This is a genomic window from Blastocatellia bacterium (assembly GCA_025055075.1).
Lineage (GTDB): Bacteria > Acidobacteriota > Blastocatellia > HR10 > HR10 > HR10.
In genome coordinates, this window is sequence record JANWYV010000039.1 from 1 (window position 1) to 56,353 (window position 56,353).

57 protein-coding genes (1 of these 57 cut by a window edge) are annotated in these 56,353 nt (G+C 61.9%); 21 read left to right on the forward strand and 36 right to left on the reverse strand.

What is annotated here, in order from left to right; genetic code table 11:
• Positions 1-136: 136 nt before the first annotated feature.
• From NZ746_09865 to NZ746_09875, 3 genes are all read left to right on the forward strand, one after another.
• Positions 137-991, forward strand: a complete 855-nt coding sequence (locus tag NZ746_09865) for an ABC transporter substrate-binding protein (protein ID MCS6817669.1) — start codon at positions 137-139, stop codon at positions 989-991.
• 3 nt (positions 992-994) lie between these two features.
• Entirely contained in the window at positions 995-1,543 is a 549-nt protein-coding gene (locus NZ746_09870; GenBank protein MCS6817670.1) for a carbon monoxide dehydrogenase subunit G, read from the forward strand.
• Positions 1,544-1,695: 152 nt separating this feature from the next.
• Entirely contained in the window at positions 1,696-4,287 is a 2,592-nt protein-coding gene (locus NZ746_09875; protein ID MCS6817671.1) for a hypothetical protein, read from the forward strand.
• Between the two features lie 20 nt (positions 4,288-4,307).
• Here the strand turns inward: NZ746_09875 and NZ746_09880 are convergent, their stop codons facing one another.
• A complete protein-coding gene (locus NZ746_09880; GenBank protein ID MCS6817672.1) occupies positions 4,308-4,829 on the reverse strand; it encodes a metal-binding protein in 522 nt (173 codons plus the stop codon).
• A 209-nt stretch (positions 4,830-5,038) separates the two neighbouring features.
• On the opposite strand from NZ746_09880, the gene NZ746_09885 reads away from it, so the two are divergent.
• The 4 genes from NZ746_09885 (at position 5,039) to NZ746_09900 (ending at position 8,042) form a co-directional block, all read left to right on the forward strand.
• Positions 5,039-6,919, forward strand: a complete 1,881-nt coding sequence (locus NZ746_09885; protein ID MCS6817673.1) for a Na+:solute symporter — start codon at positions 5,039-5,041, stop codon at positions 6,917-6,919.
• Positions 6,916-7,056 (forward strand): hypothetical protein, encoded by a 141-nt coding sequence (locus NZ746_09890; GenBank protein MCS6817674.1) that lies wholly within the window; start codon positions 6,916-6,918, stop codon positions 7,054-7,056. Before NZ746_09885 ends, NZ746_09890 begins: the two co-directional genes overlap by 4 nt.
• On the forward strand, positions 7,049-7,183 hold the full coding sequence (locus tag NZ746_09895; GenBank protein ID MCS6817675.1) for a hypothetical protein: 135 nt from the start codon (positions 7,049-7,051) through the stop codon (positions 7,181-7,183). The genes NZ746_09890 and NZ746_09895 overlap by 8 nt, the downstream gene beginning before the upstream one ends.
• Positions 7,184-7,286: 103 nt before the next feature.
• Entirely contained in the window at positions 7,287-8,042 is a 756-nt protein-coding gene (locus NZ746_09900; GenBank protein MCS6817676.1) for a YebC/PmpR family DNA-binding transcriptional regulator, read from the forward strand.
• Positions 8,043-8,411: 369 nt separating this feature from the next.
• Here NZ746_09900 and NZ746_09905 read toward each other — a convergent pair whose 3' ends face one another.
• Together NZ746_09905 and NZ746_09910 are read right to left on the reverse strand one after the other, a co-directional pair.
• Entirely contained in the window at positions 8,412-8,717 is a 306-nt protein-coding gene (locus tag NZ746_09905; protein ID MCS6817677.1) for an MTH1187 family thiamine-binding protein, read from the reverse strand.
• Positions 8,718-8,727: 10 nt separating this feature from the next.
• Positions 8,728-9,231: an Hsp20 family protein gene (locus NZ746_09910; GenBank protein MCS6817678.1), complete on the reverse strand. Its 504-nt coding sequence runs from the start codon at positions 9,229-9,231 to the stop codon at positions 8,728-8,730.
• Between the two features lie 300 nt (positions 9,232-9,531).
• Between NZ746_09910 and NZ746_09915 the strand changes: the two genes are divergently transcribed.
• The 8 genes from NZ746_09915 to NZ746_09950 all read left to right on the forward strand — a co-directional run bounded on the left by NZ746_09915 (position 9,532) and on the right by NZ746_09950 (position 15,976).
• Complete coding sequence (locus tag NZ746_09915; protein MCS6817679.1) at positions 9,532-9,987, forward strand: Hsp20/alpha crystallin family protein; 456 nt, start codon at positions 9,532-9,534, stop codon at positions 9,985-9,987.
• A gap of 105 nt (positions 9,988-10,092) precedes the next feature.
• On the forward strand, positions 10,093-10,719 hold the full coding sequence (locus NZ746_09920) for a DUF3365 domain-containing protein (GenBank protein ID MCS6817680.1): 627 nt from the start codon (positions 10,093-10,095) through the stop codon (positions 10,717-10,719).
• A 6-nt stretch (positions 10,720-10,725) separates the two neighbouring features.
• Positions 10,726-10,935 (forward strand): DUF1858 domain-containing protein, encoded by a 210-nt coding sequence (locus NZ746_09925; protein MCS6817681.1) that lies wholly within the window; start codon positions 10,726-10,728, stop codon positions 10,933-10,935.
• A gap of 45 nt (positions 10,936-10,980) precedes the next feature.
• Complete coding sequence (locus NZ746_09930) at positions 10,981-12,762, forward strand: adenosylcobalamin-dependent ribonucleoside-diphosphate reductase (GenBank protein MCS6817682.1); 1,782 nt, start codon at positions 10,981-10,983, stop codon at positions 12,760-12,762.
• Positions 12,719-13,615, forward strand: coding sequence for a tRNA (N6-threonylcarbamoyladenosine(37)-N6)-methyltransferase TrmO (gene tsaA / locus NZ746_09935; GenBank protein ID MCS6817683.1), 897 nt, complete (start codon positions 12,719-12,721; stop codon positions 13,613-13,615). The genes NZ746_09930 and tsaA overlap by 44 nt, the downstream gene beginning before the upstream one ends.
• A gap of 112 nt (positions 13,616-13,727) precedes the next feature.
• A complete protein-coding gene (locus NZ746_09940; protein MCS6817684.1) occupies positions 13,728-14,318 on the forward strand; it encodes a sigma-70 family RNA polymerase sigma factor in 591 nt (196 codons plus the stop codon).
• The gene (locus NZ746_09945) at positions 14,318-14,569 is read left to right on the forward strand and encodes a zf-HC2 domain-containing protein (protein MCS6817685.1); all 252 of its coding nucleotides are present in this window, start codon (positions 14,318-14,320) and stop codon (positions 14,567-14,569) included. Before NZ746_09940 ends, NZ746_09945 begins: the two co-directional genes overlap by 1 nt.
• Before the next feature lie 78 nt (positions 14,570-14,647).
• Entirely contained in the window at positions 14,648-15,976 is a 1,329-nt protein-coding gene (locus NZ746_09950; GenBank protein MCS6817686.1) for a cytochrome C, read from the forward strand.
• Between the two features lie 59 nt (positions 15,977-16,035).
• Here the strand turns inward: NZ746_09950 and NZ746_09955 are convergent, their stop codons facing one another.
• From NZ746_09955 to NZ746_09975, 5 genes are all read right to left on the reverse strand, one after another.
• Positions 16,036-18,177 carry a hypothetical protein gene (locus tag NZ746_09955; GenBank protein ID MCS6817687.1) on the reverse strand — a complete coding sequence of 714 codons (2,142 nt, stop codon included), beginning with the start codon at positions 18,175-18,177 and terminating at the stop codon, positions 16,036-16,038.
• Between the two features lie 41 nt (positions 18,178-18,218).
• Positions 18,219-19,874, reverse strand: coding sequence for a VCBS repeat-containing protein (locus tag NZ746_09960; protein MCS6817688.1), 1,656 nt, complete (start codon positions 19,872-19,874; stop codon positions 18,219-18,221).
• Positions 19,875-19,926: 52 nt separating this feature from the next.
• Complete coding sequence (gene moaC, locus NZ746_09965) at positions 19,927-20,406, reverse strand: cyclic pyranopterin monophosphate synthase MoaC (protein MCS6817689.1); 480 nt, start codon at positions 20,404-20,406, stop codon at positions 19,927-19,929.
• Positions 20,403-21,650, reverse strand: a complete 1,248-nt coding sequence (locus NZ746_09970) for a molybdopterin molybdotransferase MoeA (protein MCS6817690.1) — start codon at positions 21,648-21,650, stop codon at positions 20,403-20,405. The genes moaC and NZ746_09970 overlap by 4 nt, the downstream gene beginning before the upstream one ends.
• A 124-nt stretch (positions 21,651-21,774) precedes the next feature.
• Positions 21,775-23,421 (reverse strand): FG-GAP-like repeat-containing protein, encoded by a 1,647-nt coding sequence (locus NZ746_09975; protein ID MCS6817691.1) that lies wholly within the window; start codon positions 23,419-23,421, stop codon positions 21,775-21,777.
• A gap of 195 nt (positions 23,422-23,616) precedes the next feature.
• Between NZ746_09975 and NZ746_09980 the strand changes: the two genes are divergently transcribed.
• Positions 23,617-24,804 (forward strand): methionine adenosyltransferase, encoded by a 1,188-nt coding sequence (locus NZ746_09980; protein ID MCS6817692.1) that lies wholly within the window; start codon positions 23,617-23,619, stop codon positions 24,802-24,804.
• Positions 24,805-24,830: 26 nt separating this feature from the next.
• Here NZ746_09980 and ychF read toward each other — a convergent pair whose 3' ends face one another.
• From ychF to NZ746_10030, 10 genes are all read right to left on the reverse strand, one after another.
• Complete coding sequence (gene ychF / locus NZ746_09985) at positions 24,831-25,928, reverse strand: redox-regulated ATPase YchF (protein MCS6817693.1); 1,098 nt, start codon at positions 25,926-25,928, stop codon at positions 24,831-24,833.
• A gap of 95 nt (positions 25,929-26,023) precedes the next feature.
• Positions 26,024-26,950, reverse strand: a complete 927-nt coding sequence (locus tag NZ746_09990) for a glycosyltransferase family 4 protein (protein MCS6817694.1) — start codon at positions 26,948-26,950, stop codon at positions 26,024-26,026.
• 95 nt (positions 26,951-27,045) lie between these two features.
• Positions 27,046-27,897 carry a sulfotransferase gene (locus NZ746_09995; protein ID MCS6817695.1) on the reverse strand — a complete coding sequence of 284 codons (852 nt, stop codon included), beginning with the start codon at positions 27,895-27,897 and terminating at the stop codon, positions 27,046-27,048.
• Positions 27,890-28,819, reverse strand: coding sequence for a glycosyltransferase family 2 protein (locus tag NZ746_10000; protein ID MCS6817696.1), 930 nt, complete (start codon positions 28,817-28,819; stop codon positions 27,890-27,892). The genes NZ746_09995 and NZ746_10000 overlap by 8 nt, the downstream gene beginning before the upstream one ends.
• Positions 28,816-29,646 carry a sulfotransferase gene (locus NZ746_10005; protein ID MCS6817697.1) on the reverse strand — a complete coding sequence of 277 codons (831 nt, stop codon included), beginning with the start codon at positions 29,644-29,646 and terminating at the stop codon, positions 28,816-28,818. The genes NZ746_10000 and NZ746_10005 overlap by 4 nt, the downstream gene beginning before the upstream one ends.
• Before the next feature lie 113 nt (positions 29,647-29,759).
• A complete protein-coding gene (locus tag NZ746_10010) occupies positions 29,760-30,665 on the reverse strand; it encodes a class I SAM-dependent methyltransferase (protein ID MCS6817698.1) in 906 nt (301 codons plus the stop codon).
• A complete protein-coding gene (locus NZ746_10015; protein ID MCS6817699.1) occupies positions 30,662-31,330 on the reverse strand; it encodes a methyltransferase domain-containing protein in 669 nt (222 codons plus the stop codon). Before NZ746_10015 ends, NZ746_10010 begins: the two co-directional genes overlap by 4 nt.
• Positions 31,288-32,544 carry a glycosyltransferase family 2 protein gene (locus tag NZ746_10020; GenBank protein MCS6817700.1) on the reverse strand — a complete coding sequence of 419 codons (1,257 nt, stop codon included), beginning with the start codon at positions 32,542-32,544 and terminating at the stop codon, positions 31,288-31,290. Before NZ746_10020 ends, NZ746_10015 begins: the two co-directional genes overlap by 43 nt.
• The gene (locus NZ746_10025) at positions 32,541-33,836 is read right to left on the reverse strand and encodes a glycosyltransferase (GenBank protein MCS6817701.1); all 1,296 of its coding nucleotides are present in this window, start codon (positions 33,834-33,836) and stop codon (positions 32,541-32,543) included. Before NZ746_10025 ends, NZ746_10020 begins: the two co-directional genes overlap by 4 nt.
• Before the next feature lie 142 nt (positions 33,837-33,978).
• Positions 33,979-34,962: a ketoacyl-ACP synthase III gene (locus tag NZ746_10030; protein MCS6817702.1), complete on the reverse strand. Its 984-nt coding sequence runs from the start codon at positions 34,960-34,962 to the stop codon at positions 33,979-33,981.
• Positions 34,963-35,383: 421 nt separating this feature from the next.
• On the opposite strand from NZ746_10030, the gene NZ746_10035 reads away from it, so the two are divergent.
• Positions 35,384-36,532 carry an AAA family ATPase gene (locus tag NZ746_10035; GenBank protein MCS6817703.1) on the forward strand — a complete coding sequence of 383 codons (1,149 nt, stop codon included), beginning with the start codon at positions 35,384-35,386 and terminating at the stop codon, positions 36,530-36,532.
• A gap of 4 nt (positions 36,533-36,536) precedes the next feature.
• On the opposite strand, the gene frr is transcribed toward NZ746_10035, so the two are convergent.
• From frr to rplM, 6 genes are all read right to left on the reverse strand, one after another.
• Positions 36,537-37,094: a ribosome recycling factor gene (frr, locus tag NZ746_10040; GenBank protein ID MCS6817704.1), complete on the reverse strand. Its 558-nt coding sequence runs from the start codon at positions 37,092-37,094 to the stop codon at positions 36,537-36,539.
• Positions 37,095-37,107: 13 nt separating this feature from the next.
• Positions 37,108-37,878 (reverse strand): UMP kinase, encoded by a 771-nt coding sequence (gene pyrH / locus NZ746_10045; GenBank protein MCS6817705.1) that lies wholly within the window; start codon positions 37,876-37,878, stop codon positions 37,108-37,110.
• A 51-nt stretch (positions 37,879-37,929) separates the two neighbouring features.
• A complete protein-coding gene (tsf, locus tag NZ746_10050; GenBank protein MCS6817706.1) occupies positions 37,930-38,565 on the reverse strand; it encodes a translation elongation factor Ts in 636 nt (211 codons plus the stop codon).
• Positions 38,566-38,570: 5 nt separating this feature from the next.
• Positions 38,571-39,377 (reverse strand): 30S ribosomal protein S2, encoded by an 807-nt coding sequence (rpsB, locus tag NZ746_10055; protein MCS6817707.1) that lies wholly within the window; start codon positions 39,375-39,377, stop codon positions 38,571-38,573.
• Positions 39,378-39,560: 183 nt separating this feature from the next.
• On the reverse strand, positions 39,561-39,956 hold the full coding sequence (rpsI, locus tag NZ746_10060) for a 30S ribosomal protein S9 (GenBank protein MCS6817708.1): 396 nt from the start codon (positions 39,954-39,956) through the stop codon (positions 39,561-39,563).
• A gap of 9 nt (positions 39,957-39,965) precedes the next feature.
• Entirely contained in the window at positions 39,966-40,400 is a 435-nt protein-coding gene (rplM, locus tag NZ746_10065; protein MCS6817709.1) for a 50S ribosomal protein L13, read from the reverse strand.
• Positions 40,401-40,535: 135 nt separating this feature from the next.
• On the opposite strand from rplM, the gene NZ746_10070 reads away from it, so the two are divergent.
• Complete coding sequence (locus NZ746_10070; protein MCS6817710.1) at positions 40,536-42,242, forward strand: carbamoyltransferase; 1,707 nt, start codon at positions 40,536-40,538, stop codon at positions 42,240-42,242.
• Between the two features lie 4 nt (positions 42,243-42,246).
• On the opposite strand, the gene dacB is transcribed toward NZ746_10070, so the two are convergent.
• Complete coding sequence (gene dacB, locus NZ746_10075) at positions 42,247-43,806, reverse strand: D-alanyl-D-alanine carboxypeptidase/D-alanyl-D-alanine-endopeptidase (protein ID MCS6817711.1); 1,560 nt, start codon at positions 43,804-43,806, stop codon at positions 42,247-42,249.
• Between the two features lie 97 nt (positions 43,807-43,903).
• On the opposite strand from dacB, the gene larE reads away from it, so the two are divergent.
• Both larE and rseP read left to right on the forward strand, forming a co-directional pair.
• Positions 43,904-44,758 carry an ATP-dependent sacrificial sulfur transferase LarE gene (larE, locus tag NZ746_10080; protein ID MCS6817712.1) on the forward strand — a complete coding sequence of 285 codons (855 nt, stop codon included), beginning with the start codon at positions 43,904-43,906 and terminating at the stop codon, positions 44,756-44,758.
• Between the two features lie 64 nt (positions 44,759-44,822).
• The gene (rseP, locus tag NZ746_10085; GenBank protein ID MCS6817713.1) at positions 44,823-46,214 is read left to right on the forward strand and encodes an RIP metalloprotease RseP; all 1,392 of its coding nucleotides are present in this window, start codon (positions 44,823-44,825) and stop codon (positions 46,212-46,214) included.
• Between the two features lie 22 nt (positions 46,215-46,236).
• Here the strand turns inward: rseP and NZ746_10090 are convergent, their stop codons facing one another.
• The 11 genes from NZ746_10090 to NZ746_10140 form a co-directional block, all read right to left on the reverse strand.
• Positions 46,237-46,509, reverse strand: coding sequence for a hypothetical protein (locus NZ746_10090; GenBank protein MCS6817714.1), 273 nt, complete (start codon positions 46,507-46,509; stop codon positions 46,237-46,239).
• An 8-nt stretch (positions 46,510-46,517) separates the two neighbouring features.
• Entirely contained in the window at positions 46,518-47,015 is a 498-nt protein-coding gene (locus NZ746_10095) for a biotin/lipoyl-binding protein (GenBank protein ID MCS6817715.1), read from the reverse strand.
• Positions 47,012-48,523 (reverse strand): acetyl-CoA carboxylase biotin carboxylase subunit, encoded by a 1,512-nt coding sequence (gene accC, locus NZ746_10100; protein ID MCS6817716.1) that lies wholly within the window; start codon positions 48,521-48,523, stop codon positions 47,012-47,014. Before accC ends, NZ746_10095 begins: the two co-directional genes overlap by 4 nt.
• The gene (locus NZ746_10105) at positions 48,523-49,299 is read right to left on the reverse strand and encodes a type II secretion system protein GspG (protein ID MCS6817717.1); all 777 of its coding nucleotides are present in this window, start codon (positions 49,297-49,299) and stop codon (positions 48,523-48,525) included. The genes accC and NZ746_10105 overlap by 1 nt, the downstream gene beginning before the upstream one ends.
• Entirely contained in the window at positions 49,296-50,015 is a 720-nt protein-coding gene (locus tag NZ746_10110; GenBank protein ID MCS6817718.1) for a CDP-alcohol phosphatidyltransferase family protein, read from the reverse strand. Before NZ746_10110 ends, NZ746_10105 begins: the two co-directional genes overlap by 4 nt.
• A 72-nt stretch (positions 50,016-50,087) precedes the next feature.
• Positions 50,088-50,792 carry a deoxyribose-phosphate aldolase gene (deoC, locus tag NZ746_10115; GenBank protein MCS6817719.1) on the reverse strand — a complete coding sequence of 235 codons (705 nt, stop codon included), beginning with the start codon at positions 50,790-50,792 and terminating at the stop codon, positions 50,088-50,090.
• A 346-nt stretch (positions 50,793-51,138) separates the two neighbouring features.
• Positions 51,139-51,687 (reverse strand): HAD hydrolase family protein, encoded by a 549-nt coding sequence (locus tag NZ746_10120; protein MCS6817720.1) that lies wholly within the window; start codon positions 51,685-51,687, stop codon positions 51,139-51,141.
• 18 nt (positions 51,688-51,705) lie between these two features.
• Positions 51,706-54,045 carry a tetratricopeptide repeat protein gene (locus NZ746_10125; GenBank protein MCS6817721.1) on the reverse strand — a complete coding sequence of 780 codons (2,340 nt, stop codon included), beginning with the start codon at positions 54,043-54,045 and terminating at the stop codon, positions 51,706-51,708.
• Entirely contained in the window at positions 54,026-54,883 is an 858-nt protein-coding gene (gene kdsA, locus NZ746_10130) for a 3-deoxy-8-phosphooctulonate synthase (GenBank protein ID MCS6817722.1), read from the reverse strand. The genes NZ746_10125 and kdsA overlap by 20 nt, the downstream gene beginning before the upstream one ends.
• Before the next feature lie 6 nt (positions 54,884-54,889).
• On the reverse strand, positions 54,890-55,309 hold the full coding sequence (locus tag NZ746_10135) for a DsrE family protein (protein MCS6817723.1): 420 nt from the start codon (positions 55,307-55,309) through the stop codon (positions 54,890-54,892).
• 48 nt (positions 55,310-55,357) lie between these two features.
• Positions 55,358-55,609, reverse strand: a complete 252-nt coding sequence (locus NZ746_10140) for a hypothetical protein (GenBank protein MCS6817724.1) — start codon at positions 55,607-55,609, stop codon at positions 55,358-55,360.
• Between the two features lie 137 nt (positions 55,610-55,746).
• Between NZ746_10140 and NZ746_10145 the strand changes: the two genes are divergently transcribed.
• Positions 55,747-56,353: the 5' end (the start) of a hypothetical protein gene (locus NZ746_10145; GenBank protein MCS6817725.1), read on the forward strand. 1,106 nt of this gene lie beyond the right edge of the window; only the first 607 of its 1,713 coding nucleotides appear in the window; it begins with the start codon at positions 55,747-55,749; its stop codon lies beyond the right edge, outside the window.

A 56,353-nucleotide genomic window follows, 5' to 3' on the forward strand; every position in this document is an offset into this window, starting at 1 on the left:
GGCAATGTCAAGCAAAAATTCCTTCCTCGAGCCGAGCTGGAGAGGGAAGCGCACGCTGGACCTCATCGGCAGGCGAGTGAGCGCTTGTCTTGCGCTTCTCGGTTCGATAAACTTGCGCCCTTGGGAGGTCGAAGGCATGGACGCATGGCTGTGCATTCGTATCGCGCACAGTCCGGACCCCGATGACGCCTTCATGTTCTACGCCCTCGCGAAGGGGAAGATTCCGACCGAAGGCTTTCGCTTCGAGCATGTGCTGCGGGACATCGAGTCGCTCAACCGCAGCGCGCTGGCGGGCGAGTACGAACTGACGGCGCTCTCGTTTCACGCCTATGCGTACGTCGCCGACACTTACGTGCTGTTGCGGAGCGGGGCGAGCATGGGGGAGGGCTACGGTCCGCTGCTTGTGGGGCGAAGCGCGATGACGATCGCCGATCTGGCTGGCGCGCGGATCGCCGTGCCGGGGACGTTGACGACGGCTTTCCTCGTGCTCCGGCTCGCCGTTCCGGACGCGCAGTATGAGGTCGTTCCATTCGATCGGATTCCGGAGTATGTCGCCGAGGGGAAGGCCGATGCGGGCGTGCTCATTCACGAGGGGCAACTGACGTATGCGGCGCTCGGATTGCAAAAGGTCCTGGACTTGGGCGAGTGGTGGTTCGCGCACACAGGACTTCCGCTGCCGCTTGGGGGGAACGCGGTGCGGCGCGATCTGGGGATCGAGGTGCAGCGCGCCCTGGCGAGATGGCTTCGGGAGAGCATCGCCTACGGACTCGCCCATCGGGAGGAGGCGCTCGACTACGCGCTCGGGTTCGGACGCGGCTTGGACCGAGCTTCGGCGGATCGCTTCATCCGGATGTACGTCAACGAGTGGACGCTCGATTGCGGGGAGCGGGGGGAGGCGGCGATTCGCCAGCTCTTGCAAATGGGGTATGAACGCGGCCTATTGCCACGTCCGGTCGCCGTCGAATTCGTCGGGGAATCACACGCCGGATAGGGGATGAAGATCGAGGGGACGCATACGTTCAAAGCGCCGCGCGAGATCGTGTGGCGCGTGTTGTTGGATCCGCAGGTGATCGCTCGTTGCGTGCCCGGGTGCCGACAGCTCGAGCCGGAAGCCGAGAATCAATACCGGGCCGTGCTCGAATTGGGCGTCGCCTCCATTCGAGGGACATACACGGGGACGTTCCGGTTGCGAGACCTCAATCCGCCCACTCGTTACGGGATCGTCTTTGAAGGGCGAGGTCCCCAAGGGTTCGCCAAGGGGACCGGAACGCTCATTCTCGAAGAGCGCGATGCGGAGACGTCCGTGCAGTATTCTGGAGACGTACAGGTGGGCGGCCCAATCGCCGGCGTCGGACAGCGCTTGCTGCAAGGAACGGCCCGCATGCTCGCCGGGCAGTTCTTCACGGCGCTCGAAGCTGAGATCGCCGCTCTCCAAAAGGCGGGGGTGAGTGGAGCGCCCGCGAGTGTTCCTCGGCATGGGATCCTTCGAACGTTCCTCCGATACGTGTGGAATCGGGTGCGCGCTTTCTTCCGGCGGCGATGAGCTTCGACTCTGCTTGCCCTGTTGGCCCGGGGTGAGCCCTCCGCAAGAATCCTCGTTGACATAGCGTGGAGCCTTCACTATATTGCGCGTCTGCTGTCGGAAGGCATGCCTTTCCGGCGGTTGAACGTCGCGCAAAGGAGGATATGGGGTGTATGCGAGCTTTTGAGCGAACGTCATCTCCCGTGATCGATCGTCGGCGGCGAATCCTCATCATCGGCCTCATGCTCGGGCTCTTGGCTTCCTCCTCCCCTGAGCATTTCGCCCAAGGCTCGTGGCAACGAGTGATTGGAACGGGCGAACTCCCTCCACCGGGGCCGTATGAGTATCGCTTGAGCGTGATGAACAACAATGGCATGGACGTTCGGCAGGGCTTCTTTGGCACCCGGGTGTTCTATCGAGCGAAATGGCTTGGGCCGGTCCTGCGCGATCATCAGATCAACGCGGCGCGGGATGTCGCCTTCGCTCTCGCTGAGGAGACGGGCATGTTGCGCGGAGCGATCTTCCTTCGCGAAGCGGCCACTCGTCAATGGCGGCGGATCGTTCAGATCGGGGATCGCACGCCGGAGGGGGAGGTCTTCACGCGGCTTGTGGAATTCTCCCTCAACGATGGGCGACAGATCCTCTTCGCGGCGGAGACTTCGGGACCGCCGCCCGAGGAAGGGATTCCGAGCGCCGGGCTTTTCCTGGCCGATGGGAGGACGATCGTCACCCTCCTCAAGACGGGGATGACGACCCCAGCGGGAACGCTCCTCAGCTTCTCGAACCCGCGATTGACGAACGACGGCCGGGCTTACTTTGTGGCGTCCGTGCGCACGGCGCAAGGGGCTGCAGAGACGGTGATCTTCCGCTACGCGGGGGGAACGCTGGATGTGCTCGCCCGTAAGAGCGATCCTGCGAGCACGGGCAGAATCCTCCTGGCCCTTCAGGCCGTGAGCCCACAAGGAGATGCCATCGCTTTCTTGGATCAAGTGGAGCGAGCCCTCTACGTCAGGAGGGGCGATTCGACGATTCGGGTTGTGAGAATTGGCGATGCGGCACCCGGCGTCTCGGGAGGGACGTTCGTGGACCTCGCTGCGCCAGTCGACGCGATCTTTCCTGGATTGCCTTTTCTCGTCTCTCCGAATTCGCTCGGGCCTGGTGGCGATTTCGTGTTCGTCGGGGCGTTTCGCCGACCGAACCAGCAAGATCAAACGTTCGCGCTTTATCGCTACGCGTCCCCAAGCGGCCTTCAGGAGATCGTCCGCACGGGACAAAGCGTCGGCGGTTTCAGCGTGCAATTCCTCTGGGCGCCGACCTTGGGCGAAGGTGGAGTGATTTACTGCGGCGCAGCTTCGCAATCCATCCTCGGTGGAGGGATTCTTCGCTTCGAGGGGAACAGCCGACAAGCGCAGAAGTTTCCTGGAGCGACGCAAACGGAGGAGAATTTGCTGCCCTATGCCATCAATCGCCGGGGCGACGCTGTGTACGATCATATCCAGATCGTTCTGAACGCGAACTTCTCGACGCCGACCGGTCCTTTTGATAGACCCGCCTTTGGATTGAACGTTTCGCTTCGGTTGCACACGGGATCGGCGTCTTCGGAGACGTTGCTGGGTCCAGTCCAGTCCGCTCTTCCGGATAGTCCCTTTCTGGGCTTCTCGAATCTCGCTGCCAATCGTCGCGGCGATCTTCTCTTCATCGGGAATGTGAGCGGAGGCCGACATCTCTTCCGGGTCCGAGATGGCACGATAGAACTGGTGGCCCATCAAGGTCAGGTGATCGGAGGTCTCAAGATTCGCTCCGTCACAGAGGCGGCCATCAATGATGCGGGCGTGATCGCCCTGCAAGTGGAGACGGAGGATGGGTCGGCGCTCCTGGTCCGCCGCGGAGGAGCGTTCCAAAAAGTCGTGGCTTCCGGAGATACCGTTCCTGGCGGACGCATGGTGGATATTTTCGACATCAGCCTGAATGAGCCGGGACAGATCGCGTTCATCGCGAACGTGGCAGGCGAGGCCGGGGAGAATGTACGAAACCTCGTGTTCGTGGCCCGACCGACGACGGAGGGATATAGCCTCGACCCGTTCTCGATCGTGGATCTGTCCTCGCTTCCACGCCTTCGGAACGCACAGGCGATCTTCTTCATGGATGTGGCGCTTGCCGATGATGGGACGCTCGCCCTCACGGTGCGCGCGCCGCGCGATGAGGGGGTTATTCTTGCGATCCCTCGACGGACGGGTCCCGGATACACGTTCCAGAAGGTCGCCGAGAGCAGTGGGGCGACGCCTTTGGGAGGCACCTTCCGCCGCGGTTCGGAGCTACAGATCGGCGGGTTCGCGCCGGAAGTCTTCTCTTTCCCTCAGATCAATGCCCAAGGAGTCGTCAGCTTCGTCGGCGTGGTGAGCCTTCCAAGCGGCGGCGAAGCACGTGCCCTCTTCGCATACTCGGGCGGATCGCTCGCGAAAGTCGTAGCGGATGGTGATCCGACGCCTGAAGGGACGCCGGTCGAGCTTCCGCTGTTACCGGCGCACAGCATGTCGCCTACGGGTGAGATCGTCTTCTTGAGTCTGCGGTCTGGCGAACCGAACTTGTATCTCTGGAGGCAGGGAACGCTCCGACGACTGATCGGCGCTCGACACCCTGGGCCTCAAGGAGAGCTGTTGACGCCGACTCCACCGCTTCTGGCGGTCGGAGGGGGAGTCGTCTTCGTGGGGGCGGTTCTCAACGCCGACTCGCGGCTGGCGATTTATCGGCTCGCTTTGAACTGAGACCGACCGAACTTTTCCGCTCACAGAAGGCGTTTGGTCTGTGTCCAGAGGCTCCAGAGCCAATCGGCGAGCGTGTGAGCAGCAGCTCCCCACCAGAGGCCGAAAAAGAGGGCGAGCCAATATCGGCGTTCTACGGAGAGCAGCCAGCGCTTCACCGAGATCCAGGCCTGACGCAGACTCTCGCTCGCTCCCGGTTGCTCTTGCAGGGCGTGCCAGAACAGGATTCCCGCGGCACCAAGCAGGGCGAGCATGATCGAGAGATACACCGTGCGAACGAACGTGCCGAGCAACAGTCCGTGCGACAGCCGCGAGCGATGGCGGATGAGCACCTGATATGGCCACCAGAGGAATCGGAGCGGTCCCCATCGGGCATACGGCTTGCTTTGCACGTCCAGGTCGGGATTGAACATGAATCCGGAGAAGAGGGTGGCGAGCGTCACGAGCCAGGCCAGATCGCGGCTCGCTGTGAGCGCATGCGTGAGGAGGAACGTCGGCAGAGCGAGCGCCAGCGTGATCGCGTCATGAGTCTTGGCTCGAGGCATTTGCCCTCCTCCTGACGTCTGCCATTGTACGAAGCCGCGATGCGAAAAGCCAGTAGCGCCAGCGCGCCAGCTTCATTCGCTCGAAACGAATTGCTATAATTGCGGCTCCAGTTTTCGGATCTCGCGCCAGAGCGAAGCGCGATCGGCTTCGCTGGGAGTGCTATGTGCGTGAGGTTAACGGCGAGAGTAAAGAGGGGAGATGAGGTCGTATGGTGCGCTTCACGACGCTCGACTGGATCTGGGTGGGGCTCTATCTGCTCCTGATGGTGGGCTGCGGCGTGCTCTTCTATCGCCTGGGCAAACGTTCGGAGGCGGATTTCTTCCTGGCTGGGCGAGGTCTGCCATGGTGGTTGCCGGCCACTTCAGTTTATGCCACGCATACAGCGACCGACACACCGATGTGGGTCACCGGCATCGTCTACCAGCACGGGTTGCGCGGTCTTTGGTACACGTTCTTCTCCGCGTGGTGCGCCATCAGCGCCTTCGTGAGCGCGCGCATCTTCCGTCGTTCGCTGGCCTATAGTCAGGCCGAGTGGCAGAGCTTGCGCTTCAGCGGATTGGGGAGCGAACTCCTGCGCGGATGGATCGCCGGGTGGATGGTCTTCATGAACATGTTCATCCTCGGCTGGGTCGGCATCGCGATGGGGAAGCTCTGCGAGCTGATCTTCGGTTGGCCGGAGTGGGTGGGCCTCGTGTTGTTTTCGACGATCTGCGCCATCTACGTCTTGGCCGCCGGATATTGGGGAGTCGTCATCGCCGATTTCCAACAAGGGATCATCGCCTTCATCGCGATCCTGATCGTCTCCTTTTGGGGAATCCTCGAGGCCGGAGGCGCGCAGGGGATCGTGGCGCGGCTGCAGGCAATGGGGGAAGAGTGGCGCCTCAATCCCTTCGCGTTCACAGGCGTGTTCTCCGGGGACTTCCCCATCGCTTGGTTCGTGACGATGCTGGTGATCGCCATCATCGGAGGGTTCGGGATGGGCACGGCCATTGATTGGTACATCGAGGCCCAGCGGATTCAATCGGCGCGCACCGTTCGCGATGCCTCGTACTCGATCTGGTGGGGGACGATGCTCGTGCTCACGCGCAACGCCTTGTGGGCCGTCGCCATCCTGGGCTTCTATGTCCTCTATCCCAACATCCCCGATCGCGCCGAATACGAGTTGGGGTGGTACCGATTAGGCTTGGAGCTTCTTCCCGCGGGGATGTTGGGCTTCTTCTTCGCGGCGATCGTCGCCATTCACCTTTCGACGATCGCCTCGCATTTGAACCTGGGCGCCGTGTACGCGACGCGCGACCTGTATCACCACTACATCCGGCCGCAGGCATCCGAGCGGGAATTGGTCTGGGTGGGGCGGATCTCGACGCTGCTGGTGCTCATCGGCTCGTTCTTCTACGGCCTGATGATGGAGGAGATCACGAAATGGCTCATCTTCGCCCTCTGGATCATGGCGGCCGGCGTGTGGCTGCCCAACATCTTGCAGGTCGTCTGGTGGCGCTTCAACGCCTGGGGATACCTGATCTCGTGGATCGCGAATTTGGGCCTGAGCTGGTTGATCGTTTGGGTCCTGCCGGCCTTCGGCGTGTTGCCGAGGTTGCCCGATTATATGCAATTCTGGATCCTCATGGGGCTGGGCGCGCTCATCTACGTGCCGGTGACGTATCTGACGCCGCCCGAGGATATGCGACAGCTCGTGCGCTATTACGTCATGTCGCGCCCCATCGGTTGGTGGGGGCCTGTGCGGGCAGAGGCCGAACGCTTGGGCTTGATCACTCCACGAAACGTGACGCGCCATTCCTTCCTCAAGCGCACCTGGTCGGCTGAAGAGGCTGATGAGTGGACCCGGGAGGATTGGCTGGCCATCCTCATCTCTCCCCTCGCCTACATGGCCTTGATGCTCGGCGTGGCCCTAGTGCTCCTGCGGATGTGGAGCGGCGTGGTCATCCTCCTCGCGGGCATCGGGCTGACGGCGATCATGCACTGGATCATTGATCCCAAGCTCAAGGCCGTCTCGGCGGAGTACGAGAAGAAGCAAAAGGCCTATTTGGAACAGCTCGATAAGATCCTGCGCTGGGAGGACGTGCGATGAACGAAGGGTTCTCGGTGTTGATCGGTCTCTCCATCGCCTACGTGGCTTCGTTTCTGGGAATGCTCTTCGCCTACATCTCCTATCGCCGCCGACAACGCGAACGCGCTCAGGCGAGCAAGGAGGAGGAGCATGCCTGAAGGAGCGCTCCTTCTGCAGACGACGCGCCCGCAGAATACATTCTGGGGGATCGTGGTGCCCTCGTTGATCTTCCTGCTCTCGTTCCTCGTCGCCTATGCGCTTTATCGGAAGTTCGCCCAGAAGTAAAAGATCGAAGGAGGAGTTGGCGCTCATCTGCAGACCGTGATATGATTGAGACTCCCGACGAGGGGATCTCGTCCGAGAAGATCTCGAACCAGGGGATGGACGGATGTCGGGACATTCGAAGTGGCACCAAATCAAACATAAGAAGCTCGCCGCAGACGCCAAGCGGGGGAAGCTCTTCAGCAAACTGATCCGCGAGATCAGTGTCGCGGCCCGATTGGGCGGCGGAGATCCGGAGACGAATCCGCGCTTGCGGAAGGCGATCGCCGAAGCCAAGGCTAATAACATGCCGCAGGAGACCATCCAGCGGGCCATTGATCGCGGCACGGGGAAGATCGCCGGCGAACAGTACGAGGAAGTGATCTACGAGGGCTACGGTCCGGGAGGAGTCGCCGTCTTGGTCGAAGCGCTCACGAGCAATCGGAATCGGACCGTCTCCGAGCTGCGGCATATCTTCTCCCGGCACGGGGGGAACCTCGGCGAGAGCGGGTGCGTTGCTTGGATGTTCCAGAAGAAGGGCTATATTGCCGTGGAGAAAGGCGCTCTCTCCGAGGAAGCGATCTTCGATCTCGCGCTAGAGGCGGGCGCCGAAGACGTGCGCGTGGATGACGAGGGGAACTATGAGATCCTCACGGCGCCGGAGGATTTCGATCTCGTCCTAGAGAGGGTCAAGCAAGCGGGGATTCAGCCGCTCACGGCCCAGATCACGATGATCCCGCAATCCTACGTGCGCCTGGAGGGGAAAGACGCCGCCATGATGCTGAAGCTCATGGACGCGCTCGAGGATCACGACGACGTGCAGCGCGTCTCGGCGAACTTCGATATCCCGGCCGAGGAGATGGCGCGCGCCGCGCTCTCTTGATACGGATCGTCGCGCGTGATCCTTTCCTTTCCGCGTGGAGGTGCATCTCTTCGCCGATATGGCGTGTCGCTCTCCCCGATCGCATCGCGCATATCAGGCTCAGCGCGCTATTGCCAACTTCCACTGGAATACGCGAGGCAGATGCCGAGTAGGCAACGTCGTCCCCAAGAGGACGTGGTTTCTCGCGTCGCGAGCTTCAGTGGAACACCCCGTTGGCGTTCGTCCTAACGCCCTGCTGAATCGCCGAGAGATTCGTGTGGGGAAGTTCCGAATCGCGCAGCGCGAAAATTCGCGGTCAATAGATTCACGACGGCGCTGAGGACGTTCACTTCTCTCATCCTCAGACGCCACTATGCGTGTTCTCGAAGCTCACTTTCGCGCGAGTCGTCTTTTGACCGACGCGACTTTGCTGCGCATCGTCACGCTCTTATCCCGGCGATCGTCAATCGTGATCGTCGTGATGACGCGTTGCGCGCCGTGACGAAAGGCTGCCTCGTGCATCTTGCGAGCGAGGGAGAAGATGTCTCGGAGCTCCCCCTCAAACAACGTCCCCATCGGGGAGATCTCATACGGAACCCCCGCTTTCTCCAACACGCGAACGGCAGCCGCGATATGATCGCCAAGACTGGGCGTCCCGGTTCCAATTGGAACGACGCTGACTTCGACAAGCGCCATAACGTCCCTCCTAGGTCGTGCGCTCTCGGCGCGAGCGCTTTGGGCGAGGAAGGGACCGCTCGGCTTTGGGCTTGGGGAGCGTCACCGTGAGCACGCCATCGCTCAACCGGGCTTTCGCGCGCGTGGAATCCACGGGCTGTGGGAGCCACACTTCGCGAAAGATGGGACCATAGCGGAATTCATCGCCGTGGACGCGTACGCCTTCGGTCGTCCCCTCGACGCGCGCTTCTCCGAGCAAGAGAACGCGCTCGGCCTCGGTGACGACGCGCACGTCTGTGGCGCGCACTCCGGGAAGGCGGAATTTCAGGACGAATTCCTGCGGATGTTCCTCCAGGCGAAGCTCCGGCTTCCAAACGAGCTGGCTCTCGGCCGTCAGCCAATCCTCCAACTCATGTCCCGGCGCATATCCGCGCCGCGCCGCTAATTCGTAAGCCCGTTCGGCGATGCGAGCCCGAATCCGATCGGCTTCCTCGCGGATAGGCGATGAATACGGATGAACGCGAATGACAGCCATCTCCGTCTCCTCCTCGGATGAAAAACACGCACCAATTTTAGGCGACACAGAGAAGAAGGAGCAACGGCATGAGCTTTCGATGGGCGTCCAAAGCGCCATTGACAGCGTTTTGGAGAGCCGCCTATTCTTCGAGAGGCCTTTGAGGAGATGGGGCGATCGCGTGGATTGGCTGAAACCTCAGCCGTCTCCATGGATCAGAACAGTGTAGACGACGAGCCGGAGCGCCAACGTTCCGGCTCCCAATTCCGCCCCGAGGGGATGGGGCGGCCGACGAATCTTCACGAAAGGAGGGCGATACCTATGGCGCTCGTTCGATGGAGACCCTTCCGCGAATTGGAGATGTTTCGACGGGAGATTGACCGTCTCTTCGACGAGATCTTCGAGCGAGAATTCCCGGCTCCGCGTCGGGCGCGAGAGATCACGCGCGTCTTCGTGCCCGCCGTGGACATGTATGAGAAGCCGGACGAGATCGTGCTCAAGGCCGAGCTGCCGGGGATGAACCGAGACGACATCAACATCGAGTTGACCGAGGACGCGATCACGATCTCGGGCGAGATCAAGCGGGAGGAGGAGGTGAAGGAGGCCGACTACTACTGTGCCGAGCGCACGTACGGCCGATTCTCGCGCACGATTGATCTGCCCGTGAAGGTGAACATGGAGAAGGCGGAAGCGACGTACAAGGATGGGCTCTTGGAGATTCGGTTGCCCAAGGCCGAGGAGGCCAAGCGCAAAGAGATCAAGCTGAAGGTGAAGTGAGAGCGATCTGGCTGGGGGAGATCACTCCCACAGCCGGATCGTTCGAGCGCTCTTGCCATTCGCGCACAAGTCGGGAGGCACCAAGCCTCCCAAGGAGATGGGAATATGCTGATGGCGAAGCTTCTCGCTCTCATCACCCTGGTGGGGCTCTTCGCTGGGATGCCGGCGGTCTCTCCGCGCGCTTATTCCGAGGGACCGAAGGAAAGCGCGGCGCAAGAGGAATCCACGGAATCAGCACTTCGCCAAGCGCGCCGGCTGGCGGATGAGTTGCTGGAGAAGGTCCGTGGACTTCTCATGGCGGAGTTAGAGAAGGGCGGATATGAAGGCGCTGTGCGCGTCTGTTCGGAGATCGCGCAGGAGATCCCGCGCGAGATCGAGGCGCGAACAGGGGCTTCGATTCGACGGGTGAGTCTGAAGTACCGCAATCCCAAGGATATCCCCGACGAGTACGAGCGCCGCAAGCTCGAGGAGTTCGAGCAGCAACACCGCGCGCGAGCGCTCGCGGACGAATCGTTTGAGGTCGTGCGCGAGGATGGCCGACGGTATCTCCGCTACATGAGGCCGATCCTCGTCGGCCCGATGTGCATCACCTGTCACGGACCGAAGGAAGCCATCCCCTCTTCAGTGCGAGCGCTCCTCGCCGAGAAGTATCCCGAGGATCGGGCGATCGGGTATCGCTCCGGGGATCTGCGAGGGGCGGTGAGCGTCAAAATCCCTCTCCCAGAGCAGTGAGCCGTCATGATCACGAAGGACATCGCGATCGAAGAGTTGGTCGCTCGGCATCCGGAGTCGGTTCGCTTCTTGCTGCAGAAGGGGATTCGATGTCTGGAATGTGGCGAACCGACATGGGGGACGCTGGAGGAGAGCGCGCGGGAGAAGGGGTACGATGAGGCGGCCGTTGAACGGCTCGTTCAAGAGCTGAACGAGTGGCTCCGGGCGAAGGCGTGAAGACGATTGCCGGTCGAGGACGAAAGCGGATAAGATAAACGAGTCATGGTCGAGGTGCCGCTTTCGCCGAACGCCCGTCGCGTCCTAGAATCCCGCTATTTGCGGCGGGATGCCGAGCGTCGGCTCATAGAGACTCCTGAGGAACTCTTCGCGCGCGTGGCGCGGGCGATTGCCGAGGCGGAGCTTTTGTTGGGAACGGCCGAGCGAGCCCGACGGTGGGAGGGGACGTTTCAAGAGTTGCTCACCTCGCGCGATTTCCTCCCAAACAGCCCCACGCTGATGAACGCCGGCACGCCTCTTGGGCAATTGAGCGCCTGTTTCGTGCTTCCGGTCGGCGATACGATGGAAGAGATCTTCGAGGCCGTGAAGCAGATGGCGCTCGTGCAACGCACGGGTGGGGGCACAGGTTTCTCCTTCTCTCGATTGCGCCCGAAGGGAGATGTTGTGGCTTCGACTGGTGGAGAAGCTTCGGGTCCCGTCTCGTTCATGAAGATCTTCGACAGCGCGACCGAACACATCAAGCAAGGCGGAAAGCGGCGCGGGGCGAACATGGGCGTCCTGCGCGTAGACCACCCGGATATCTTGGAGTTCATCACGGCCAAGCGAGATGAGCGAGCGCTTCAGAATTTCAACATTTCCGTCGCCGTGACCGATGCCTTCATGGAAGCCGCTCGTCGCGGCGAGGAGTACGAACTCATCAATCCGCGGACGGGGCGCACCGTCGGCCGATTGAACGCTCGACGCGTCTTCGAGGAGATCGTGCGCGCAGCATGGGAGACGGGCGATCCCGGACTGCTCTTCCTCGACGCCATCAATCGCGCGAACCCGACGCCGCAGCTCGGCGCGATTGAGGCGACGAACCCGTGTGGTGAGATCCCCTTGCTCCCCTACGAATCGTGCAATCTGGGCTCGATCAACTTGAAGCACATGCTGCGCCAGCGAGATGGGCGAGTGGAGGTGGATTGGGAGAAGCTCCGCGAGACCGTCCGAAAGGCCGTGCGATTTCTCGACGACGTCATTGAAGTGAATCGGTATCCGATCCCGGAGATCGAGCGCATGACGCGGGGGAATCGGAAGATCGGCCTGGGCGTGATGGGCTTCGCCGAGATGTTGATCCGACTCGGCCTCTCCTACGATTCGGACGAAGCGGTGGAGTTGGCCGAACGAGTGATGCGGGTGATCGCCGAAGAGGCGCTCGCCACGTCGGCGGCATTGGCGGAGGAGCGCGGCGTCTTCCCGAACTGGAAGGGGAGCGTGCATGAGGCGCACAACCGACGGTTGCGCAATGCGACGCTCACGGCCATCGCTCCCACGGGGACGATCAGCATCATCGCCGACACGAGCGCGAGCATTGAGCCGCTTTTCGCCCTCGCCTATCGGCGCACGCATGTGCTCGGCGGGCAAACGCTCTACGAGGTGAACCCTCTCTTCCTCGAATACCTGGACCGCCACGGGCTCAAGGCGGACGATGTGCTGGATGCCGTCCTCACGCGGGGGCGATTGCGTGACGTCGCTCACGTCCCCGAAGAGTTGAAGCGGCTCTTTGTGACGGCCTTGGAGATCCCTCCGGAGCGCCACCTGCAGATTCAAGCGGCCTTCCAGCGCGCCGTGGACAATTCGGTCTCGAAGACGATCAACATGCCTCAGGAAGCGACAGTCGAGGATGTCGCGCGAGCCTACTGGCGCGCGTGGGAGCTGGGATTGAAGGGCATCACGATCTACCGCTACGGGAGCAAATCAGCGCAGGTACTGGAACTGGGACTGGACGAGGAAGCTCATCACTATGACCATGCCTCCCGATGCGATCCCGAAGAATGTCGCGTCTGAGCGCCCATGGATTGGCGCGATGGTCCTCACGCCGATCGGCGTCGTGCGCAGTCCGATTGCCGATCGGCAAGAGATGCCGACCTTCGGCGTTCCCGCGCGGGTCGAGATCTTCCCCGAATTCGCCGATGGGCTCCGACATTTGCATAAGCACACGCACGTGTGGATCCTGGCATGGCTGCATGAGGCCGATCGCACGCGGCTCCTGGTGACCCCGCGCGGTGTGAGCGATCCGAGCGAAGCGGGCTTGCATGGCGTCTTCGCCGTGCGTTCGCCCACGCGTCCGAATCCCATCGCGTTGACGGCAGCACGGATTGAGCGGATCGAAGGAACATGCCTGCACCTGGATCGCTTGGATTTCGTGGACGGTACGCCCGTCGTGGATGTGAAGCCCTATTTTCGCAGTCGCGATGCGATCTATGCGGCGCGCAACGAACAAATCGGGCGGCCAGCTAATCGCCAGGCGCTCCTGGAATCGCTGCTCCTTCAGGCAGAACATTTCCACGGCGAACGCTGTGGCGGATTGGCCTTCGGCGCGCGCATCGTCGAACACTTCCGCTCGACTTTCCTCGATTTCGCCGAAGCGTGGGGCACGCACGCCATCGTCCCCGAAGATGCCGGGTGTTTGATTGACGCAGTGATGACGCTTGTCGGAGCGACGCCCGGTCGAGGAACGCTCGGATTTCATGGCGCGCCTTTCGTTCGCTTCATTCGCGATGACCGCGTCTACAACTACGTGCTGCTGGAGCCGGGACGGCGATGGTCGAGCTGGACGGCGCTCCCGGCCGATGTTATCCTCGCGCTTCCGGAAGAAGAGCTATTCCGCGCCAGCTCGACGCTCGTGCGCGCGAAGTGAGGCTCGCGGCGTCCCCTTGATCAGCGATCGAAGTGCTCGTGGCGCCTTGCCTCGCGCTTCCTTGTGCGCCTAGACTTCTCCCCCGATGGTGTCCGTCGAAGAGCAGAAGCTGGTGAATGAGCTGAAAGCCGGCAAGGAAGAAGCGTTCGGCCTTCTTCTGGACGTCTATGGGCGCCGACTCTACAACTTCGCCCTCCGAATGTGCCGACATGGCGAGGATGCGCGGGATGTGGTGCAGGAGACCTTGCTCGCCCTCGTGCGTTCTCTTCACACCTATCGGGGTGAAGGGTCGCTGCAAGCGTGGCTCTTTCACGTCGCCGCCAACGCTTGCCGGAAGATGCGCCGTCGAGGGAAGTTCGAGCCCGAGCAGGAATTATCCTTGGAGGCCTTCTTCCCTGCCGAGCAGGAGCAGAACGTGGAGATCCCCGATCCCCGCCCGAACCCCGAAGATCGGCTCCTGCGCACCGAATTGAACGCCGTGCTCGAAGACGCTATCGCCGAGCTGCCGACGAAGTATCGCAGTGTCCTCTTGCTGCGCGATGTGGAGCATCTCTCGACGGAGGAGACAGCGCGCGTGCTCGGACTCACGCCTCAAGCGGTCAAGACGCGACTTCATCGCGCTCGGCTCTTTTTGCGCGAGCGCTTGGCGCCGTATCTTGTGGCGTCCCCCGATTCGGGGACGCTCGAGTCGAAGGAGGGGTGATGCTGACCTGCCGCCAACTCTTCGAGCGCCTCTCGGAGTTCCTCGACGGGGAGCTGGCCGAAGATGTGTGCGCGCACATCCGCGCGCATCTCAGTCAGTGCGCGCCCTGCCGGACCTTCCTCCACACGTTGGAGAAGACCGTGCGCCTCTGCGAGCAACTCCCCTCTCCTCCGCTTCCCGACGACATCCGCCGCGATGTGCAGGAGCGACTCCGCGCGGAGTGGCGCCGACGCTTCGCGCGCTTCGAATGATCGGCTTGATTCGCCCTCGCGCCTCATATATACTCCGCGTCCGCGGCGGCGTGATCTTCAAAGAGGAGGGAGCGTGTTATGTCTGGACTCCGACGGATGCTTGGAATTGCCCTTGTGGTCGGGATGATCCTCGTCCTGGGCGAAGCGGTGCGTGGGCCTCGCGGAGATGCACGAGGGCTCTTCCCTTCTTCCTCTGAAGCGCGTCCTCGACAAGGGGCGGCCTGCGTTGAATGCCATAAGAAGGTCACCCCCAACATCGTCTCGGATTGGCAGTTGAGCAAGCACAGTCGGAATGGGATCGACTGTGCCGTCTGCCACGGCGAGGAGCACAAATCAGCCGAAGATGTGGAGAAGGTGCGCATCCCGACTCCGGAGACGTGTGCGCCCTGTCATGAGACGCAGGTCGAACAATTCAAGCGGGGCAAGCATGCCCTCGGGTGGGCGGCGATGAAGGCGATGCCGACGACGCATTGGCTCCCCATGGCGCTGACCGAAGGGATGAAAGGCTGCGGGGGATGTCACAAGATCGGCTTGAAGACAGAGGCGGAAATTCGGGAGCTGAAAAAGCAAGGCGCGGGATTCGGCGTGGCCTCGTGCGATGCGTGTCACACGCGGCACCTCTTCTCAGCGGAGGAAGCGCGCCAACCGCAAGCCTGTCAAACATGCCACATGGGCTTCGACCATCCGCAGTGGGAGATGTACTCGTCCTCCAAGCACGGGGTTCGATATCTCCTGAAGCAGAACAAGACGCTGCCGGAGACAGTTGCTGCCCCAACGTGCCAGACCTGCCACATGCCCGAAGGGAATCACGCCGTGCGCACGGCCTGGGGATTCTTGGCTGTGCGATTGCCGCTACCGGAAGATAAGCAGTGGGCGGCCGATCAGACGACGATCTTACAAGCGCTCGGCGTGCTCGATCCTGAGGGCAAGCCGACGGCTCGCTTCGATCTCGTGAAGCAAGCCGACGTCGCACGTCTCACCCAAGAGGATTGGCAGAAGGAGCGCGAACGCATGCTCCGCGTCTGCAATCAGTGCCATTCGCTCCATTTCGCGCGCGCCGAATTGGAAAAGGGCGATCAGATGATTCGGGAAGCCGACCGCTTGCTGGCCGAAGCCATTCGCATCGTCGCCGGCCTCTACAAGGATGGCATCCTGAAGAAACCGGCCCACTATGCGTATCCCTTCCCCGACCTCCTCGCTTTTCACGATGCGCCGACGCCGATCGAACAGAAGCTCTTCCTCATGCATTTGGAATATCGCATGCGGACGTTCCAAGGGACGTTTCACGCAAATCCCGATTACGCGCTCTGGTATGGCTGGAGCGAGATGAAGCGCGCGCTCACGGAGATTCGCGCGATGGCGGAGGAGTTGCGGCGCGCACATCGACCGCCGACGAGGAGGCGATAACCCGACACGAGGTGAATCCTGGGGCCGGGGCGGGAAGACTCCGGCCCCGTCTTTAGCGGCTAAGGTTCTGATGGCTGCTCCGGCTGCGGCCGCAATTTCCGCACGCGGTGGTTGAACGTATCGGCGATCACCAGATGCCCATCCGGAGCGATCGCCAATCCCGTTGGGAAATTCAACGTCGCCGCAGTCGCGAGTGCGCCATCGCCACCGAATCCGGCCGTCCCCCCTCCGGTCACCGTGTTGATGTTCCCATCGGAGCCGATCTTTCGCACGCGGTGATTCCCAGAATCGGCGATGTAGACCGTCCCCTCGGCATCCACGGCGAGCCCGCTCGGCGTATTCAACTCGGCCTCTTTGGCGGCACCGCCATCGCCGCCCGAACCCGGCGTCCCCTTCCCCGCGATCGTGACGATAGTGCCCGAAGAGAGATCCACGCGCCGCAGACGATGATTGCCCGCATCGGCGATGAGCAAGCGGCCGTCCTTATCGAAGGCAAGCGCCGCCGGGGTATCGAGTGCGGCAGCGATGGCCGGACCATCATCTCCCCCGAACCCTCGTTTCCCCGTCCCCACGATCGTCGTGATCGTACCGTCTAACTCCACGCGGCGCACTCGATTGTTCCCCGCGTCGGCAATATAGAGCCGACCCTCGGCATCCACGGCGACCGCTAATGGCAACCGGAGCTCGGCGCGTGTGGCCAAGCCCCCATCTCCCGAGAATCCCGCTCGTCCTGTTCCCGCGACCGTCGTGATCACACCGTCGGGAGTGATCTTGCGCACGCGGTGATTGAACGTATCGGCGATATAGAGGTTCCCTTCCGCATCCACCGCAAGACCACGGGGGAAATTCAATCGCGCTTCAATGGCTGGCCGTTCATCGCCGTTGTATCCCGAGAGGCCCGTGCCCGCGATCGTCTCAATGCGCGGATTCTCCGCGCCCAGCGTCAGGCGCCGAATTCGATGATGCTCTGTATCGGCGATGTAGAGGCGACCTCGCTTGTCTACGGCCACCCCATACGGCAGATTGAGCGTCGCCTGGCGCGGATCTCCCCCATCTCCGATCCCCCCTCCGGCGACCGTGCGAATCACCCCTTGTGGATCCACAGCCCGCACGCGATTGTTCCCGGAATCGGCGATGAAGAGCGTTCCATCATCCCCCAGAGCCAGCGCCACTGGCATATTCAATCGCGCTTGCAGAGCGCTTCCTCCATCTCCAGAGAACCCCCGAGCGCTACTTCCGGCCACCGTCGTGATCACTCCCGAGGGATCAATCTTGCGCACGCGATTGTTCCCGGAATCGGCCACGTACAGATTTCCCGCGTTGTCGAAGACCACATGCATGGGGACGTTCAAACTCGCTTGTGCGGCCGGTCCCCCATCTCCGGAGAACATCGGCAGCCCCGTTCCGGCGATCGTCGTGATCGTTCCCCCGGAGACTTTGCGGATGCGATGATTCCCGGCATCCACGATGAGGAGGTCGCCCGAAGGAGAAATGGCCACGGCCACCGGCGAATTCAATCGCGCTGCCGTCGCGGCCCCCCCATCGCCTCCAAATCCGCGCGTGCCATCGCCAGCGACCGTCGAGATGTTCCCGCTGCCGTCAACCTTTCGAATCCGATGATTGCCCGTGTCGGCGATATAGATGTTTCCGGCAGCGTCCACGGCCACTCCGCGCGGATTGCTGAGCTGCGCATTCTTGGCCGATCCCCCATCTCCGCCAAAGCCCGACGAGCCCGTTCCCGCAATCGTCGTGATGATGAGGGCATTCTCCCTGCGCTCAATCCGACGAATCCGGTGGTTCGCCGTGTCCACGACGAGCAGATTCCCATTCTGATCGAAGGCCAGACCGCGCGGCGACCAGAGTTGCGCTTTATCCGGCGGTCCGTCATCACCTCCAAATCCTTTGACCCCACTCCCGACGATCGTGATGATCGTCCCAGCGCGCTCCACTTTACGAATGCGATGATTCTCGGTGTCCGCGATCAACAGCTCGCCTTCCGGCGTCAGGAGAATCCCCGAGGGCGAAGCCAACATGGCCTGCAACGCGCTTTCCCCCTCGCCAACGCCTCCGCCGGCGATCGTCTCGATGATCAATAGGCGCGCCTCTTGCGCGCGGAGCATCATCCCGCCGTGAGAGAGTCCCATGAGGCATCCGCTCACGAGAGCGAGGATTTTCGCGCATCTCGGCATTCGGTTGAGCATACGGATCCTCCTCGGTGAGCATCTGTGGACGTCGCCCGCCTTCATCCTCCTCCCCCAGAGGGCATCAAGGGACCGAAGACGATGTACACCGATCCGGCGCTCAAGCGAACGCCTCCTCCTTCCGGAGCGCCCACCAGAAGATCGGGCACTCCATCCCCGTTCACATCGCCGAAGGCGATGGAGCTTCCCGCGCGCTCTCCGTTATTGGCGCCGAAGACGATGAAGTCCGGTTGCCCAGCATCGCGCGTCGTGCCCCTTCGGGAGATGTTTTGATCCAAGAAGGCCGCGATCTCGCCCGCATCAATCTTTTGATTCTCCTTGGCATCTCCTGCGGGAGCACCGACCATGAGATCCGCAATGCCATTCCCATCCAAATCCCCTGCAGCGAGCGCTACGCCGAATTCATCGAAGGGCTCGGCCCCATAGAGCACGACATCTGGCGCCGGAGCGACCGTCGCGGCGACATCTCGCGCTGTCGAGGAAGCGAGCGTCGCTCCTCCGAAGAAGATGTACACCTCGCCTGCATCCGGCCGCTTCTCCTCAGGCCCATCCGCTTGGATCGCGCTCACGACGAGATCGAGGATACCGTCCCCAGTCACATCGGCCAGAAGCAGCGCGTAGCCCAATAGGTCTTGCGCCGTCGCACCGAAGATCCGCACGTCTGGTCCCGCAGCCGATCCGGGCGCGATGTCGCGCACAGTCCCGCGGACCAACTGTCCTCCCCCGAAGATCACGTAGACTTCCCCAGCTTCGGACCGATCGCCCTGCGGACCATCCGCCAACGGAGCGCTCGCCACAATGTCGGGCACGCCATCGCCGTTCACGTCCCCGACGGCAATTTGGAATCCGAAGAAGCTGAGCAAGCTGGGCCCCAGAATCGTCACGTCTGCGCCCGCCGGATCGGCCAAGTCACGGGCCAAACCGCTCGCGAAGTCGCGCGCGCCGAAGATCACATGAAGCGTTCCGGCGAAGAGGCGTTCGCCTCGCGGCAGAGAGGCTGTCGCCGCTCCCGCGATGATGTCCGCGATACCGTCCCCATTGACATCTCCGACGGCGAGCGAGGACCCCAACGAAGCCGTCGGTTCCGGTCCGAAGATCACCATGTCGGCTCCAGGTGCGACCAATCCCGCCATATCGCGTATGGTCCCGCGCGTCAGATGCGGTCCTCCGAAGATGACGTAGATCTCTCCAGCGCTCGATCGCATCTCGCCCGGCCCATCCGCTCCCGGAGCGCCCGCGATGATGTCCGCGATACCATCCCCGTTGACATCTCCGACAGCGAGCGACGTGCCCATGCGATCGTTCGGGTCTGCTCCATGAATCACAATATCGGCGCGATCGTTCAAGTCCCGCGTCGTCCTGCGAATCAAATCCACCCCTCCCAATACGATGAACACGCCGCCGGCATCGAATCGGAAGCCCTCCGGCCCATTGGCCAAACGCGCGGCGACCACAACGTCATCCACGCCATCGCCGTTGACATCGGCCACACGAATGATCTCTAAGCGATCGCCGCTCGACGCTCCGTTAAGGGTGACGTGAATAGCACCCTGCGTGCCGAGATCAATCGTCGGAGGCGTCGTTTGCTGTCCCCATCCCACTCCGACGCCCCATTCGAAAAGCACGCCGCTCGCCACGATCAACCCGGCGATCTTTCGGACGAGCGCATTCGCATTCTTCAAAACAGCCCGCTTCATCCTCTTCGCCTCAAAGCGATGTCATGCGTTGGCCATCGAACGAGGGAGCGACTCACCCATTCTCCTGTCGCACATAATCCCCCGACATCCCCCCCGTCTTTCGCTCCAGGCGAATATCTGTGATCGTCATCTCCCGATCCATGGCCTTACACATATCGTAGAGCGTGAGCGCGGCGATGCTCACGGCCACAAGGGCCTCCATCTCCACGCCCGTTTGCGCCGTCGTCGCCACCGAGGCCGTGAGGGCAACGCCGTTCGTTCTCAACTCCGTCTCGACTTCCACATGCGTGAGCGGCAGCGGATGACAGAGGGGGATCAATTCCGCCGTCCGCTTGGCCGCGAGGATTCCGGCCAAGCGCGCTGCCTCCAGTGGATCGCCTTTCGGCGTCCGTCGCTCTCGAATGGCATGCAACGTCTCCTCGCGCATGCGCACGAAGCCGCTCGCCACGGCCCGTCGTTCGGTCACGGGCTTCGCGCTCACATCAACCATTCGAATTCGCCCTTCGGCATCCACGTGAGTGAGATCTTTCACGATCGTGCTCCCCACGGCAAGAAGAGTACGCGCGCGCGCTCACCCGCCTTCACCGACGCCACCCCCTCCGGGACAATGAGCAGCGCGTTCGCGCGAGCGAATCCCACGAGATCCGAACTCCCCTCCCAAGGGACGCGGCGAACGAACGCTCGCCCGTCGGCGAACCAGACGAAAGCCGGCAAATAACTCCGCCGCTCGGGCGAATGCTTGGCCTCCTCGCTCACCGTCGCTTCAAGGAGAGGAAGGCCTTCTTCTCGACATCCCAGCATCCGACGAAGCGCCGGAAGGACGAAGAGGAGGAACGTCACGACGACGGAGACGGGATTGCCGGGCAAGGCGAAGACCGGCTTCCCCTCGAAGAGCGCGAAACACGTTGGCTTACCCGGATGAAGGCGCACGCGCTCGAAAAATACGCGCGCGCCGATTCGCCGCAAGGCGACCTTCACCAGATCGGCTTCACCCATCGAGACACCGCCCGTGATGAGCAGTCCCTCGAAGCGCTCCAGAGCGGAACGGATGGAGGATTCGATCTGCGAGAGATCGTCGGCCGCGATCCCCAAGGGATAGGCCGCGACTCCTTCCATCGTCAAGCAAGCATAAAGCGTCGGACTATTGGAATCTCGAATCTGAGCGAGCGAAGGACGCGCGCCGACTTCCACCAATTCGCTTCCGGTCGAGAGCACGCCCAATATCGGGCGACGCGCGACGCGAACCGTCGCATGACCGAAGGAGGCGAGGACAGCGATCTCCGCCGGACCGATGCGAATCCCTGGCTCGAGCAGCAGCTCTCCTTCCCGCGCCTGACTCCCGCGTCGCGTGATATGCTGTCCCGCCCGAACAGGTTCCCGGAGGATCACCCATTCCCCCTCGCGCTCCGTCTTCTCAACCCGCTCGACGGCATCCGCCCCAGGCGGGACGACAGCTCCCGTCATGATCTTCACCGCCTCGCCCGGAGCGATCGCACCGGAGAACGTTCCCCCAGCTAGCACTTCTCCCACGACGCGCAAGCGCGCGGGCACTCTCACCGTGTCTTCAGCCCGCACAGCATAGCCATCCATCATCGCGCGATCGAAAGGGGGAAGATCCATGTCCGCGCGGACCGACTGACGCAACACGCGCCCCAGAGCCTCGGCCAGTGGAACCGTCTCCTCACCGACCGGGGCGACGTTTTGCAGAATGATCGCTTGCGCCTCCTCGACCGCAATCACGGGCGATACGATACCAAATCCCCCGTGTCGCTTCAAGAATTCCCGACGCCAAAGCAGGTGAAGGCAGGAGCGCAGTCATCGGAGGCGGCGCAGCGCGATGGCGTCGGTGCGCTCATGCATTGCGCGATCGTCTCCGACGAGGTGGAAGCTGCGGGCAAGTTCATCCGCCGACTCTCCCCCGATAAAGAGCGTGCGTCCCTCCCTCATCGGCGAGGAAGAGATCCCGCCGCCCATCCCGATCGAAATCTATCCAAGCCGCTCCGCGAGGAGCAGAGACAGGCGTTATCGCGAATCCAGGCCGCCCCACGATCCGACCGAACGTCCCATCGCCCCGATTGCGGAAGAGGAAGATCCCCCCCGCCTTCGCGACGAAGACATCCGTGCGACCATCCTCATCGAAATCGGCGACGGCGAGCACGCCACCACTCCCCGCATTCGCGTATCCGGCGACCTCAGGATCCACCACGCTGAACGTCCCATCACCGCGATTGCGGTACAAAATGTCCTGTCCCTCCCGAACCACGAAGAGATCCAATCGCCCATCGCCATCGAAGTCGAACCACGCGACAGCCGTGCTGATTCCCCTTTGCACGATGCCAGCCGCCGGCGCGACATTTTGGAATCTCCCACCTCCGAGATTACGATAGAGGAAATCTGGCCCCTCATTCGCCACGTAAAGGTCCAAGCGTCCGTCCCCGTCAAAATCTCCCCACGCTGCAGCGCGCCCTTTCGCATCCTCAACAAGCCCAGCCGAGCGCGGATCGAGCGCGACGAACATCCCTCCCCCGTCGTTCCGATAGAGGACATCTTGCCCATCGTTGACGACATAAAGGTCCAAACGCCCATCGCCATCGAAGTCACCCCACGCAGCCGCACGGCCAGGAGCATTCTCGATGATCCCCGAAGAGGTCGCCACCTCGCGAAATCGTCCCCCTCCTTCCTGGCGCAGCAGAAAATCTTGTCCTTCGTTGACGACATAGAGGTCCAAGCGCCCATCGCCATCGAAATCTGCCCACGCGGCCGCGCGCCCTTCGCCGACGCGCGGAATTCCGGAAGCGTCGGTCACATCCACGAGTCGCCCCTCGTCGTTCCGGAAGAGGAAGTACACCCCCTCCCCGATAAGGAAAAGGTCGGGGAACCCATTCCCATCGAAGTCCCCCCACGCGAACGCCCGGATTGGACGAGCGATGGGCGTGGCGAGAATCCTCTCCTCAAGGAAACGGAGTGCTCCAGAGATCGGGAACGAGGCTGTGAAGATTCTGTCCCCGAGGATGCTCCTGTCTCCATTGGCGGCATTCCCAGCAGCATAAAAGGTCACTCCCGTGGCTCCCGTCGCCGGGGCATCCCAGGCGATCGGCCAGCTCTCTCCTCCTCGTTTCGAGAAGTCCTCGGTGCTCTCCGCCGTATGAGTCATATACTGCCGCTGTCCTCCCGGTCCGCCCATCTTTCGTTGCGTTCGGAGTGGATCGGCCAATCCCCGATTCCCCCCGACAACGGGGAATTCCCCGGCTGGAGCATTCCCGGGAGTGGTGAGCGCCGTCAGTTGAAATCCCCACCGCCGGCGATCTGAATCAGGATGCGTCACCGACAACTTCAGGAAATATCGCTCTCCAGGCACATAGCCGACGGGTATGCCCTCCAAGGACACCCGACCTCGAGTGTCGGGATTCACACGAAATCCCGTGTGGCAAAGCGCGCATGTCTGTTCCCCAGGGGCTCCCGTGAACCCGGGATCCGGTCCATCGGAGAAAGCCATAGCGACAGCCACGAAGGTGAAAATCCCAACGCACCATCGCAATGCGTTCATCGCCCAATCTCCTCCTTTCCCTGAAGGCGCGAAGGCCTTCGGAAGATGAGCTTTCGCCTTGCGACGAGCGTCTCAGTTTATCACCCTCATCGCGCGCCGCAAAAACCGCGCTCGTCCATGATGCTGAGTATGACCTGGACGAAGGTTTTCGGCGTGGTATACAGTTTAGTGAACCTTAGCGCGAAGGAGCGAGCGATGATCGTCGTGGATCATTTGACTTTTCCGAAGGTCGAAGCGTTGGAGGTCGAGATCGTCGAGCGAAAAGGGATAGGACATCCGGACACGATATGTGATGGGATCGCTGAAGCCACGAGCGTCGCCCTCTGTCGCTATTACGAGCGAGAATTCGGGCGCGTCCTGCATTACAACCTCGATAAAGCACTTCTCGTCGGCGGGCGCACGATCCCTCGCTTCGGCGGAGGAGAGATGCTCGATCCCATTCTTTTCACCCTCGTCGGGCGCGCGACGCTCAACGTCGCCGATCGGCACGTCCCAATCGAGGAGTTATATCGCGAGGCCGCAATGAGTTGGATCGCAACTCATTTCCGACATCTCGATCCTGAGCGACATATGCGCTTTCAATGCGTGATCCGACCGGGAAGCGCCGACCTCGTGGACCTCTTCCAGCGCGCGGCGACGACACCGCTCGCGAATGACACCTCCTTCGGCGTCGGCTATGCCCCGCTGACTCGGCTCGAACGCGTCGTCTACGAAACGGAGCGATTCTTGAATTCGGAACCGCTCAAGGCGACTCATCCCGAGATCGGCGAGGACATCAAGGTGATGGGGATGCGACGCGGAGAAGAGCTGACGCTCACGGTCGCCATCGCCTTCGTCTCCACTCACGTCCGCGATCTCTCGGACTATCGGGAGAAGAAGCAGGCGATTCGGAGCGAGATCGCGCACTTCGCCGAGCAGCTTGTGGATCGCCCGGTCACGGTGTACGTCAATCCCGCCGACGACGAGGCGAAGGGTTCGATCTACCTCACGCTCACGGGGACGAGCGCCGAGGCCGGCGACGATGGACAAGTGGGACGTGGGAATCGGGTCAACGGGTTGATCACGCCCTTTCGTCCGATGAGCTTGGAGGCGACGGCTGGAAAAAATCCCATCAGCCACGTGGGGAAGCTCTACAACATCACGGCCCGACGCATCGCCGAACAGGTCCTCGAAGAGATCGAGGAGGTCGAGGAAGCGTATTGCTACATCCTCAGCCAAATCGGTCGGCCGATCACTAAACCTCAGGTCGTGAACCTGAAGCTGCGCGCGCGACGGCTCACGCGCGGCGTGCGCGGTCGCGCCTCCCAACTGGCGATGGCGAAGCTCGATGAGCTCCCCTCCCTCTGGCGCCGGCTGATCGAAGGCGAGATCAGCGTGTATTGATGCAAAGGTCGTTGGCGCCATCGCTTTCAGGAGACGTGGAATCGGAAGTAGATCACGTCGCCTTCCTGCACGACGTAATCGCGCCCTTCCAAGCGGATCAATCCGTGCTCGCGCGCTTTGGCGATGGACCCCGCAGCGATGAGGTCCTTGAACGGGATCACTTCGGCGGCGATGAAGCCGCGCTCGAAATCGGAATGGATAAGGCCGGCGGCCTGCGGAGCCTTCGTCCCGGCCTTCACGGCCCAAGCCCGCACTTCCTTCTCGTTGCCGGTGAAAAAGGTAATGAGCCCCAATTGCCGATAGGCGGCATGAATCAGCTCGCGCACCCCCGTGCTCGTGACGCCGAGACCCGCTAAATATTCAGCCGCTTCTTCGTCGGTGAGATCGGTCAACTCGGCCTCCAATTGCGCGCAGAGGACGACCACATCGGCCTCCCACGCTCGCGCTTGCTCGCGCACGCGCGCGACACATGGAGTCTCGCGCCCGAGATCCTCCTCGCCGACGTTCGCGGCGTAGATCTTCGGCTTGGCCGTCAGAAGGAAAAGCTGCCGAACGATGGCTCGCTCCTCTTCGGAAAGGCTCAACCGGCGCACCGGAGTCCCAGCATTCAAGGCCGCCTCCAGCTTCTCCAGAACCGCCAACTCGAAGGCGACCGTCTTGTCGCCGACTTTCGCCTGCCGTTGCGCCTTCTCCTTCCGTCGTTCCACCGTCGCCAGGTCGGCGAGCGCCAGCTCCATCTCGACCGTCTCCATATCGCGGATCGGATCGAGCACCCCTTCTACGTGCGCGACGCTCTCGGCCTCGAAACACCGCACGACTTCGACCAGGGCATCCATCTCGCGGATGTGCGCGAGGAATTGATTTCCCAAGCCTTCGCCCCGATGTGCCCCGCGCACCAAACCGGCGATATCCACGAATTCGATCGTCGAGGGGACGGTCGCCGAGGTCCTATACACGCGCGCGAGCAGCGCCAGCCGTTCATCCGGCACAGCGATGATCCCGACGTTGCGCTCCACCGTCGAGAAGGGATAGCTCGCGACCTCGGCCACATGCCCGCGCACGAGGGCGTTGAAGAGCGTGGACTTCCCGACGTTCGGAAGCCCGATGATCCCGACGCGCAGCAAGGTTCACGCTCCTTCGCTCGGAATTCGCACGGGATCCATTGTATCGCGTGGACGAGGGAAAAGAAATGGCGGACAGGATCGCGCGCCACTGGCGATCAGTGACGCGGCGAAGCTGCTCCCGCTAGGACGCGGTGAAACACCCGCACGTGTTCGGCAGCCGATCGGTTCCAATCGAACATCCGAGCGCGCTCCACGCCCCGTTCTCGCAAACGCTCGCGCAAGGCGTCATCCTCAATCAACCGTCGCATCGCCTCGGCGATCTCCTCCACCGAATAGGGATCCACGAGCAATCCCGCTTCCCCCACCACTTCCGCGCAACCCGTGCGGTTCGAGGTGATCACCGGACACCCGCAAGCCATGGCTTCGAGAATGGAGAGCCCGAATGTCTCTCGCAGCGAGGGCGCGACGAGTGCTCGGGCGCCTCGATACCACTTGGCAAGCTCGTGCTGCGGGAGAAGCCGACGGATGATCTTCACTCCCCGAATTCGAAACTCCCGAAGAATACGCCAGTCCCCGGGCGAGAGCACAATCAGATCCGGACGAAGCGCTTCCGAGAGCCGCGTATACGCCGCCAGAATCCGCTCGGTGTTCTTCATCGGATTGCCGCCGAAGATATGCAGCAGATATGGACGTTCGCGCAACGCGACATCGCCATCCGGCCTGAAGAGCTCGTGATCCACCCCATGCGGGATCGCATGAACCTTCTCCAGCGAGACCTCGAAGACCTCAGCGGCTTCCCGAGCAGCGAATTGCGAGGGCGCGATCACCGCCGCCACAACTTCCCGAAACCACACGCGATCCCGCTGAAGTCGAGCCTTCAGCCAAGGATGGTAGAGGCGGGCAATCACCCATTCCGCTTCCGAGACATAAACCGGTGAGAAGATGCGCGCGCCATGGAACGTCACGATGACGGGAACGGAACTCTCCCGCAGCAGGAGAGGGATCGGTCGCATCCCTAACCCAGGATCCCACACCGCATCGCACTCAGGAGGGATCGGCCCCCATCTCCGAATCGGAATCACTTGAACTCCTAAGGCCGAAAGACAGCGCTCCACATTTTCTCGATAAACGCGATGACTCGCCGCATCTATCGAACGGGTCACAACAGCCAAGCGCATTATTGCTCAACCTCGACCATCAGCCGTTCTACGCTCTCCCGCGAGTAGAAGTGCCAATACGGTCCATCGGTCTTGAGCAAGCGCTCCCCCAGAGCGCGCATGAGCGAGGCATCGTAGAGCGAACTCGCGTTTCGATTCTGCAAAGGGACGTTTAGCTCAGCGGCCTCGGGGACAATCGCACGGAGCGCTCGCCCGCCCGTCGCAATGATGTCCTCATATCGCAGGACAGCTCGCTCAGGAAGTACGCGCCAATACTTCTCGAAGAACCATCCGAGAAGATAGAGCTGCCGCTCCCACCGATCCCGAATGCGAGCGAGTGCCCGCCGGAGAGAAGAGTCGAATAACTCGGCCATAGGCGCATAACCTCGATTTACCGGAAGGGAGACCGAATTCCAAGAGGCGAGCACGGCTAAAGGATTACGAATAATGGCATACGTAGGAAAATCGCGCGCCAGCCTCTCCAAGGGCGCCGTGAATGTCCCCGGATGCTTGACGACGAGCCAGAATTCGGGAGGAAGAGGCTTCTCGATACGAATCTTTCCGTGCGTCGCCACACGTCGTCTGAGTTTCCCCCAACGATACTCTTCCATGACATTCGCAGGAATCCCTCCACGAATATGAAGGGAAGGAGCACAGCCCAAGAGCGAGATGTCCCTTCGGGTCTTCTCGAAGAATCGGCGAACGGATCGGCACACCCCGTTTGCGTCCCCGCGCATCATCCCGACGAAGAATCGTACCCCCATTCCTGGTTCGACCAAGGCGAGAACGTTGGGGAGCTGATTCAACAGCCAGCAGGCGAGCGTCGTCCCGGATCGGGGAACTCCTGTGAGGAGGATATCGCGCTCAGGCATCGTTCTTTCCTGCACCATCTCGAAGGTAGGCTTCGAGTTGAGCTGTCACTGTATTTTTGTCGAAGGCAAATTGGACCAACCCGACGAGACTTTGTCGAAGCACAGCCCAATAGGAGAGACCGTGCTTTCGAGCGAAGCGAAGACCGTTACGAAAGGCGTACTTCACGGTCCGAGGGAAGTTTTGCCGCATGGAGAGCCCACCGCCTGAAGGTCCCCCGTGGTAGACAAAGGTCGAGAGATCGAGCAGGAGTCGGAATCCCGCGCGGCGGGCGCGTAGGCAATAATCATCGTCTTCAAAGAGCCCATGCGCAAACGACTCATCAAGATAACCAATCGTCCGAACGAGATCGCCGGAAATCGCCAAGCAGAATCCGATGAGCCGATCCACGGGAATCGCGCGCTTCCCGACACGTTGGCGGAGGCGTAGAGCGAATCGCTCGATCCGCTCCTGCTCTTCGAGCGAAAGATCTTTGATCCGAGGAAATAAATGCGTGTTTTGATAAGCCGTCACCCAATTGGTGACCGGCCCCACTAACCCGACCCCCGGCCCTTCGCTCAGGACCTCGAGGAGTCGGTCCAAGGAACCTTCGGGAAGATAGAGGTCGTCATTCAGAATCACAAGCACCTGGCCATCGGCGCGACGCATCCCCCGATTGTAACTTCCCCCGAAGCCGAGATTCCGCGGGTTCTGCAAGAACTGATAATCGCCAAACGCCCGACGGAACTCCGGCTCATATTTCTGCACGAGGGCCAATGTCTGCCGGCTCAGGGGAGAAGCATCATCGAGCAGGATCAGTTGCTTATCCGTTGAGCCGTTTCGCAAAAGGCTCGGGAAAAATAAGCGGTCGATCACCTCCAGTACGGCTGGCCCCGCGTTATACATCGAAGTAATGAGAGTCGCCGTGAGCTTGCCCGATGTCATGGCAGATATCCGAGAAGCTCGAGCGTGGGTTTCAAAATCCCTAATACTTCGCGCTGCATCTCGTCGCTCAGGTTCTCGCGCCAACGTCCGACGCGCTGACGGTGATCCCGACGCGACCAAACCGATTGATACCGGGCTTGGTAAGAGCCAATCGTGGAGTTTTGAATCTTCTCGGAGAATGCGACGACCTCCGGATGAAGGGGGAGACCGAGATATGCGAAGAGCTGTTGCGCGACGTCCTGGGGATGGGCCACCAGGTCTTCATAGCGGATCTGGAGGTGCGGGACATCGGCCAAATCGTTCAATCCAATATGGATAATCTCGCGCCAAGCATGGGCACAGCGGATGATCCCCTGATATCGGGTGAACAAATCGCGCCATTGAGGTGGACGCTCATGAGCCCACCAACGCCCTCCGATCCCCGGAAGAAGCGAACAGGCCACATCGCGTCCGTCCCGAACAATATGGATGAATTTCGCTTCAGGAAAGACGGCTCGCAAGAAGGGAATGCGCAGGACGTTCCGAGGATTCTTCTCCACAATGAGGCGAGCGTCGCCTTTGCGCCAGCGAAACCACCATCGAATGAACGTTCGAACCATCGGAGTCGCCTGCTCTGCCGTAAAGCGATCCGACCCGTTCACCCCACGCCCGGCGATCCGCCAAGGAACATAGGCCTCGAAAATGTACTTCACATCGGGGTGCGCCCCCACCAGTTCACCCAGGATGCTCGTGCCCGATCGAGAAACCCCGACGATAAAAGCGACGTTCAGGGAACAGCGATCGAATCGATTAAGCTTTTCGATCTCTTGATCCCCCCTCAGCTTCATCGCCCTTTCACTCCATCTCCTGCAGCTCCCTAGGGAAGCTCTTTTTTTAAGCCTCTTCTCTTGCCCGCCCTTCCGAACGAGCACGCATCGAGCTGTTCACCCCCAATTGCCGCTCATGCGATTCGAATCCACAATGAAGCTCCATTTCGATTCACCTCCCGCATCCGCGGATGTTCCCACAGGGGATCCAGCACGCGCGACAGCTCCGGATCCCGGCTGATGAAGGCATTCGGAAGGAGGACCTCGATTCCCGGATCGCGCGCCAGCAGCCAGACGGCCAGCAGATACTGCTCCGAATAATAGCGCTTCCCCCAATTCGGAGGATAGTCATAGGGCAAGAAGATGTCGTGAAACTGCACGATTACCCCCCGTCGCAGGCGGGGCAGGACGTCCAAGAAGACGACCGTCACATCCGAATTCATGAAGCAGCGATGCGAGCCGTCAATGAAGAGGATGTCATCGCTCTCTAGCTCGTCAAAAAGCCGAGGATCCAGATCTTCGAGGCGTTCGCGAATGAGGACATCGCAGAGCGCGGCGACGGCGATCCGCGGATGCGGATCTATAGCGATGATCCGCGTCGCGAGCCCTCCATCTCGAATGGCCCGGCGCGCGAAGCGCGTCGAATAGCCGGAGCCGATCTCCACATATCGCCGCGGGGAGAAAAGGCGAAGGAGAGAATAAAGGCTCACGGCGTCTAAGGCCGGAATCCAGAGATTCCCCCCTCTCCAGCACGGCTCTCCCGGATCGGATGCGAGCATGGGGATGCGCCACAGGTCTTCTTGGAAGCGCAGGAAGCTTTTCAAGCGTTCTCGATATGCTGACCGCTGCCGATCGAAAAATGCATAGAGCGCGGCATGGGGGGGCTTCCCATAGCCATAGCGCGGGACCGGGCGCACGCGCGCGTCCACGAATAAAAGCCGGCTCTCCCGGAGCGCTCTGACGACGGCTGTCGCAATGCTCCAAGCGCGCACGAGCGAAGGCCGCGTTGTCCATTCGGCGATTTTGTGCCGAAGTTTCATCGCCCTTTTGCCGTCGTCGCGTCTCGCTTCATCGCGAGAACGCGCAGCTCATTATACACGATCAACTCGCCGAGCCAACGCCACGGGATCGGATAATAGCGCTTGGCCAGGATGGAGAATCCGCGCGGGACGAGCGCGCGCACAAGGCGCGGATAGTCGAAATAGGTCTTATGCGTGCGATCCACTTTGAAGCCCGTCGCCGTCGGCACGCGAATGCTCAACACCCCACCCGGCTTGAGGACGCGATGGATTTCGTCCAGCGCCACCTCCGGCGCCTCCAAATGCTCCAGGACATGGCAGAGGAGAACGCCATCGAACGATGCCGCCGGAAAGGGAAGGCGATAGAGGTCGCTCTGCACGCACCGATACCCTCGTTCGACGCAGTAGCGCACGCAGTAGAAGTTATGATCCACGCCGAAGGCCTCCGGGTAGACGCGGAAGAAATGGCCAATGCCGCATCCGACATCCAAGACGCGTCCGCGAAATTCCTTGAGATGAGGTCGGAACGAGCGCTCCAACGCTGCGAAGACCAAACGCACGAGCCATCGCGGATATTTCATCCCCGTGAGGTACTCGAAATAAGCTCGACTTCTCGTCGTCTCCTCGCCCCGATACATCTTCTTCACGCGTTGTGCGACGTCGCACGCCGTTCTCCGTAGACGCACCGCCCGCGCCACATGACACCCGCCCCGGACCAGAGGCGCCATGGTACGGCGAAAGCAATGGCGGCGAAAACGGCGTAGCCGAGGAAAGCGAGTCCCGCCGAGAGCGGCGTCAGCCGATCCGCCCAGCTCAAGCGCAAGGTCAGCCCGGTCATTGCCAGGTAAGCCATAGCTGCCGGTAAGGCCAAAGAAGCAGCGTGATCTCCCGCGCTCACTAATGTTCCAAGAAGCGCGAGTGGTGGAAAGACGGTGAGCCATAGGAGCATGCTTCCCCCGATAAGGGCGATCGGCCATCTCCGCCCAACTGCCGAACAGATCGAACGACTGTAGGCTTCCCAGATCTCCGCGAGCGTCGCGCGCGCCGGTGTGCGCACCAGAGGAGCGCCCTCCACCGCGAGGACGCGATATCCGCGCTGCTTCAGCCGTATCCCGAGGATCGTTTCATCGAGCACTTCCCCACGAATCGCCGCGTATCCTCCGATCTCCTCCAGTGCGCTCCGTCGTATGAGCGTGAACGCGCCAATGGTGAACGCTGGATCGCCGACATACGCCGACAGCAGAGCCAGCGGATGGAATGAACGCCATCGCCGGCCTCCTTCAGATGGGCGAAGGCCCCCCTTCCTCTCTCGCCAAGCGGCGATGAGCATGCCCAAGCGCAACAGGTTCAACGCTTGAGGCTCGACGACTCGATCCCAGAAGCTCACGTATTCGAACTTGGGGAGTAAGGACACCGCATCCAGCTGACGCTCGCGCGCCAGTGACAATGCCGTCCGCACAGCCGCTGGGTGCGCGACGATGTCGGCATCGACGGCCAAGATCCACTCTCCCCTCGCTATGGCTAATGCTTGCTGAAGCGCAAACGGCTTCCCTCGCCATCCAGGAGGCGGTTCTTCCCCATCCAAGACGCGCATTCGGGAATCCGATCGCGCCATCTCTCTCAAGATATCCAGCGTACGATCCGTCGAGCGATCGTTGACGACAATAACCTCCAATCGGGGATAATCTTGCCGCAATAGCGATCCAATGGCCTCGCGCAAAATTCGATGCTCCTCATTTCGCGCCGGGACCAGGATCGAGACCAAGGGCCACTCGGAATCCGCTTCTGCCGACCCCTGCGCCACCGAAGAGAGCACGAACCGATATCTCCAGAGGACCATCGCGACCGTAAAGAGTATGAGCCAGAACGCGGCGCTGCTCCACAGGAGCATCTCCATCATCTTCCTTCCACTCCAAGAGGGGATCGAGCTGAGAAACCAACGGGCTCGCGATTCCCGAGCCGAGCGTTCAGAAACGCTTCAATCGTCGTCGCCGCTGCTTTCACTCCATCAAGGTCGCGATGGGCGCGCTGCAATCGCTGCATGTTCCGCGCATAGATCTCCCGATGCGCGAGCATTTCTTCCAAGGTTTGCTCGAGCTGCTTCGGGTCAGCTAACACCTCAGGAAGGGCGAGCAACCGCCCCGCTCCTAGCTCCTCAATCTCCCGTCCGATTAACTCCTGCTCGAAGTGCGTGGCGACGATCAAGCACGGCGTCCCCGCGGCGATGGCTTGATAGAGGGTCCCGGCTCCGCCGTGGCAGATCACCAGATCCGAACGCTCCATTACGAGGCGCCCAGGCAGAAACCGCTCAACGCGCACGTTCTCTGGAACCTCTCCGGGCGCAAAGCTGATCTGTCCTCCGGTCGTCAAGATGGCGCGATACGGCATGCGGCTGAGCAGATCCAGCACCTGTCGGAATAACCCGGGATGACCCGTGCTCCCAAGCGTCACATAGATGACGGGGCGTTGGCTCGTCCACTCGGCCAGCCATTCCGGTTCCGGTGACGACGGTTCCCAATATATTGGGCCAACGCGCACGAAGTTCTCCGGCAACGGACGCGTCGGGGCCAGAAACTCGCTATCCAAAATCAGATTCAGGTCACCCAAAAAAAGCTCCCACAAATCGCGCTTCGGCTCCAAGCCGTATTGCGCGAGCAAGCGCCGATAGGGGCGAATCTTGTAGCGCAGGAGCCAACGGAACCCCCAAGGGATTACCATGTCGCTCATTCGCTCGCCCAGCAGGCGCCGAACCCAGAAGGCCGGCGCGGTTCGAAACGCTCGATAGGGCTTCGCCGCATAGGGATAAAGCCACCGCCCTCCAAGAAGGGAAACAATCGGGACCCTCCGTGCTCTGGCCGAGATGAACATCGTCAATCGAAAATCCACGACGACCAAATCCGGCCGCAGGCGATCGAGCAACTCCAACTCAGCGCGCACATGGGCACGGAGCCATCGCTCGTCGGGTCTCTTCCAAAATGACCGCAGGATGCCGAGCCCTTCGCCTGCTGGGATATCGGGCAGCTCGACGTAGCCGAGACGAGGGACCTCAAGCGCCCACTCTCGGAGAAAGCGAGGCGCGCCCGCCAAGAGGACGCGATGGCCGCGCCGATCCAGCTCGCGCGCGATCATCAGGCAACGTCCAGCATGGGCGAGAACCGTCGAAGCCGGCGCGAAGAGGATTCGCCCCCTCATGCTTTCTCTCGCAGGCTGCTCCCGCGACATCTCCCGCTGTGTGACCGGCGCATGCTCGCTATCGTGCGTTCATCGGCCATCGGTGAGGCCGATGGATAGGCAGACATGGGGACCGATGCAGACGTCAAGCGCCGCAGAGGCCTCAATATTCGAAGACCAAAACACCCGCATTGAAGCCCGCGCCAAAGGTCACCATCAGGATTTTATCCCCCCGCTTCACGCGGCCATGACGTACATTCTCATCGAGCGAGATGGGGAGTTCTGCTGAGATCGTATTCCCGTAGCGCTCGTAATCCTGGATGATGCGCTCGCGCGGGATGCCCGCTGCTCGCGCCGCCTCCTCAAAGAGCGGCTTGCTCGGCTGGTGGATGAACGCCACGTCAATCTCCTCGCGCGAGATCCCAGCGGCTTGTAACGCTCCCTCGATACAGGCGCCCAAGTTATTGCGCAAGACCTCGAACATGATCTCCCGCCGCCCCATGTAGAAACTCCCTCGGTATTCGGGCGGGATACGAGGCGAAGGCAAGGACGTCTCGTGCGGCATGGTGATCACATCATAATACTCCCCCTTAGTCCAGAGCCCGCCCGAGAAGAAATGTCCACGATCAGCCGCCTCGATCAAGACTCCGCCCGCGCCGTCGCCGAAGATCGCGCGATGCATCGGATTGCGAAAGGGATTCCCGCGCGAGACGATCGTCCCTGCTAGGACGAGGATGCGTCGTTCTCCTGTGGCGATGCAGCGCAAGGCGTAGTCCATCCCGGCGACCCATCCCACGCAGGACATGCCCACGTCCACCGCCGGACAATAAGCCCCGAGCTTGTATTGAACGACGCTTGCTGTCGAGGGCTCGTGATAATCCCCCGGGGTCGCACTGACGATGATGCGATCCAGTTCCTCGGGTGAGAGGCGGGCCGTTTCCAAGATCCGCCGGGCTGCCTTAACGATGATGTCCGAGCAGGCTTCATCTTCATCCACCGCTCGGCGTTCCACGGCTCCCAGGAGTCGCCGAATCTGCCCATCCGATTCTTCGAGCCCGAGAATCTCCGAGTTTGTGATCACGCGCTGCGGCAAGTACGAGCCTGTCGCGGCAATTCGTGCAGGAATGTTCGCGTAGCTGTAGATCATCGCCGCTCCTCCCGAGAGAGGGATTTCCTCCGCCGAAAGTTTGACCTCGGGTGAATTGATGTCCTGGGCATTGCAGGGGGATTCGCGCCGCGGGCGCACAACCCCCTACCTCGTCGCTTTCGTAAGTGCACTCGCTCAGCTCCTTCGATCGGTTCTTCGACTCCGCACCTTCGCGGAGCAGCCGCGCACTCGCGAGACCGAGCACCGGCGAGTAGCAAAGACTATAGACAAGACCGCGAGTTGTCAAGCGAAAAAAAATTCTCCCTCTAGAGACCTGTCATCGCGAGGGCACTCGTCCCCAAATTCTTGACGAGCTTCGCATCGCTCCTCCTATAATCGTCTTCGGGAAGGCAACATCGCGCGCGGAGCCGACGTCTAAGGCGGTGGTGAAGCGCGAGGACAACGGCGAGGGAGGACAGCCATGGCGGCGCCAACGCGAGTTTTGCTCAATCCAGAGCGGCGGCACCCGCAGGTGGAAGAGTTCGAGCGAAAACTCCTGGAGCGGATCGTCGGTCAGGATCGGGCCGTGCGACGTCTGGCCAATCTCTACCAGGTTTATCTCTCCGGGCTCTGCCAGCCGGGACGACCGATCGGATCACTCCTGTTCCTAGGACCGACGGGCTCCGGAAAGACGCGCCTTGTCGAAGCCTGTGCGGAGATCCTCTTCGGCGATCCCAACGCCCTGGTGAAGATCGACTGCGCCGAGTTTCAACACAGCCACGAGATCGCTAAGCTGATCGGCTCGCCGCCCGGTTACCTCGGCCATCGTGAGACGCCGCCGCTTTTGAGTCAAGAGAACCTGGATCGGTATCACACGGAGACGTTGAAGCTCACCTTCGTGCTGTTCGATGAGATCGAGAAAGCCTCGGACGCCCTCTGGCAGCTCCTGTTGGGCATCCTGGATCGAGCGACACTCACGCTCGGAGATAATCGCAAGGTGGACTTCTCCCGTTGCATCATCATCATGACCTCGAACCTCGGCGCCAAGGAGATGGCCGAGCTGATCTCCGGCGGGATCGGATTCACTCCCAAACACGGACAGCAGGATTCCCTCGTGGATCAGAAGATCTATCGCACGGCACTGGAGGCGGCTCGCCGTCGCTTCTCCCCGGAGTTCATGAATCGCATCGATAAGGTCGTCGTCTTCCGCTCCCTCAAGGAGGAGCATCTGCGGCAGATCTTGGAGATCGAGCTGAAGCTGCTTCAGCAACGGATCATGCGATCTTCCGCACCGACGTTCGTCTTCACGTGCACGGAGGCAGCCAAGGAACTTCTCCTCCGCGAAGGGACCGACTACAAGTACGGGGCGCGCCATCTCCGGCGGGCGCTGGAACGGTTTCTGGTCTTCCCGCTCTCCAACTTGGTGGCGACGCGACAAATCGAGACGGGCGATGTCGTGATCGTGGATGTAGACGCCAAGGATCCGACGCGTCTGGTCTTCACCAAAGAAGTCGAAGGGGCGCTCGTGAGTCCTCCCTCCTTCAGCGATGAACCGGTCACCTGCGAACCCATCGCCGCACGAGAGCGAACGCGTGCGGCTTCCAACACGGGCACGGCGCGCCGATTGTGAGCCCTCAACGGCCGAGCAATTCTTCTTCCTTCTTCTTCGCCAGTTCGTTGATCCGCTCGATAGCAGCGTCCGTCAGCTTCTGCACCTCTTCCAGAGCGCGTCGCTCATCGTCTTCGGAGATGAGCTTATCCTTGCACATCTTCTTGAGGCGCTCGTTGGCATCGCGCCGGATGTTCCGCACGGCCGTGCGATGGTCTTCGGCGATCTCCCCGACGACTTTCGCCAACTGTCGCCGGCGCTCTTCCGTGAGCGGCGGGATGGGAATCCGAATGAGGCGCCCATCATTGGAGGGCGTCAGTCCGAGATCGGATGTCAAGATAGCGCGCTCGATCGCTGACAGCAGCGAGGGATCGTAGGGTTGGACCGTGAGCAGTGTGGGCTCCGGGGCATGCACCTGGGCCACTTGCGTGAGCGGCATGGGGGTGCCGTAGTACTCCACAGTGATTTGATCGAGGAGACTCGGCGACGCTCGACCCGTTCGCACGGTGGCCAGCTTTCGCCGACAATCTTCAACCGCCGCATCCATCCGGGTCTTGGCGTTGTTCAAGACGTCCTTGATCATATCCTCCTCCCTCTCATCGAACGGGCTCTTCGGACGCCGAAGGATGGCCGACGGCGACGCTCTCTGGGACGACCCGCGATCCGACCTTCTCTCCGAGGACGACGCGCCGAATGTTCCCCGGCACTTTGAGATTGAAGACGATGATGGGCATCGCGTTATCCATGCAGAGCGTGATGGCCGACGCATCCATGATCTTCAAGCCCCGCTCCAGCACGTTGAAATAGGTCAGCTCGTCCAATTTCACGGCATCTTTGTAGATGGCCGGATCGGCCGTATAGATGCCATCCACCTTCGTCGCCTTCAGGATCACATCGGCCTTGATCTCCAGCGCGCGAAGCGCCGCCGCGCTGTCAGTGGAGAAGTAGGGATTCCCGGTCCCCGCGGCGAAGATCACCACGCGCCCCTTCTCCAAATGGCGAATGGCTCGCCGCAAGATGAATGGCTCGGCCACGGCGCGAATCTCAATCGCCGTCTGCACGCGCGTGGGCACCCCGAGTTTCTCCAAAGCATCTTGCAGGGCTAAAGCGTTGATGACCGTCGCCAACATCCCCATGTGATCGGCCGAAGTACGATCCATCCCTTGCGCGCTCGCCTCGATCCCTCGAATGATGTTCCCCCCGCCGATGACGATGGCGATCTGCACGCCCAGGAGATAGACCTCCTTGATCTCCTCCGCGATCGTGCGGAAGACCTGCGGGTCGATCCCGTAGCTCTGCTCCCCCATGAGGACTTCGCCGCTCAACTTCAGCAGGATGCGCCGATAGATGGGCGTTGGAGTTGTCATGCGCTCCGCCTCCTATAAAAAAGCCCCTCGCGAAGGAGGGGCTTCGGATGCTCAGCCGGTCGCGGCCGAAAGCGTCGAGTCTTCGCCAAGCTTGTAGCGCGTGAATCTCCGGATGCGGATGTTCTCCCCGAACTTCGCGATCAACTCCGCGAGCAATTGATAGATCGTCCGGCTCGGGTCTTTGATGAAGGGCTGCTCCAGAAGCACCGTCTCGGCATAGAACTTCGCCAGGCGCCCCTCGACGATCTGCTCCAGGACGCGCTCGGGCTTCCCCTCCATCTTCGGGTCAGCCAACGCCTGTTCGCGGGCGATCTCGCGCTCTTTGGCGAGCACGTCCTCGGGCACATCCTCCTTGCGGATATATCGAGGTTCGGCCGCGCAAATATGCATGGCTAGGTCTTTGACGAACTGCTGGAATTCCGGGTTGCGGGCGACGAAATCCGTCTCGCAGTTCACCTCGACGAGGACGCCGATCTTGCTCCCATGATGGACATAGGCACCAATGATTCCTTCGGCGGTCGCTCGTCCTTCCTTTCGCTTGGCCGCCGCCAGGCCACGCTTGCGGAGGATCTCAATGGCCTTCTCCTCATCCCCGCCGGCCTCGATCAAGGCTGCGCGGCACTCCATGATCCCCACGCCCGTCTTCTCGCGAAGAGCTTTCACCGCTTGTGCAGAGATCTCAGCCATAGTGCTCACTCCCGCTCAGGAATCTCCTCCTCGATTTCCTCCAAGAAGTGCTCCGTGTCGCTCATCGTCGAGGCCTCGGCCTCCGACGTCGTCGCTGCCGCCTCGGCGACTTCCGGCGCCATCTCCTTCATCATTTGCCGCCCTTCGATAATGGCGTCAGCGATCTTGGAGACGAAGAGGCGCACGGCGCGCAGCGCATCGTCATTGCCCGGGATGGGATAATCGATCCCTTCCGGATCGCAATTCGTATCCACGACGGCGACGATAGGAATGCCCAACCGCTTGGCCTCCCGAACGGCCAGCTCCTCTTTCTCCGTATCCACGACGAAGAGCACATCGGGCAATCGGGTCATATTACGGATGCCGGCGAAGTTCTTCTCCAATGCCGCGCGTTTGCGCTCCAGGCGAATAGCCTCCTTCTTCGGCAGTTGTTCCAACCGCCCATCGGCCTTCATCTGCTCCAGCTCCTGCAGCTTCTGAATCGACTTCCGAATCGTCTGGAAATTCGTCAGCAATCCACCCAGCCAGCGATGGTTGACGTAGAATTGGCCGCACCGGGTGGCCTCTTCAGCGATGGCCTCTTGCGCCTGTCGTTTCGTCCCCACGAAGAGGAAGGTCTTGCCTTGCGCCGCCATCTCGGTCACGAACTTCACGGCCTCGCGGAAATGCCGCTGTGTCTTCTGCAGATCAATGATATGGATGCCATTGCGTTCGCCGAAGATGAATTCGCGCATCTTCGGATTCCAGCGGTGCGTCTGATGGCCGAAGTGGACGCCCGCCTCCAACAGCTCCTTCATCGTGATCGTGACCACTGTCGTCCCTCACCTCCTCGATAACGATTTTTTTCGCGCTCGGCCGTCCCCGTTCTGTTGCCCGCAGAGTCCCCCACACCCGCGACGCAGAATTCCAGGGCCTACGGAAGTCCCCATGGAATCCCGCGCGCGAACCTCGCCGGAGATCGCCCACGATGTCCGGGGAGAGTCACTCCCGAACGCTCACCGCTTGGAATATTGGAATCGCTTTCGGGCTCCCTTCTGCCCATATTTCTTGCGTTCCTTGATGCGCGCATCGCGGGTGAGCAGACCGGCTTCCTTCAAGCGGGGGCGCAGATCGGAATTGAATTCGAGCAGCGCGCGCGCGATCCCGTGTCGGATCGCCTCGGCCTGCCCCGTGATTCCCCCACCGCGCACGTTCACGCGGACGTCGAACTTACCCCAGGTATCTGTCAGCAACAACGGCTGCCGAACGACAGCCCGATGTCGTTCCAGGGGGAAATAATCCTCCAAGGGACGTTCATTGACCAGGATCTGCCCCGTCCCCGGACGCAAGATGACGCGCGCTGTCGAAGTCTTGCGCCGTCCCGTCCCCCAATATTGAATCAACTCCGCCATGGCGACTCCTTACAAGGTCAAAGGTTCCGGTCGCTGGGCCTCGTGCGGGTGCTCGGGCCCCGCATAGACGCGCAGCTTCTTCGCCATCTTCTTGCCCAATTTCGTCTTGGGCAACATCCCCAGGATCGCCCACTCCACAATCCGCTCCGGATGCTCGGCCAGCATCCGCTTGGCGGGAATCTCCTTCAAGCCGCCGGGATACCCCGTGTGATACCGATAGACCTTCTGCTCCCACTTCCGCCCCGTGAACTGCACCTTCGCGGCATTGATGACGATCACATGATCGCCCATATCCAGGAAGGGCGTGTACTCCGGCTTATGCTTCCCCATGAGGATCCGTGCCACGCGCGAGGCCAACCGGCCGACGGTCATTCCCGCCGCGTCCACGACGTACCATCTGCGCTGCGCGTCCAGATTCTTGCCACTCGGAACGTAGGTCTTCATGCTCTCCCTCGATGCCCGACTTCAAGGCGAACGCTAAAGATAGCGAACCCCGGGCCGGAGTGTCAAGCACGAGGAGAGTGTCTCTTCCTCGACATATTGACAAGGCGCAATGGCGTCAGCTACAGTTGCCCCCCGATGTACATCCTCGGGTTGGCCACAATGGGAGAGGCCGCCGCCGCTTTGCTTCGTGACGGCGAGCTCATTGCTGCCGTCGAAGAGGAACGTTTTTCGCGAATCAAGCATCATGTCGGCTTCCCGCACCAAGCCCTGCGCTACGTCCTGGAGGAGGCTCGAATCAACATGGCCGACGTGGCTCACGTGGGCTTGTATTGGCGCCCGTGGGTGCTCGGCCATCGGATTCGAACGACGCTAGCAGCACTCACGCGCTCGCCCGATCACTTCATTCGGCGCGTCGTGCGCGGCCGCGAGCAGATCTCCGGCCATTACTTCCCGATGATGCGCCTGCCGCGTCTGCTGCGCGAAGAATACGGAGGCGGCGACTTCCGATTCCACTATCTCGAACACCACCTCTGCCACGCGGCGAGCGCGTTCTTTTGCTCCCCGTTTGAGTCGGCCGCCATCTTCACCTTCGATGGAACGGGAGAAGCGACGACAACGCTCTTCGCCCACGGACAGGGCACGCGCATTCGGAAGTTGAAAGAGATTCGCCTACCTCACTCGCTCGGGCAGTTCTACTCGGCCATCACGAATTTCCTCGGCTTCGATATGTTCGAGGGCGACGAGTATAAGGTCATGGGCGCCGCCGCTTACGGCGAGCCCGAATTCTACGATTTCTTCCGCCAAAACGTGCTGCGTCTGACGGGCGAGGCCGAGTTCCAGTTGAACACGGCGCTACTCGATCATCATCTGGCGAAGCGCTACCAATTCCCCGAATCCCTGACGCGCGTGCTGGGCCCACCGCGTCGCCCCGATGAACCGTTCACCCAGCGCCATTTCAACATCGCGGCCAGCGCGCAGAAGGTCTTTGAAGAGACCGTCCTTCATCTCTTGCGCTGGTTGAAACGGGTTACGGGCGAACGCGCTCTCTGCCTGGCCGGTGGCTGTGCGCTCAACGCCGTGCTCAATGGGCGCATCGAGCGCGAATCGGAGTTCGAGGCCGTGTACATCCAACCGGCCGCTCACGATGCTGGCGGTGCTCTTGGCGCCGCGCTCTACATCTACCATGCGATCCTCGGCCGCCCGCGACACTTCGTAATGGAACACGCATATTGGGGGCCTCAGTTCGAACGCGCGGACTATCTTCGGGCATTGTCCGCGACCTCCCTACAGTGGGAGGAGCTGGAGGAGGAGACGCTCCTTCGCCGCGTCGCTCAGCTTCTGGCTGAGGGGAAAATCATCGCTTGGTTCCAAGGGCGCATGGAGTGGGGGCCGCGCGCGCTTGGGAACCGCTCGATCCTCGCTGATCCTCGGCGACCGGAGATCCGCGAGGTGATCAACCACAAGGTGAAGCTTCGTGAACCCTTCCGGCCCTTCGCCCCCTCCGTCCTCGAAGAGCGCGTCGAGGCTGTCTTCGGTCGGCGCCTACACGCTCCCTTCATGATCACCGTACACCCGGTCGTCCCAGAGATGCGGTCTGTGATCCCGGCCGTCGTCCACGTGGATGGGACGGCACGCCCGCAAACGGTCAGCCGTAAGGCGAATCCTCGCTACTGGGAGCTCATTCGCGAGTTCGAGCGCCTCACGGGCGTCCCCGTGCTGCTCAACACATCCTTCAACATCCAGGAGCCGATCGTCTGCACTCCAGAGGATGCCGTGGACTGCTTCCTCCGCTCGGAGATGGACTTTCTGGTCCTGGACCGATTCCTGGTCCGACGGCGATGAGGCCTCACGGTCCGGCGAAAGCTGCCAACGTCGCACACAACTCATTCAGTGCTGAGATGACGTCCGCCGCCTCGCCCGTGTGGTGATTGGCCATGAAGCTGAAGACGAGCCGTTCTCCGCGCGCCGTCGTCACATATCCGGAGAGCGTGAACGTGTAAGCGAGCGTCCCTGTCTTCGCGCGCACATTTCCCTCGGCCGGCGTTCCTCGCATGCGGCGCTCAAGCGTCCCATCCACGCCCGCGATCGGGAGCGATTCCCGATAGATCGCTCCATGCTCGTGCTGACTCATGTAGCGAAGCAGATCTACCGTCGCCGCTGGCGTCACCAAATTCAGGCGCGAGAGGCCCGATCCGTCCCGCACGCGCACTCCCGACGTCCGCGCGCCGATCTCCCGAAGGAACTCCCGGATGACCTCGAGCCCCTTCTCGGCCGATCCCTCGCCCTTCACCTCGGCCCCGAGGACTCGCAACAAAATCTCCGCATGCAAATTCTGGCTGATCTTGTTCAACACGCGAATCTCCTCGCTCAAGGGGAGGGATTCGACGGCCGCCAGCTCGACCATCTGTCGAAGATCGAGCGGACGCTCGCGCCGCACCTTCCAATCAGCCGCGACGACGCGTCCGCGCACGCGGACGCCACGCCGCTCGAGGGCTTCGCGAAAGAGCGTGGCCGCATATAGCGCCGGATGGTGCACGGCGACAGCGGCTCGATACCCCGCGCTCTCGCGCGGCATCATACCGCGAATCTCCAGGACGTTGTCTTGAAGCCCGCGCTCGAGCTCGATCTGCTGCGGCGTCCCTTCGGCCGTCGTCACGGCGCGATTGAGCACGGTCATGTAGGGTGAGGGGGGAGAGAGGATCACCCGCACGGGATCTCCCTCGCGCTCTCCCGGCCTCAGGACCACATCCACGAAATTATCGTCCACTGAGAGCGCGCTCACCTCCGCCCCATAGTACCACTGCAGATCATCCCATTCCCACCCAACGCCTAAGCGCGGTCCAACGAAGTAACTCTCATCCCCGACGATGTCGCCCAAGATCTCGCGCACGCCCGCGCGCACAAGCTGATCGGCCAACTCGAAGAACGGCGTCAAATATCCCCCGGTCAGCGCGCGCGTGCTGAGATTTGGATCCCCGCGTCCGTAGAGGATCACGTCCCCCTCCACATGACCGCGCTCATCCGGCCGCGCCGACGCATACACCGATGTGCGGAATCGAAAATCCGGCCCCAAGCGCACAAGTGCCGCCGCCGTCGTGTAGAGCTTCATGTTCGAAGCCGGAGTGAAGAGCTGATCCGGCTCGCGTTGAAGGAGGACCATCCGCCGATCCAACGATTCGACGAGAATCCCCCAGCGCGTCGTCGCGAATTCGGGTCGTCGGATGATCTCCTCCACGCGCCGCTCCAATTGCCGAACGGTCCGCAGCGGCGGCTGCGCCATTCCCCCTGCGGCGTGACCGCTCATCCCGATGAGAGCCATCGCGACGATAAGGCTTCGTCTGCTCTTGTTCGTGAACATCGGCCCCCTCCCCATCGAACCGGTCGTCTCCTCGCGACGACGTCGCATCCTTCCCGCCGCCTCGCGAGATCGCGCCTGTCATTTTCGCGCGAAAGCAGCGCGTTGATCAAGCGCTCGCGCGTGCGATATATTCACCGTACTGAACATGAGCGAGGTGAGGTGGGACGAGCTGCAGCGGAAAGAGGAATGTCTGCGCGAGCTGTTTCGCCAGATGGGATCGGCGATCGTCGCGTATTCCGGAGGCGTGGATAGCGCGTATGTCGCCTTCATCGCGGCTCGCGTGCTCGGCCAGCGGATGCTCGCCGTGACGGCTGAGAGTCCGAGTCTGGCTGCCCGCGAGCGCGAGGAGGCGATGGCGTTCGCTCGGCGCTTTCGGATCCCACATCTCCTGATTCGGACCGAAGAATTCGACGATCCCGACTATCGCCGGAATCCGCCCAATCGGTGTTACTACTGCAAACGCGAACTGTACGAGAAGTTGAGCCGATTGGCGCGCGAACGCGGCTTTCGCGCCATCTGCGATGGGGCGAACGTGGATGATCTCGGCGATTTTCGACCGGGACGCCAAGCTGCCCGCCAATACGGCGTCATTAGTCCGCTCATCGAATGCCACCTCACCAAAGCCGAGGTCCGGGAGCTGTCTCGACGGCATGGCCTCCCGACATGGGAGAAACCGGCCTCGGCCTGTTTGGCCTCTCGCATTCCCTATGGGATGGAGGTGACGGTGGAGAAGCTCCGAACCATCGAACGCGGAGAAGAGATCCTGCGCGAGTTGGGCTTTCGGATCTTTCGCGTCCGTCATCACGGCCCGTTGGTCCGCTTAGAATTCGGTCGCGATGAGTTGCCGCGCGCCGTGGAGCCGGCGATCCTCGAGCGCTTGGTGCGCGAATTCAAAGCGCTCGGCTTCGCGTTCGTGACGCTAGATCTGGAAGGATATCGCATGGGGGCGCTCAACGAAGTCCTCGCGCTGCAGGACGAAGCGGCGCCGAAATCCGGCTGACATGGACAAGGACGCGCGCCTCGAGTACACTTTGTCGCGTGAAATGTCGAAAGGGGAGTAAGCCGTGTTGGACTTTGTGACGACGCTCATCGTGTTCCTCTTCGTCATCGGGGTCCTCATCTTCGTCCACGAGTTGGGTCATTTCGCCGTGGCCAAGCTCTTCAAGATTCGGGTGGAGGTCTTCAGCCTCGGCTTTGGCCCTCGCTTGTTTGGCTTCCGACGCGGAGAGACGGACTATCGCATCTCGGCCATTCCGCTTGGCGGCTACGTGAAGATGCTCGGCGAAAATCCCGACGAAGCGCAGCTTGGTCCGCTTCCACCGGAGGCCTTTTTGGCGCGACCGAAGTGGCAGCGTTTCCTAGTCGCGTTGGCCGGCCCGGCGATGAATCTATTGCTGGCGATCGCTCTCCCGGCCGCCCTCTTTATGGTGAGCTATCCGGGCCCAGCTTACCGAGTCGAGAAAGCCCGCATTGGCGCCATCATCCCTGGCTCTCCCGCCGAACGCGCGGGCTTGCGTCCTGGGGACGTCATCGTCGAATTTGATGGCCATCAGAACCCCACGTGGGGGGAAGTGGAAGACCTCACGCTCGCGAAGCCAAACCAAACGGTCATCGTCGTCGTCGAGCGCGAGGGGAAACGCTTGCGCGTCCCGCTCACGCTCGAAGCGGTTCAAGGTCGATTCGATACCGTCGGCGAATCGGGATTGCTCCCCCCCCCAACGACCGATGGAGTGACCATCGCGCAGGTCGAACGCGGATCGCCGGCGGAAGCGGCCGGATTGCGCCCGGGGGATAAGATCGTCCGCATTGATGACGTGGAGACTACGACCTTCCCCATTCTCGTAGCTGTCGTCAGCCGGAGCATCGGGAAGGAATTGACGCTGACCTACGTGCGCCAGGGAGAACGCCGGGAGGTGAAAGTCGTCCCCTTCAATGATCGCGGGCGTGGACGCATCGGCATCGCTCCGGAACCCGAACCGATGCCGCGCGGCACCGTGCGCATGGGAATGGGCGCTGCGCTGCGAGAATCCTTTCGGCAGAACCTCTTCTACGCGCGCCTCACGTTGGAAGCTCTCGTCGAAGTCCTCCGCGGTCAACGGACTGTGCGCGAGACGTTCGCCGGCCCCGTGCGCATCGCCGATCTGTCGGGGAAGGCGGCCGAACGTGGGCTGAAAGAGCTCCTCATCGTCATGAGCCTCATCAGTCTCAGCCTCGGCCTCTTCAATCTCTTTCCCATTCCCGTGCTCGACGGTGGGCTTATCCTCATGCTCTTCGTGGAATGGGTGATGGGATTGGCGGGGAAAGAGCTGACGATGTCGCTTCGGGAGAAGATTCAGACGGTGGGGCTGGCGCTCATCCTCCTGCTCATGGGGTACGTCCTCTACAGCGACATCGCCATCACGCTCAGCGAGCGCATGCGTCCGCAGAATCCGCCTCCGGCGCACGCGACCCCATGAGTCCCTTGCGGGTGGGGTCTCCTCATCGGCGACGGGTTTCGCTGCGGCGAACCTCTTCGACCTCGCGATCGCGAATTTCCGGACGCACGTCCTCGGCCACCTTCCGCCGCAGCAAGCGCAGCGCGCGATCGCTAGCTTTCTTCAACTCTCGCTTCCCGTCCTCGAACTCGACTTCGACCATCTGCGCATTGCCTGCTCCGATGACGCGAATGATCGTCCCATAGCGCACGCTTGCCGCTCCGGCGTACATGACCTCGTCGCCGACTTGAAACTCGATGCGCGGTTTCGAGGGCATACTCCTCCTTATTCGATCACCGCGAGAAGCTCGCCCGCTCCGACGGTCTGCCCCTCGCGGACGTGAACTTCGGCGAGACGCCCGGACTTCGGGGCTTTCACCTCGTTTTGCATCTTCATGGCTTCCAGCACGAGGATCCCCTGCCCGGCCCGTACCGTGCTCCCGACTTCGGCCAACACGCGCACGACCTTCCCCGGCATGCGGGCCGTGAGCGCGACGCGTCCTTCCGCTCCGACTTCGCTCGTTCGTCCCCGGTGTCGCCGATCTCTCACGCGAAGATGCCACTCCCGCTCTCGAATCGTCACCGTCACGAATCCGTCCTGCGCATTTCCCTCCACGCGCGCCTCGATCACCTGCGGCCCGAAGAGCAGCGTGTAGACACCGGGCTCTGGCGTGAAGACCTTCACCTCGTGAGGGCGCCCGTCCACTTGCACCGTGAGGCCGCCATTGCGCTCCTCGACCTCCACCAAATGTCGTCCGGTTTCAGATTCGACCTCGATCTTCATAGTCGCGACGCGAGTTGAAAGAGTCGTCCTTGCCACTTCCAAACGCTCGTGGGCGTCGTCTGCGCCGGTTCGCGCGATTCCCGTTTGCTCGCGGCGAACAACGCCGCCGCGATCAACGCCGCATCTCGCGAGAGAAGATCCTCTTCCGAATAGGGCGCAGTCCTGCGAGCCGCGAGGAAGCGCGCGAGATAGCCCGTGTCAATGCGTCCCGCCAGGAAATCGGGATCGCGGAAGATCTCCCGATAGAGAGGGACTGTCGTGCGAATCCCAGTGATGGCCGTCTCCTCCAACGCCCATCGCATGCGCTCGATCGCTTGCTGACGCGTATCCCCCCACGCGATGAGCTTCAGCAGGAGCGAATCGTAATGGATCGGGACCTCCCATCCAGCGTAGACACCGCTGTCCACACGGATCCCAGGTCCGAAGGGCAGCCGAAGCGTCTCGATGCGGCCCGCCGAAGGGAAGAAATCGTTCTCTGGATCCTCGGCGTAGATGCGGCATTCGATGGCCGACCCGCGCAATTGGATCTCGCTCTGTCGCAGGCGCAGGGGTTCGCCCGCCCCCAGGCGAATTTGCTCGCGCACCAGATCCACGCCGGTGACCATCTCCGTCACCGGATGTTCGACTTGAATGCGGGCGTTGACTTCAAGGAAGTAGAAGTTGCGCTCCTCATCCACGAGGAATTCAACCGTCCCGGCATTGGTATACCCGGCTGCTTGGGCGAGACGGACAGCGGCTTCTCCCATGCGCTGTCGCAGCTCGGGATCGTTCAAACTGGCCGGCGCTTCCTCGATCACTTTCTGATGGCGCCGTTGCAGGGAACACTCGCGCTCTCCGAGATACACGGCGTGCCCGTAGCGATCGGCCAGGATTTGCACCTCAATGTGACGAGGGCGCTCGATCGCCTTCTCGATGTAGACCGAAGGGTCTTTGAATGCCGCCTGCGCTTCCGCCTGCGCCATGGCCAGCGCGCTCGGCAACTCGTCGGAGGAGCGGACCAGGCGCATGCCTTTCCCACCGCCGCCAGCCGCCGCCTTCAACATCACCGGATACCCTACCTGCTCGGCGATCGCTTGCGCGTGCGCGAGGTCTCGAATCGGTTCTTCCGTCCCCGGGACGATGGGGACTCCCGCTGCACGCGCCAAGGCGCGCGCTTGCGTCTTCTGTCCCAATTGCTCCATCGCCTGCCAATTCGGCCCGATGAAGACGAGGCCAGCCTCTTCCACGGCGCGCGCGAACTCCGCGTTCTCGGCCAAGAACCCGTATCCGGGATGGATGGCTTCGGCCCCCGCTCGCAAGGCCGCCTCAATGATCCGATCCCCGCGCAGATAACTCTCCACCGAAGGCGGCGGACCGATCAAATACGCTTCGTCCGCCAATCGAACGTGCAGCGAGCGCTCATCCGCTTCCGAATAGACAACCACTGGAGAGATCCCCAGCTCCCGACATGCGCGAATCACGCGCACGGCGATCTCTCCTCGATTGGCGATGAGGATCTTGCGAAACATCACCGCATCCCCTCGTCTCTCCCCCGCAGCAGGAGATCATCCCGCAGGACGATGTCGTCGGTCGTCCCCAGAATCCCATCTGGGCCCTTCGAGACGAGTTGGTAGCGCTGGAAGGGCATCGGCGCTGCCGCCGCGACATCTCCTGAGATGGCGCTATAGACGAATTCGCGGCCCCAGGCATCCACGGCCGGCTTCAAATTCGGATCCATCTCCTGCAGATCAATGAGCCGACGCGGATACGTGCCGTACTGCTGCCGATACGTCTCAATAGCCCACGCTAAGCGATAGAGGTTCGCCCGCGTGGCCGCCTCGCGCCGGATGCGCCCATTTTCAATCATACGGGGGATGCGCGCCAGGAAGACGCCCGCGTGGACAGCGAGAAGCAGCATGGCGGCCGCAAGCCCAGCTCGCGCTAACCGTTCTCCACCGTATCGGTCGGGCGCGCGCTGCGCCTCTCGCCGCCCTCGATAAGCGAGATAGGCCGCGATCAGGATCACCGGGACGAAGAAGCGCGCCAGATAGACGAGCATCGAGCCGATCGCCTCCGTCCAGACGAACGGGCTCACATACACCTCATGCACGAGGATGATCGCCTCGATGAGAACGGTGAGAACAATGGCGCTCATGGCCGCGACGGGCTTACCCACGCGCGGCACTCGGAATTCGGGCTCTGGCAGTTGAAGCGCCACCCAGCGCGCGCCGCACGCACACGCCAGTGCTTCGCGAGCGACCGCTCGCCCGCAGCTGGGACAGGCTTTCCCCGACTCGCGCTTCATACTTCCGCCTCCTTCTCCATGCTCGCTCCCCCCGTGAAGGCCGATGGGGAGAAGGCTCGCGATGTCGCCTGCGTCGAGGAGAACGCCTCCGCATCGAGAGCCCGCGTCATCCGCCACGTGTAGTAGACGCGCTGCGCGACCGTCCAATGCGAGAGGATGGCGATGAGCCACAAAACAGCAGGCATCTTGTGAAGGAAATAGCTCCCTTCTGCCCCCGGCACCTCCGTCAGCGCTCCGATGATCAGTAACGTCAGCCGCTCCGGACGTTCCAAGAACCCGACGCGACAATGGGGGATCAACGACTCGGCCCGCGCGCGCGCATAGCTCGTCATCAGCGAACCGATCATCGCAATCCCCGTCAGCACGACGTAGAAGAGGCTTTGATCGGGCGTCGGGCGAGCGAAGTAAACGATCAGGCCGAGGAAGATGATGACGTCCGAATAGCGATCCAAGACCGAATCTAAGAAGGCGCCAAAGCGCGTCACCTGACGGCTCAAACGCGCCAGAGCACCATCGAGGATGTCACAGGCTCCGGCGACGATGAGCACCAATCCAGCGGCGATGAATTGTCCGTGGGCGAAGAGCACGGCGGCCCAAATCGTGACCAGCAGACCGATGACCGTCAGCAGGTTCGGATGCAAGCGATAGCCCGCCAACCATCGGGCGAGGGCATCGCGCGCGATCCCACCATATTTTCCGATCACTTCGCTGAACATGCGCTCATCCGACGTGACTTATCTTAGACCCCACCCCCTCGACTGTCAAACGACTCGCGGAGGACGCCTCGCTCATACTTCGCGCGCCTTTTGAGCGGCCTCTTGCACGATCTTCACGCCCGCGCTTGCGCCGAGGCGGGTCGCTCCCGCTTGGAGCAAGCGGCGCGCCATCTCGGCGTCGCGGATCCCCCCGGCTGCCTTCACCCCCATCTCCGGCCCGACCACGCGGCGCAGCAACAGGACATCCTCGATCGTTGCCCCGCCCTTGCTGAATCCCGTCGAGGTCTTCACGAAATCTGCTCCCGCGCGCTTGGCCAAGACGCATGCCTTCACCTTCTCCTCTTCGGTCAGAAGCGCCGTCTCCAAGATGACCTTGCAGAGGACGCCGAACTCATGACAAGCCTCGACCACGGCGCGAATGTCCTGCTCGACGATCTCACCCTGTCCCGATTTCAACGCCCCGATGTTGATGACCATATCAATCTCGCGCGCGCCCTCGAAGATCGCGCGCCGCGTCTCGTAAACTTTCACATCGGAGAACGTCGCTCCCAACGGGAATCCGACGACCGTGCACGGTCTTACCGCTGATCCTTCGAGCCGCCGGGCGACTTCGCGCACCCAGTAGGGATTGACCACGACGGCGGCGAATCCATAAGCGAGCGCTTCCTCGCACACCCGAAGGATCTCTTCGCGCGTCGCCTCCGGCCGCAGAAGCGTATGATCAATGTAGCGCGCCAAATCGCGCGCCGTTTCAGCCGGCTCCGGTTTCCCTCCCAGCCGCTCCGCCCCCAGGGCGACCGCGTCACGCAACAGTTCGGGCTGTTGTTGGAAACATTCGCTCGGCCCCGGTCCCTCCAGCAAGTCCAGTTCCCGCAGCTTCGCCAAAATGGCTTCGGTAATGTCGGCTACGAGCTTGCGATCAACATTCACCGTCCGTGCCTCCGCGCTCGTTCACCCCCCTTTATATCACACCGGCGCGGGTCGAGACCAGCAAGAAGGGGAAACGCCACGCGCGAACATAAGCGCGAAGAGATGCCCGACTGAACGCGCGCTCCCATCCTGCACAGCCTTCCGGAATCTGAAGCGCGCCAGGAGAACGGTACGGTTCGCGCCAACGAGCAGCTCACAGCGTCGAACATCCCGACGCTTCGAGATAATCGGCGAGCACGCGCTCCCACCTCCCTTGCGCCTTGAGGATCAGCTCGATCGTCTCGCGCACGGCGCCGCGCCCGCCCGCGCATCGAGTCACATAGTGCGCTGCGCGCTTGACATCCTCGACGGCATTGGCGACGGCCACAGCCAACCCCGCGCGCCGCATCGGAGGAAGATCGGGAAGGTCATCCCCGATGTACGCGACCTCCTCATCGCGCGCGCCCTCCTCGCGCAGGATGCGTTCGTAGGCCTCGAGTTTGCGTTCCACGCCCTGGTATAGATGATGCACGGCAACTTCGGCTGCGCGCCGCTCCAACGTGCGCGAATGTCGGATCGTGATCACCCCCGTCCGCAATCCGGCACGCGCGGCGAGCTTCAATCCTTGTCCATCGTGCGCGTCGAAGAGCTTGATGTCATCGCCGTCGGGCAGCAGGATGATGCGCCCGTCTGTGAGCACTCCGTCGCAATCCATGAGGAGCACGCGAATGGCTTGCGCGCGACGCTTGATTTCCTCATCCATCGCTCCCCCTCCCCGCCCTCAGCGTTCGAGGAACACGGGAATGTCATTCAGGATCCAACGCCCGTCGCTTCGCCGCAAGACGTAGAGGGCGCGCGACGACGTTTGTCTTCCGCCGACCGTCGTCGCCGCGATCCGAGCATCCACCAGGACGCGATTGCGATCGAGGGCCTCCGCGCGCAGGATCTCCGTCTTCCATTCCTTGAGGAACGAAGCCCCCGTGATGAATCGCTTCAAATTCTGCGGCGTGACGATCTCGCGCACGGCGGCCGGTCGGCCGGTGCTGAGCGCGCCGTCAAGTTGACGAATGAACTCCTGAACGGAACGTTCAACCGCCGGAAGCTTTTGCGCAGCGCTTTCGGCTCGAATGAGGGCATCGCGAGCCATGAGCAACGAGATGTCCTCGGCGAAGGCGAAGCTCGCTTGGCGAAAATGCTCAGCCGCCTGCGCCGATTGCCCGCGCGCCAGCGCGATCTCTCCCAACGCCATCTGCGCCCACGCGTACACACCGAGCGCTATCGGCTCCTGAGCGAGCGCTTTCTGCACGTATCCCTCCGCTTCATCTCCCCTTCCTAAAAGCGCGAGCGCGCGGGCTAACGCCGCTTGCGCGAGCGGACGATCCGGATCTTGCGCGAGCGCCTGACGCAGCATCGTTTCCGCTTCTTGGACCCTTCCCTGCACCAAGGCCAGCGTCCCTTGACTCACCAGCCGATCGGCCGAGGGCCGCCGAGGCCACGTATCGTTCGTGTAATCGGCTTGAAGATACAAGCGATCCGGATCTACGGTGACGGACACAGGCTCATCGCGAAATCGCGCCTGTCCGTACCCCTGTGCTTCGACGCGCACCGATTGTCGCAGACGTCGTCCTTGAGTCGTGATCCCCTCCACCTCAACCACGGCCTCGCCGCTGCCGAAATTCGCCACCTGAACGGTCCACGTGTCGGCTTCCGCCACGGGCTTCCCCACGGCGAAATCCGGCAGCACGACGTCGGCGAACCATTGATCGAAGATGCTCTTGATGACCTCCGACGCATCGAGCGCCATGCACCGGCGTTGGAAATCCTCGAACGCGAGATTCGCGTCCGAACGCGCAAACATGTCGCGCAGAAGCCCATGGAAGCGCTCGGGTCCGAGCGCGTGCGCCAGCAGCCGTAACACCATCGGCGTCTTATTGAAGATGCTCGTGTAGTACTGACGCGCCAGCAGCGTTTGCCGCAACAATGGGACATCGTAAGCGCTCCCCCCACTCACGAGCGTTGCGTAAGCTCGTCGGAAGCGCTCGATCGCTCGATCTCGACCAGACGCTCCGAATCGATGCTCCAGATAGAGGAGGGCGAGATAGCTCGGCATCCCTTGGTCCAAGACGGCATGTCCGACGCCCCGAATGTTCACGCGCGCGCCCATCCAAAGCCGCGCCATCTGAGCGGCCAGGAAGAAGAGCACGTCTTCGTCGAGCACCTCGCGGGCGAAGATGCGCTCATCAAGGATCAGCAGCCCCGGCGCGCCATAGGCCGGGACCTCGCTCGATGCGATCACGCGTATCGTCCGCTCCAGGGGAACGCCGAAGAATGCCGTGTAGAACTCGCGGAGGCGACCGATCTCCGCCCGCAAGCGCTCGAGCGTCTCTGCGCGAAGCGTCGTCAATCCGCGCGGCACATGGAATTCCACGCCGCCCTGATCCCCCCCAACTCGCTCGAAATCGCGCGCGATGAAGATGGGCTGCGCGAGCATTGGTTCCTCGAACGTCACGAGGCGCCTCCCCCCCTCCACTTTCTCCGCCACCAATCGTCCCGAGGAGAGACCAAAGAGCGCGTCCGGGCTCTCGATGCTCAAGGTGAAGGGCGACAGATCTACGCGATACTCGATCTGAAACGGCGTGTGAATCATCGGCAACCAAAGGCTCTCGGGCAAGAGCACGCATTCTTCCGGCGTCAGCGCCGCACGCGGCGTCGCCTCCTCCACATGGACCGTGTAGGTGAGCGCGAGGCGCACGGTTTGTCCAGCCCGCACGGGTTCCGGGAGCGTCAGGGCGTAGTTGACCAGTCCGGTCATCTCATCTTTGCGCGAAGTGAACGAGAGCGGCGTCTCTTCCAGACGGATCTCCCCAATTTCGGCGATCGGCCCCAGGCGCAGCATGATGCGATCCACGACCTGCGACGAAGGATTCGTGACCGTGAGCGTCATCCGCACGCTTGCCCGCGCCTCGGCCGGCATGAGGCTCACGCGCCCCTCGTAGCGCTCCACCCGCAAGAGCAAATAGGCGGGTGCCGTCGGCTCCTGCGCGAAAGAGCGCCCCACTGCTCCCGAGATGGCGAGCGCCAGGACCCCCCCCCAGACGCGATCACGCCACCGTCGCCTCATCTCCACGCGCCCCCTCGACAGAGCGAACGAGCTGATGAATCTCCTTGAGCACGGTGAGCAGCGGAGCCACGCGCTCCAAGGGGAGCGAATTCGGACCATCCGAGAGCGCGCGCTCCGGTTGATCGTGCACCTCCATGAAGATCCCATCCACGCCGCACGCGACGCCCGCGCGCGCCAAAGGCTCGATGAACTCCGATTGCCCGGAGCTGCGCCCTCCCGCTCCTCCCGGCAACTGCACGCTGTGCGTCACGTCCAAGATGACCGGATACCCAAACGTACGCAGGATCGGCAGCGAGCGCATGTCCACGACGAGATTGTTGTAGCCGAAGGTCGTGCCCCGTTCCGTCACCAGAATCCGCTCGCATCCGACGGTGGTCGCCTTCTCGATCACATACCGCATGTCCCACGGCGCCAGGAACTGCCCTTTTTTGATGTTGACGGCACGCCCACTTCGAGCTGCGGCGACGATCAGATCCGTCTGTCGGGAGAGGAAAGCCGGGATCTGCAGCACATCCACGACCTCGCTCACGGGCCCGACCTGCACCGTCTCATGCACATCAGTGAGGATGGGCACCCCCACCTCGCGCCTGATCCGGGCGAGAATTTTCAAGCCGGCCTCCAACCCTGGCCCCCGAAACGAATGGATCGAGGAGCGATTCGCTTTGTCATAAGAGGCCTTGAAGATGTACGGGAGTCCGAGCCGCCCCGCGATCTCAGCCAAGCGTTCGGCCATCCAGAGGGCATGTTCCTCGCTCTCGATGACGCAGGGCCCGGCGATGACCAGCAGATCCGGCCCCCCGATCACCCGATCCCCAATACGAAAGCTTTTCCTGTTCATCGCCGATCAGAACGTGAAGACCTTCTCCGCATCGCTCACTTCTTCCAGCAGGAAGTCCGTGAGCGTGCGCGCGCCGTCAATCTCCGGGATCAAATCTTCCTCCCGAACGCCATACATGTACATCGAGGATGTGCAAGCGAATAGCCGCACGTCATCACCGTGCTCTTTGGAATCGCGCAAGAAGGCATGCAGGTCCACGAAGTCCGCTTCCCGAAGCCGCCGCATGATCTCCGACTCCATCGGGCGAACGAGGTCCGAGAAATTCAACTCGTTGATGCGCGCCCGAGTGACCTTCACGATGGCTTCGTCGCGAAAGAAGACGCGCACTGAGGTCTCCTGCGATGCCGTCAACGCGCGAATGAGCGTGCTCACTTGGAAGAGATTGTTGAAACTGCCGTTGGACACAATGATCGCGACCTTCTTCATATCCGCCTTCTCACGCACGATCCCCTATCGTCACTGAGAAGGCCAATTTTAAACGAACCCCGTCACTCGAACAACATCGCGCTCAATGTCTCCGATGGCGACCTCATCTCGATGGAAAGGCTTGCCATCAACTGCCGATCGCACATGCCGGATGACGGCCTCTCCACCTTGCGCTCCCGTTCGCGCCTCCGGGGAGCAACGGATCACTCCGCACTCCCATGGGAAACGCTCTCGCCGTTCGCCGCGGCTGCTGAGGCCGTTCATGCGCGCGGGTTCAGCGGCGGAGTCAAAGATGCCCATCAATCGAGGCCTGCTCGCGCCCATCTTCGTCCGGCTGACATCCTGACGGCTTTCTCCCAACGCGGACGCACAGCAAATGGGCATCCAATCGGTGGCGTGATATAATGTTGGCAAGCGCATCAAGGGGGGATCAGATCATGAAGGCACGAGTCTTTTGGAGCGGATTTTTGATGGGACTCTTCGCGCTTGGGCCGACGACGGGTCTTGTGCGCGAAGGGTCAGCGAGTGTCCCACAACGCCGTCAGGGCACGCGGCCCGTGAAGCCGCAAGAAACGGGGCTTGAATCGCACATCCCTCATGATGTGGCGGCTGTCGTTTTCATCCGCGATCTCTCGGCATTTCGAGAAGGCGTGCGGCAGAGCGCACTGGCGCGCGCTGTCGCTGGGGTCTCGCTCCCTTTGACTCATTATCTCCGCGAGATCGCGAATCACCACGATCTTTCCGATGCTGCGAGCCTCGGTCCGGAAGCTCGATACGCGCTCGTCGTCCCAGAGGCCGCGGATTCCTTCCGCGTCATCGTACTCGCGGAAGCCACTTCGAGCGAGAGCGCGGCACGCGCGGTCGAACACTTGCGCGTGGCTTTTGAACGTCTCGGCCCCGTGCGTTCGCACCAGGGACGATCCGTTTCGATCCTTCAAACGAGCCAATCCCTTCAGGGTGAGCCCCTCGGTTTCGCCCGGATGGGACGCGTGCTTCTTTTCGGGCCGACGACGACCATCGAGCGCCTGGTGGAGGATCCGGCGA

Bases quoted from the DNA above. Each gene is read 5' to 3' on its own strand.
- NZ746_09865 (MCS6817669.1), top strand. From the start codon at position 137: ATGGACGCATGGCTGTGCATTCGTATCGCGCACAGTCCGGACCCCGAT.
- NZ746_09870 (MCS6817670.1), top strand. From the start codon at position 995: ATGAAGATCGAGGGGACGCATACGTTCAAAGCGCCGCGCGAGATCGTG.
- NZ746_09875 (MCS6817671.1), top strand. From the start codon at position 1,696: ATGCGAGCTTTTGAGCGAACGTCATCTCCCGTGATCGATCGTCGGCGG.
- NZ746_09880 (MCS6817672.1), bottom strand. From the start codon at position 4,829: ATGCCTCGAGCCAAGACTCATGACGCGATCACGCTGGCGCTCGCTCTG.
- NZ746_09885 (MCS6817673.1), top strand. From the start codon at position 5,039: ATGGTGCGCTTCACGACGCTCGACTGGATCTGGGTGGGGCTCTATCTG.
- NZ746_09890 (MCS6817674.1), top strand. From the start codon at position 6,916: ATGAACGAAGGGTTCTCGGTGTTGATCGGTCTCTCCATCGCCTACGTG.
- NZ746_09895 (MCS6817675.1), top strand. From the start codon at position 7,049: ATGCCTGAAGGAGCGCTCCTTCTGCAGACGACGCGCCCGCAGAATACA.
- NZ746_09900 (MCS6817676.1), top strand. From the start codon at position 7,287: ATGTCGGGACATTCGAAGTGGCACCAAATCAAACATAAGAAGCTCGCC.
- NZ746_09905 (MCS6817677.1), bottom strand. From the start codon at position 8,717: ATGGCGCTTGTCGAAGTCAGCGTCGTTCCAATTGGAACCGGGACGCCC.
- NZ746_09910 (MCS6817678.1), bottom strand. From the start codon at position 9,231: ATGGCTGTCATTCGCGTTCATCCGTATTCATCGCCTATCCGCGAGGAA.
- NZ746_09915 (MCS6817679.1), top strand. From the start codon at position 9,532: ATGGCGCTCGTTCGATGGAGACCCTTCCGCGAATTGGAGATGTTTCGA.
- NZ746_09920 (MCS6817680.1), top strand. From the start codon at position 10,093: ATGCTGATGGCGAAGCTTCTCGCTCTCATCACCCTGGTGGGGCTCTTC.
- NZ746_09925 (MCS6817681.1), top strand. From the start codon at position 10,726: ATGATCACGAAGGACATCGCGATCGAAGAGTTGGTCGCTCGGCATCCG.
- NZ746_09930 (MCS6817682.1), top strand. From the start codon at position 10,981: ATGGTCGAGGTGCCGCTTTCGCCGAACGCCCGTCGCGTCCTAGAATCC.
- tsaA (MCS6817683.1), top strand. From the start codon at position 12,719: ATGACCATGCCTCCCGATGCGATCCCGAAGAATGTCGCGTCTGAGCGC.
- NZ746_09945 (MCS6817685.1), top strand. From the start codon at position 14,318: ATGCTGACCTGCCGCCAACTCTTCGAGCGCCTCTCGGAGTTCCTCGAC.
- NZ746_09950 (MCS6817686.1), top strand. From the start codon at position 14,648: ATGTCTGGACTCCGACGGATGCTTGGAATTGCCCTTGTGGTCGGGATG.
- NZ746_09955 (MCS6817687.1), bottom strand. From the start codon at position 18,177: ATGCTCAACCGAATGCCGAGATGCGCGAAAATCCTCGCTCTCGTGAGC.
- NZ746_09960 (MCS6817688.1), bottom strand. From the start codon at position 19,874: ATGAAGCGGGCTGTTTTGAAGAATGCGAATGCGCTCGTCCGAAAGATC.
- NZ746_09975 (MCS6817691.1), bottom strand. From the start codon at position 23,421: ATGAACGCATTGCGATGGTGCGTTGGGATTTTCACCTTCGTGGCTGTC.
- NZ746_09980 (MCS6817692.1), top strand. From the start codon at position 23,617: ATGATCGTCGTGGATCATTTGACTTTTCCGAAGGTCGAAGCGTTGGAG.
- NZ746_09995 (MCS6817695.1), bottom strand. From the start codon at position 27,897: ATGCCTGAGCGCGATATCCTCCTCACAGGAGTTCCCCGATCCGGGACG.
- NZ746_10000 (MCS6817696.1), bottom strand. From the start codon at position 28,819: ATGACATCGGGCAAGCTCACGGCGACTCTCATTACTTCGATGTATAAC.
- NZ746_10005 (MCS6817697.1), bottom strand. From the start codon at position 29,646: ATGAAGCTGAGGGGGGATCAAGAGATCGAAAAGCTTAATCGATTCGAT.
- NZ746_10010 (MCS6817698.1), bottom strand. From the start codon at position 30,665: ATGAAACTTCGGCACAAAATCGCCGAATGGACAACGCGGCCTTCGCTC.
- NZ746_10020 (MCS6817700.1), bottom strand. From the start codon at position 32,544: ATGATGGAGATGCTCCTGTGGAGCAGCGCCGCGTTCTGGCTCATACTC.
- NZ746_10025 (MCS6817701.1), bottom strand. From the start codon at position 33,836: ATGAGGGGGCGAATCCTCTTCGCGCCGGCTTCGACGGTTCTCGCCCAT.
- NZ746_10030 (MCS6817702.1), bottom strand. From the start codon at position 34,962: ATGATCTACAGCTACGCGAACATTCCTGCACGAATTGCCGCGACAGGC.
- NZ746_10035 (MCS6817703.1), top strand. From the start codon at position 35,384: ATGGCGGCGCCAACGCGAGTTTTGCTCAATCCAGAGCGGCGGCACCCG.
- frr (MCS6817704.1), bottom strand. From the start codon at position 37,094: ATGATCAAGGACGTCTTGAACAACGCCAAGACCCGGATGGATGCGGCG.
- pyrH (MCS6817705.1), bottom strand. From the start codon at position 37,878: ATGACAACTCCAACGCCCATCTATCGGCGCATCCTGCTGAAGTTGAGC.
- tsf (MCS6817706.1), bottom strand. From the start codon at position 38,565: ATGGCTGAGATCTCTGCACAAGCGGTGAAAGCTCTTCGCGAGAAGACG.
- rpsI (MCS6817708.1), bottom strand. From the start codon at position 39,956: ATGGCGGAGTTGATTCAATATTGGGGGACGGGACGGCGCAAGACTTCG.
- rplM (MCS6817709.1), bottom strand. From the start codon at position 40,400: ATGAAGACCTACGTTCCGAGTGGCAAGAATCTGGACGCGCAGCGCAGA.
- NZ746_10070 (MCS6817710.1), top strand. From the start codon at position 40,536: ATGTACATCCTCGGGTTGGCCACAATGGGAGAGGCCGCCGCCGCTTTG.
- dacB (MCS6817711.1), bottom strand. From the start codon at position 43,806: ATGCGACGTCGTCGCGAGGAGACGACCGGTTCGATGGGGAGGGGGCCG.
- larE (MCS6817712.1), top strand. From the start codon at position 43,904: ATGAGCGAGGTGAGGTGGGACGAGCTGCAGCGGAAAGAGGAATGTCTG.
- NZ746_10090 (MCS6817714.1), bottom strand. From the start codon at position 46,509: ATGCCCTCGAAACCGCGCATCGAGTTTCAAGTCGGCGACGAGGTCATG.
- NZ746_10095 (MCS6817715.1), bottom strand. From the start codon at position 47,015: ATGAAGATCGAGGTCGAATCTGAAACCGGACGACATTTGGTGGAGGTC.
- accC (MCS6817716.1), bottom strand. From the start codon at position 48,523: ATGTTTCGCAAGATCCTCATCGCCAATCGAGGAGAGATCGCCGTGCGC.
- NZ746_10105 (MCS6817717.1), bottom strand. From the start codon at position 49,299: ATGAAGCGCGAGTCGGGGAAAGCCTGTCCCAGCTGCGGGCGAGCGGTC.
- NZ746_10110 (MCS6817718.1), bottom strand. From the start codon at position 50,015: ATGTTCAGCGAAGTGATCGGAAAATATGGTGGGATCGCGCGCGATGCC.
- NZ746_10120 (MCS6817720.1), bottom strand. From the start codon at position 51,687: ATGGATGAGGAAATCAAGCGTCGCGCGCAAGCCATTCGCGTGCTCCTC.
- NZ746_10125 (MCS6817721.1), bottom strand. From the start codon at position 54,045: ATGAGGCGACGGTGGCGTGATCGCGTCTGGGGGGGGGTCCTGGCGCTC.
- kdsA (MCS6817722.1), bottom strand. From the start codon at position 54,883: ATGAACAGGAAAAGCTTTCGTATTGGGGATCGGGTGATCGGGGGGCCG.
- NZ746_10135 (MCS6817723.1), bottom strand. From the start codon at position 55,309: ATGAAGAAGGTCGCGATCATTGTGTCCAACGGCAGTTTCAACAATCTC.
- NZ746_10140 (MCS6817724.1), bottom strand. From the start codon at position 55,609: ATGGGCATCTTTGACTCCGCCGCTGAACCCGCGCGCATGAACGGCCTC.